The sequence below is a fragment of the Pseudomonas sp. RW409 genome (assembly GCF_003184125.1).
Classification (GTDB): Bacteria; Pseudomonadota; Gammaproteobacteria; order Pseudomonadales; family Pseudomonadaceae; genus Aquipseudomonas; species Aquipseudomonas chlororaphis_I.
Genome location: NZ_QHHP01000042.1, coordinates 269,006 through 326,676, shown reverse-complemented (window position 1 = coordinate 326,676; position 57,671 = coordinate 269,006). Strand labels below are relative to the sequence as shown.

Here is a 57,671-nt window from a genome sequence, read left to right as displayed (position 1 = left end):
CCCGCAAGGACTCCGCCGTGGCGGCGTACGAAGGCACTATCCAGACGGCGTTTCGCGAAGTGGCGGACGCCCTGGCGGCCACCGATACCCTGCGTCGGGAAGAGGCGGCCCGGCGCGCCCTGGCCGACACCAGCAGCGAGTCGCTGAAGCTGGCCAAGGCCCGGTATGAAGGGGGCGTGGACAGTCACCTGCGTTATCTGGACGCCCAGCGCAGCAGCTTCGTCAACGAGACGCTGTTCATCGAAGCCAGCACTCAGCGGCAGATTGCCCTGGTCGACCTGTTCCGCTCCCTGGGCGGGGGCTGGCCGTCTGCACGACACCAGGCCGAGCAGGCCAGCAGATAAGGGTCGGCAATAACTTCCTGGGTTGGCGCATCCAACCGAGCTTTAGCCCCGTGGACCTTCAGGTCGCGGGGCTTTTTTTGGCCTGCGCCATGGCTGGAGAATGCGGCAGTAGAGCGGGGCAGCGATGTCGATTGATAAGCCTGGAGCAGGCTACTTGGGGCTCACCGCCGCGGCTGCGCCATGCAGGAACATCTGTTCCAGCACGTTGGCTGAATTGGCGCTGGCCGCGCGACCGCGGCGTTCGGCATCGATCATGCCGAAGACCATGGTCAGGAACAGTTCGCTGAAGACCGCAGCGGTGATGTCGATGCGAAAGGCGCCCGCTTGCTGGCCACGCAGGAAGAACGCATCCAGGGCATCGATGTAGGGTTGCAGGCCTGTAGCTTCACCATTTATGCCGAAGGTGTCGGGGCGATACTGGAACAGCAGGAATACCAGCATTTCGCGGTGCGCCGGGGCCAGGTGTTCGTTAATCAGGCCACGCAGTGCTTCCTGAGGTTCATCCTGCTGCAGATTGGTGGCAGCGATGATCCGGTTGAGCACCGTATCGCCGTGGCTTTCCAGGATCTGCACCAGATTGTCGCGAGTGCCGCAGAAGCGGTGCAGGGTGGCCTTGCTCACCCCGGCGGATTCAGCCAGTTCCTTGAGCGTCGCCCGAGGGTGGTCGACAATGGCCAGCGCCAGCGCCTTGATGAGTCGTTCGTCTTGAGGGGTCAGGGACATCAGTCGGTCTCGGATCAAATTTCAATGGCTGGTATTGTGCAGGAAAAGCTCATTGCTTCAACGAAAAGCGATGAAGATACTTCATCTGAGACATTATTTCCTCAGGCAATCCATGAGGAAATCTCTCTTCTCGTTCCCGTACCCGTCACCGCGCACTGACCTCCAGGGCGCGGTTTCGCCGCGGCTGGACAATCGCCATGGTCAGGTTTTTTGAGCGTCATGATCTGCATATTCTGTGGCGTGATCTGCAAAGCTTTTGCCTGTACCAGCCCCCAGAATCGAAACCCTCAATAACAAAAGACACTGCATTTGGCCCCGGCCGAATGACGGAGGTTTTCGATGCGCCCATTCCTTTTTTCCTGCCTGGCCGTGACGCTGGTTTCACTCGCCGTCTACTCCATTCACTCGTTTTACTCGCTGGCTTCCTTTGGCTCTGTGGCTTCGGGGGCCGCCGCCAGCTCCCCGCAGAATTATCCCGTTGCCAGCATCGGCGAAGTCTTCAGGAACTTTTGACGACCAGGGCCCCATGAGCCCACGAGCGCATGCGCGGCGACAGCCCCGATGAAATGCACAACACCCGTTCGCAGTCCTGGTAATGCCAATTAAGGATCTCCCATGTGCGACCTGATCCACTTCCGTCTCGAAGGCAGCCTGGCCTTGATCGGCCTGTCCCGTCCGCCGGTCAATGCACTCAGCCAACCGCTGCGCGCCGCCATCATTGAGGCGTGCGAGCGCGCGGCGGCTGACATCAGGGTGCAGGCCATCATTCTTTATGGCGAGCATGGCCTGTTCAGTGCCGGTGCCGACATCGGCGAATTCGGCACCGAGGCCTGTTTTGCCGAGCCGGACCTGCCCAGCACCCTGGTCCGCCTGACCGAAATCCCCAAGCCCCTGGTTGCCGCCATGGGCAAGCTGGCGCTGGGCGGCGCCCTGGAGCTGGCCCTGGCCTGCGGATACCGGATGGGGGAGCCGGGCACCCGGGTCGGCCTGTCGGAAATCAACCTGGGCCTGCTGCCCGGGGCGGGCGGGACCCAGCGCCTGCCCAGGCTGATCGGTGCCGAGTCGGCGCTGAACCTGATTCTTTCGGGTGAACAGATAGACGCCGAACGCGCCCGCATGCTGGGTATCCTCGACCGCATCGCCAGCAGCGCCGAGCAGTTGCTCGATGAGGCATGCGCTTATGCCAACGAGTTGATCGAGTGCGGTGCACCGGCGCGCCCGGCGGAGGCCTGGCCGAAGCCGGCCGAGGACCTGCCGGACGATTTTCTCGCGCGCTACCGCGCCGAGCACGAACCTCGCTGGAAAAGCCGCCTGGCCCCGCGCCTGGTGCTCTCGGCGCTGGAGGCCGCCTGCCTGTTGCCACTGGAAGAGGGGCTCGCCCGCGAGTTGGCGCTGTTCAAGCAGGCCGAAGCGTCCCGCCAGTCGAAGGCGCTACGCCATGTGTTCTTCGCTGAGCGCGAGGCCGGGCGCGTTCCAGGTATCGGGTCGGACATTACCCCGCGCAAGCTGGACAAGGTCGCGGTCATCGGCGCCGGCCCCCTGGGTGCCGGCATTGCCATGAGCTTTGCCGACGTCGGTATCCCCGTGGCCTTGCTTGAACCCGAAGGTGGCGCGCTGGATCGCGGCCTGATGCAGATCCGCAAGCTCTACCAGGCCAGCGTCAAGCACGGAAAAATGAGCGCCGCACAGCTGCAGCAACGCATGGACCTGCTGTTCGGCACCCTTGACTACGAAGATCTGGCCGACGCCGACCTGGTTATTGAAGCGCTGTACGAGAAGCCGGGCGTCAAGCGGCAGGTGTTCCTCAGCCTGGAACAGGTCTGCAAGCCAGGCGCGATTCTCGCAACCAGCACGTCGTCGCTGGATATCGATGCCATCGCGGCGAGCCTCGGTCGTCCGCAGGATGTGATCGGCCTGCATTTTTTCAGCCCGGCCAATGTCATGCGCCTGGTGGAAGTCGTGCGCGGCAAGGCCACCGCGCCAGAGGTGCTGGCCAGCGCCATGCAGATCGCCAAGCGGATCGGCAAGCTGCCGGTGATCTCCGGCGCCGGCCAGGGTGCTATCGGCGAGCGCATGCTCGAGCCCTATGCACGCGAAGCCCATCGCCTGGTACTGGAAGGCGCAACGCCGGCGCAGGTCGATAGCGTACTCACAGGCCTGGACTTGAACATGGGAGTGTTCAGCATGCTGGACCTGGCCGGCATCGACGTGAGCTTCCTGACGCGCGACGCCAATCGCGCCGCCACGGCCCATGATCAGAGCTACTGCTGCATCGCGCAGGAACTGTGCGCCCTGGGACGCTACGGGCAGAAGACCGGGCGGGGTTTCTACCTCTACGAGGGCCAGAACCGCCAGGAAGACTACGAGGTAACCGCGCTGGCAGAACAGCTTGCCGGTGAGCTTGACGTTCCCCGGCGCGCGATCGAAGACCTGGAAATACATGATCGCTGCCTGTTCATACTGATCAACGAGGGCATCCAGCTACTGGACGAGGGTATCGCCCTGCGGGCCAGCGACATCGATCTGGTGTGGATCAACGGCTACGGTTTTCCCGCCCATCTTGGCGGCCCGCTGCATTACGCCGAGCAACTGGGGCTGGACCAGGTGCTTTGCGGCATCCTCCACTATCGCCAGGCTCTCGGTGAGTACGGCCAGATGTGGTTCCGCCCGGCGGCGCTGCTGGAGCGCCTGGTCGCCGCTGGCAAGACCCGCATCGAACGAATCTGAAGATTCCCCCTTTCTCCGGGGGAGGGCGAGGCCTGGGGGCGACCACGCATCAACCTCAGCCTGGCCCGATCCCGAAGAAAGAGGGTCCAACCTGCCTGCACAACACCCTGTGCATTGTCCGCGCAAGACGTGCCGCCATTCTTTATCGAGGTGTACCGATGAGTCACGATTTCGCCCAGAACTTTTCCCTCGCCGACCGGACCGTGCTGATCACCGGCGCGTCGAGCGGCATCGGTGCGCACCTGGCGCGGATTGCCGCTCGCGCCGGTGCCCGCGTGGTACTGGCGGCGCGGCGCCTCGATCGACTCGAGCAAGTGGCCAGGGATGTCGAGTGGGAGTGCGCCCAGGTGCTGTCGGTCGCTCTCGACGTCACCGATCGGGCCAGCGTCGAGGCGGCTTTCGACGCTGCCGAGGCGCGTTTCGGAGTGGTTGATGTGGTGCTCAACAACGCCGGCATCGGTAACGGCCAGCGCCCGCTGGAGATCAGCGAAGAGGAGTGGCGCGCCATGCTGGCGACCAACCTGGACGGCGTCTGGCGGGTGGCCCAGGTCGCCGCGCAACGGCTGGCCAAGGCCGGGCGTGGCGGCAGCATCGTCAACATCGCGTCGATACTCGGGCTGCGCGTCGGCACTGGCTACAGCCATTACTGCGCCGCCAAGGCCGGCGTGGTGCAACTGACCAAGTCACTGGCGCTGGAGCTCGCGCGCTACCGGATCCGGGTCAACGCCATTGCCCCGGGCTACTTCAAGACCGAGATGAATGCCGCGTTCTTCGAGAGTGACAAGGCCAAGAGCTACATCCGTGACCTGATTCCCATGCGCCGCCTGGGCCAGCTTCATGAGCTGGAGGGACCGTTCCTGCTGCTCGCCAGCGATGCCGGTGGGTTCATGACCGGGAGCGTACTGGCCGTGGATGGAGGCCATCTGGTCAGCAGCATTTGATAGGCCTGTTGATGTTCGAACAGGACTCAGTGACTGGCCACCAACAGTGCCAGCGCCTTGCAGGCTGTCTCGGTTTCGCTCTCCAGGCGCGCCAGGTCGTCATGGGCGGACCAGGCAATGATCAGGCCATCGACCAGGTGAATGAGCAGGCGGCTTACGGCCTGTAGAAAGGGCTTTTCGAGCTGCGCCCCCATGGCGCGCTCCAGGGCCTGCTCCGTCGCGTCTATGGCAACCGAGTAGATCTTGTTCGCCAGCTCGGGATTGTTGCGCATGGCCCAGAAAAACAGCTCGGTTTGCGCCCTGGCCACGTCGGGGTGGCTGGTAAGCCAGGCAATCAATTGGCGAAGCACCTCGGCAGCCTTTTCCGCGGCCGTGGTACCCGTGGGTACGTGTTCCAGGGCTTGATGGGGCAGATCGAAAAGCGACTCATAGACCGCATAGAAGAGGTCGTCCTTGGTGTGGAACACGTAGTGCAGCGACGCCAGCGGGCAGCCGGCGGCAGCGGCGATGCGCCGCGTGGTTGCATTGGCGACCCCGTGTTCGGCAATGACCTTGACCGTCGCCTCGACGAAATCCTGCCTGCGTAATTCAGCACCCATTCTGGCCATGGATCAGCAATCTCCCCTAGTGCGCTCGCGCCGTACCTGCGGCTTTGGCGGTGTCAGTGCTGGCGGATGCTACAGCAAGCGCTCCGAGCGCGTCAGGGCCTGCGGAGCATCACAGTGATGTGTATGCCTGTTTGAACCAATTTAGGTAACAAGTGTTTCGTGAATTCCCATTCTGGTGCGATCCGACGAAACAAACCGCGGCAGGGCAGGACAGCATTTCGTCCGCCGAATCCATTGCCCGAACTTAAACACTTGATACAAAAAGAGAAATCCAAAGCCATGGAATCTTGGCATCAGGTTTGCCTCTTGATCAATGGACTTGGTCATTTGATCAAGTCAGTTGACTAGATTAGCCCAGGCAACGTGTTGCGGCTTTCCCGGAGCGCACGCTGCCGCTCGAGGCCCATGAGGATCTTCCAATGAAAGACGTGATTGAGTACCCGGGCGCCGGGATTTCCATCGGTGGTGGAACCAGACAACTGATCCTGGCATTGGCCGTATCGGCTGTCATGTGCAGCGCTCAGGCAGCGGACAAGGATCCGGCGTCACTGGGCAGCAAGCTGACGCCCTTGGGTGGGGAGGTCGCGGCCAGCGCCGATGGGGTGATTCCGGCCTGGACGGCGCCGGGCCCGCAGGCGGTTGGCTGGAGCCATGGCCAGCCGCGGGGCCAACACTGGAAGTTCAAGGGCGACAAGCCACTCTTCAGCATCGATTCGAGCAATGTCGCGAAATACGCGAGCAAGCTCTCTCCTGGCCAGGTGGAACTGTTCAAGAAGATCCCGGGTTATCGCATGGACGTGTACCCGACCCGTCGCAGCTGCGGCGTACCGGATTTCGTCGCGGACAACACCAAGAAGAATGTCGGCTTCGCCAAGCTGGACGCCGATGGCCTGGCACTGCAGGAAGCCTACGTACCCGGCATTCCGTTCCCGTTCCCGAGCAACGGCGCCGAGGTGATGTGGAACATGAAGATGCGTTACCGGGGCGTTGGCTTTGAAATGTCCAAGACCGTTTCCGGCATCTCGCCGCGCAAAGGCAGTGAGGACTGGCTGCGTACCTCGACCGACTGGTTCATGTATACGCCGTGGGGAGAAAAGGGCAGCGCGTTGTTCTCTTCGGTCGATCGCCTGGAAGTCGCCACCTACTTCTCCTACTACGATCCCGCCGCCCTTGCCGGGCAGGCCGGCGTGGTGACGACCAAGGCCGGCGAGCAGGCCAGCACCTTCTATTACTTCCCCGGTCAGCGCCGTGTGCGTCGCATGCCGGCCTATTCCTATGACGCGCCGCAAATCGGCCTGGACAACCAGTACACCATCGATGAGTCGAACGTGTTCTTCGGGCCGATGGATCGCTTCGACTGGAAGCTGGTCGGCAAGCAGGAGTTGCTGGTGCCTTACAACGCCTTCGGCCCCTACGACAACTCGGCAAAAATCGAGGATGTGGCCAAGCGTGATTACATCGCCCCCGAATCCCGCCGCTATGAATTGCATCGCGTCTGGGTGGTCGAGGCCACCGTGCGTCCGGGCATGCGCCACCAGGCACCGAAGCGCCTGTTCTATATCGATGAGGACAGCTGGAACGCCCTGATGGCAGTCGATTACGACAAGCAGGGGCAAATCTGGAAAGTCCGTGAAGGCTACACCATTCCTGTCTACGAGACCGGTACCTGCGACATGGAAGCCCAGGCGCAATACAACCTGGTCGACGGTCGCTACCTGTACGACATGACCTCCATAGGCGTGGGCAAGAACGACCACCGCTGGCTCACCGAAAGTACCGGCAACCCGCGACTCAAGCGTGACTTCTATACCTCCGACAATCTGCGCGCCACCAGCGAACGCTAACCGCGGCCTATCGAGAACTGACATGAAAAGAATAATTACCAAAGCCTCAGGTCTTGTCATTGCGTGTGCAACCCCTCTGGCGATGGGGTTCACGTTTGAAACCGAAAACATCCGGGGCTCGTTCGACTCCACCATCGCCATGGGCATGGGCCTGCGTACCGAGTCCCCAGGCTGCAACCTGATCACCAGTGGCGCCAGCGGACACCATCCGCCCAGCGGTTGCCTGTCGCCCAGCGCGGGCATCGGCGACCAGGGCAACATGAACTACGACAAGGGCGACCTGTTCACCAACTACCTCAAGGGCACCCATGAGCTGCTGCTGAAGTTCCCCGAGGACTACACCTTCATGGCGCGCGGCAGCTGGATCCGTGACTTCGCCGCGACCGACACCAGCGGTGCGTTGTCGGCCACCAGCCCGGAGAGCGTGGGCAGCGACGGCCTCACCAGCAGCGCCCGCGACGATCTCAGGTTCAAGGCCCGCCTGCTGGACCTGTGGGTGAGCAAGAGTTTCGATGTCGGCGAGCAGCACGTCCGGGCCAGGCTCGGCAACCAGGTGATCAACTGGGGCGAGAGCCTGTTTGCCGCCGGCGGCATCAACAACACCAACTCCTACGATGTCATGGCCCTGTCGCGGCCGGGCACCCAGCTCAAGGAAGCCTTGTTGCCAGCGCCGATGCTGAGCCTCGCTTCGGGTCTGGGGGCTGGCGTCAACATCGAGGCTTACTGGCAGTTCGGCTGGAACAAGAGCGAGATGCCGCCCGTGGGCAGCTACTGGTCCACCACCCATGCGCTGGGCGAGGGCAGGGGGGCTTATGGGTACGAGGAAAAGGACGCCCGCGACAGCGGCCAGTGGGGTATCTCGCTGCGCTGGCAGCCCCAGGACAGCGACCTGAACCTCGGCCTCTATGTGATGCGTTATCACGACAAGCTGCCGTCCCTGACCATGCAGGTGCTGGACCCGGACACCTTCGCCCTGGCGCAGAAGTGGGAGTACCCGGAAGACCGCATGCTCTATGGCATCAGCGCCAACATGCCGATCGGCGACTGGGCCGTGGGCACCGAGCTGTCGTACCGCCCCAAGGATGCGGTACCGCTCAACCCGGTGATTGATGCCTGCACCAGCAACGGTGGCAAATGCTGGAAGGATGAGAAGAAGTTCCAGTGGCACCTGACCGGCATCTACAGCCTGACCCCGTCCAACTCGCCGAGACTGCTCGACTTCACCGGAGCCAGCACCGGCACGCTGCTGACCGAACTGGTCGTCGTCAAATACCCGGGCTTGCATGACAACTACAACGGCGAACCGATCTCCGCCGGCTTGAACACCTGGCAGCTGGATCCGGCCACGGCGCCGACGGCCAAGGGCAACAAGACCTCTTCGGGGATAAGCCTCGACTTCAGCCTGACCTACGACAACACGCTGATCCCGGGCTGGCAGGTCACGCCGGGGGTGTTCTATTCGCAGTCGCTCAAGGGCCGCACGCCCAACCTGTCGGCGACCTTCACCGAGGATGCCAGCAGCATGAACCTGTACCTCAACTTCGTGCGCAACCCGGCGAGTTGGCAGGTTTCCTTCAACTACGCGAAGTTCTCGGGGGGCAAGACTCCCTACGACCAACTGTTGCGTGACCGCGACTACGTCGGTCTTGTGGTTTCCCGAACCCTGTGAGGCGTGCAGTGAACAGTTCCGTAAAGATGTCGGAGAAAAAGGTGCGTGGCGTGCTGCCACGCATCGAGCAGTGGTTGTTTACCCATCGTCTGCTGACGCTGGTGAGCCTGGGTGTCTTCACCCTGGCCATGGCCTGGTTCGCCGTGCAGTTGCGCATGGAGGCCGGCTTCGAAAAACAGCTGCCGATCGGTCACGAATACATCGAAACCTTCGAGGCCTATCGCAACGACCTGCTGGGGGCCAACCGCCTGACGGTGGTGGTCAAGGCACGCCAGGGCACGATCTGGAGCAAGGAGGGACTCAAGCGCCTGTACGACGTCACCCAGGCGCTGATCTTCCTGCCCAATGTCTCGCGCAGCAGCGTGCGCTCGTTGTGGACACCCAATGCCTTCGTCAACGAGATCACCGAAGAAGGTTTCCGTGCCGATCCGCTGGTGCCGGGCACGGTTACCCCGGAAAACCTCGATGAGGTGAGCATTGCGATGATCGCCGACTCAGCGGCCCAGGGCGGCTTCATCGGTACCCTGGTCGCCCGTGACCAGAGCAGCGCGATGATCACCGTCGACCTCAATGAGTTCGATGCCAACGGCGAGCATCTTGACTATGTGGCCTACAACCGGGTGCTGGAGCAGCAGATCCGCGAGAAATTCGAGGACGGCGACTTCGACATCCAGATCATCGGCTTCGCCAAGCAAATCGGCGATATCGCCGACGGGGCTTCGGCGGTACTGGAGTTCTGTCTGCTGGCTCTGCTGCTGACGGCGCTCGCGGTCTACTGGTACTGCCACTCGCTGCGCTTCACCCTGTTGGCCCTGGGCTGTTCGCTGGTGTCGCTGGTCTGGCAATTCGGCAGCCTGCGCCTGCTCGGTTACGGTCTTGACCCGCTGGCGGTGCTGGTGCCGTTCCTGGTATTCGCCATCGGCGTGTCCCATGGCGTGCAGCAGATCAACTTCATCGTCCGCGAAATCGCCTGCGGCAAGTCCATCGAGAGCGCGGCGCGTGCCAGCTTCCGCGGTTTGCTGATCCCTGGCACGCTGGCCCTGGTGACGGCGTTCGTGTCCTTCGTGACCCTGCTGCTCATCCCGATCCCGATGGTCCGCGAGCTGGCGATCACTGCGTCGCTTGGGGTGGCCTACAAGATCATCACCAACCTGGTGATGCTGCCGGTGGTGGCCTCGATGTTGCGGGTCGACGGCGGTTATGCCGCCGCCGAGGAGCTTTCCCGCCAGCGCCGGGCCCGCTGGTTGCGAGGCTTTGCCCGACTGGCCGAATGGCACAACGTGCGCTGGGTGTTGGGCATGGCCTTGCTGATCTTTCTCACGGCGGCCTGGCAGAGCCATGACCGGGTCGTCGGCTCCCTGCAGGCCGGGGCCCCGGAGTTACGCGAGGAAGCCCGCTTCAATCGCGACGCGGTGGCCATCGCCAGCAACTACGACATCGGCCTGGACTGGCTCAGCGTGGTCTTCGAGGTCGTTCCCGACACGTCCGGCGCAAGCCCGGCGGACGCCTGCGAAGACGTTGCCCTGGGCCAATATCAGGATCGTTTTGTCTGGGCCATGCAGGGCGTGCCCGGGGTGCTGTCAGTGACCTCGTTCTCCAACAGCATGCGCCAGTTCAACGAGGGCTATAACGAGGGCAATCCGAAAATGAACGCGGTGCCCATCGACCCGGCGAACTACTCATCGATGGCGGCCGAGGTGGCCCGTGTCCCCGGGATGATGCGCCCCGATTGCAGCATGACCGCCGTGCACCTGTTCCTGGCGGACCACAAGGCCACGACCATCCACCGGGTGATCGCCGCCGCCAAAGCGTTCCGTGCCGAGTTCAAGCAGCCTGGCGTGAGCGTGCGCCTGGCGTCCGGCAACGCCGGGGTGATTGCCGCGATCAACGAGGAAGTGGAGCGCAGCGAGCTGCCGATGATGCTGTACGTCTATGGCGCCATCGCTCTGCTGGTGTTTGTCGTCTACCGCGACTGGCGTGCGGTCCTGGTGTGCTGCCTGCCCCTGACCCTGGGCACCTTCATCGGCTACTGGTTCATGAAGGAGCTGCAGATCGGCCTGACCATCGCGACCTTGCCGGTGATGGTATTGGCCGTCGGCATCGGCGTGGATTACGCCTTCTACATCTACAACCGCCTGCAACTGCACCAGGCCCTCGGCCAGCCGATCACCAAGGCGGTCGAGCATGCGTTGCTGGAGGTCGGGGTAGCGACCATCTTCACTGCGATCACCCTGGCAGTGGGGGTGGCGACCTGGGCGTTTTCCGACCTCAAGTTCCAGGCCGACATGGGCAAGCTGCTGGCCTTCATGTTCCTGGTCAACATGGTCATGGCCATGACCGTGCTGCCAGCGTTCGCCGTCTGGCTCGAGCGGGTATTTCCGCGCCGGCGCCCCGTGCGCATGATCGGCGCCCTGGCGCACTGAGGAGAGCACTATGCGAAACCTGATTTGCCTCATGGCGACCCTGTTCGCCAGCGCGCTACCGCTGGCCACAGTGCAAGCCGCACCGGTACAGCCAGTACCGGCGACCCGGACAGCCAACGCCACGGCGGCCACCATGCTGGGTGCCAGCTGGGCCCAGGAACGCCTGGTCGCCGTTGGCGACCATGGCACGGTGTTGCTGTCCGACGACAAGGGCCACAGCTTTCATCAGGCGGCGGCCGTGCCGCTGTCCACGCCCCTGACCGGTGTCTCGTTCATCGACGCCAGGCAGGGATGGGCGGTCGGCCACTGGGGCGCGATCCTCGCCAGCACCGACGGCGGTGACAGCTGGCAGCTGCAGCGGCTGTCCAGCGCCGAGGATCGGCCGTTGTTTGCCGTGCATTTCTTCAATCCCAGGCAGGGCGTCGCCGTGGGCCTGTGGTCGCAGGTGCTGACCACCGACGACGGCGGCCTCAACTGGAGTGAGCAGAAGCTGCAGGCACCGCCTGGAGCGAGTCGCGCCGATCTGAACCTGATGGGGCTTTTCGCCGACCACCAGGGGCGCCTGTACGCCACCGCCGAGCGCGGCCAGGTGCTGCGCTCCGATGACCAGGGCAAGCACTGGCGCTACCTGGATAGCGGTTATGCCGGCACCCTCTGGACGGGAGCGGTGCTGGCCGATGGGTCGCTGCTGGTCGGCGGCCAGCGGGGCACGCTGTTGCATGGCTCCGCGGACGGACTGAGCTGGAAACGCGTACCCCTGAAGAGCAAGAGCTCGGTAACCGGCATCGCGGTAGCGGGGCAGCAGGTCGTCGTGGTCGGCCTTGATGGGCTGATGGTGAGCAGCAGCGACGGCGGGCTGAACTTCCAGGAACAGCAGAGTGCCGAGGGTGTTTCGCTGACGGCTGCGCTGTTGAACGGCAACGGCTCGCCCATCCTGTTTTCGCGACGGGGTGTGGTGTCCATGCAAGGCCAGGAGGAGGGGACGATACACCCGAGTGAGTGAGTCCGCGGTACCTGTTCCAAGTGGACCGGCGCGGCGCTTCAGGCGTCGAGCCAGGTCCTGATCTTCATCCTTTAAGGGGCCCGTGCAGTACTCCACTCCAGGCGTGGCCCCTTCTTTTTAAGCCTTGCCAGGTAGGGCTTTTCTGCCTGTGTCGACGAGGGCCCAGGCTCTTTTTCCGGTCTGCTTTCGCGGACATTTCGCGCTTGTAGATTGCCCGTTCATGCACCCGCGATTAATTTACGTAACACATGTTGCGTTAAATAAATCACCTTGTTAGAGTCGATCTCAAATAACAAGACGCAGGAGGTTGCACATGAAAGCTCGCATCACTGGATCGCGCTCGGGAGCACTTCCCGGCGGATCGCTCGGCTTCGATCGTCCCGGCGCGCGTCGCGCGGCGGCTCGCAACACGTTCTCGCTGGAGGTGCTCTGATGATCTCGCTCAAGCCCACCCTGACCTTGCCCGCTGCCGGGCTGTCCGGTTTCGAAACCCCGCTGAGCGAGGAAGAAGCTGCGATCCAGGCTTCCGTGCATCGTTTTGCCAAGGACGTCTTGCGGCCGCTGGGTCGCGAGCTCGATCGCATGAGTTCCGAGGAAGTCGTCGCCCCAGGCTCGCCTTACTATTCGTTGTTCGGCGAGTTCGCCAAGCTGGGACTCGACCCGGCACTGCTGGCGGAGCTGCCGCCGGAGATGGCGGTGCGGATCGAGTCGCTGATCGGCGAAGAACTCGGCTGGGGCGATGCCGGCCTGGCGGTTTCTCTCGGCTGCGCCGGCTTTCCGCTGCAGATGGCCGTCGCCGCCGGTAATACCGAACTGATAGAGCTTTGCCAGGGGCGGATCGGCTGCTGGATGGCCACCCAGCCCGATCGCGGCAGTGACAACCAACTCTTCGATATAGCGCGCGACTGGCCCGCGGGGCAGCAGGCCAATATCGGCAACCTGACCGCCAAGGTGGTCGGCGACGAGATCATCATCAACGGCCAGAGTTCGGCCTGGGTCTCCAACGGTGCGGTGGCGCAGGTGGCTTTCGGCTTGATGTGCGCCGATTACGGGGATGGTTTCTACGACCGTGACGGCTTGCCCCATGGCATTGCCGTCATCATCCCGCTGGATCTCAAAGGCGTGTCCAAGGGTAAGCCGTTGGACAAGATCGGTCAGCGCTCTCTGCCCCAGGGCGAGATCTATTTCGACAGCGTACGGGTGCCCCGGCGCTACGCCATCGCCGAGCGCGATGCTTATTACGGTGCCGTCAGCTCCTCCTGGTCCTATGCCGGTACGCACATGAGCCAGGTGTTCACCGGCGTCGCCCGGGCGGCCTTCGAATATGCGCTGCAGTACTGCCACGAGCGCCGGCAGGGCGGGCGGATGTTGATCGACCACCAGATGACCCGCCTGCGCCTCGGCGAAATGCTGCGCCGGGTCGAAATCGCCCGCGCAGTCGCCCGGCGTTCGCTGAGCTTCGCGCGCCTGTCACCGCAGACCCATCCTTACGCCACTGCCTCCGCCAAAGTCACGGTGACCGAAGAAGCGATGGCCGTGGTCGAGGAAGCCTTCCGCCTGTTCGGCGGTAACGGCACCACCCGTGAATACCCGATCGAGAAATTGTTGCGCGATACACAGTCCGCGCTGATCGAGGACGGCGAGAACCGTGTCCTGACCATGCGCCTGGGGCTGCTGGCCCAACAGCTCTACGCCGAAGGCTGGGCGAACAACTGATCCTGAAGGATCCCCCGGCAACACTCATCCAATAACAACAATGAGGAACACTCCAATGGCTAAATATCCTGTCGTTGTCTATGGCGCCAGTGGTTACACCGGCATGTTGATGATGGACTGGTTGATCGACCAGAACATTCCGTTTACCGCGGTCGCACGTAACGCCAGCCGTGCCCAGGAAATGATGGCGCAACGTGTCGTCGGACTGGAGTCGGCCACTTACGAAATCCTCGAGTGCCCGCACGAAGTCCAGGCTCTGAGCGCCGTGTTCAAGGGCGCGCGCGTGGTCTGCAACACGGTCGGTCCATTCGTCAATTTTGGGTTGACGGCCGTCGAGGCGGCGTTGAATGCCGGCTGCCACTACCTGGATCCGGCCGGCGAGCAGCAGCATATCCTTGCCCTGCGCGATCAGTTCGGCGAAAAATTCCGTCAGGCCGGGCTGCTGCTTTCTCCCTCTCTTGCCTATATGTACACCTTCGCTGAAATTGCCGCCGAACTGGCGCTGGAAACCCCGGGGGTCGACTCCCTGGAAACCGCGACCCTGACCCGCGGGCCTCGTGGCCGTGGCGCTGGTGTCACCGTGGGATCGACCGCCACGATTTTCGAGGGCTGCCGCCATGACTCCTTTTACCTGTGGGAGAAAGAGCTGGTCATGTACGCCCCCAATGCCAGCTTCAATGTCGTTTCGCCCGACCTCATGGAGTCGGTGTTCTGCCTGCCCTGGGGCGGCACTTCGCTGCCCGTGTACTTCGAGCGCGACGCACGCGTTCGCAGCTGCATGTCCTGTGTCGGTTTCTACGACAACCCGGTGATGAAAGTCGTCCATGGACTGAACGAGAAGTGGGACGCTGAATACAAACACTTGCCCAAGGAACAACAGGACGCCGTCATCCAGAGCCTGGTGAGTTCGACAACGCCGAGCATGCCCCCTCGTGAACGCGGCACCTTGCAGCGCACCGTGGACTTCGCCATCGGCCGCGGTCAGTTGACGGCGGTGCGTGCCACCGTGCACGGCATCACCCCCTACATCGCCACCGGCGCCCTGCATGCCGCGGCAGTGACCAAGCTGCTGGACAACGACACCGCCAAGGTCGGTTTTGCCTCGGCCTCGAAGGCTTTCGGCCATCGCTACCTGCTGGGTTTCCTCGAGCAGCGTGGCCTGGCCCGCGCAACCATCACCCAACTCTGAAGTGACAGACATGGCGATTATTGATTTCTTCGACCGTGGCTGGCGGATCAATCCGCAGGGCGCGGCTTATATCCAGGACGATCGGGTGTTTACGTTCACCGAAGTCCGCGATCGGTCATGCCGTATCGCCAACGCCCTGTTGGCCGAGGGTTTGCCCAAGGGCACCAAGGGGGCGATCTGGTCAACCAACGATGTGGTGGGCTGGACCTGCACGCTGGGACTCTGGCGCGCCAACCTGTGCTGGATTCCCGTCGGCGCGCGCAACAGCGCCGAAGAGAACCGCTACGTGCTCGATGCGTTCGACTGTGAGGTGTTGTTCTTCCAGAAGGAGTTTGCCGCGGTCATCGACTCGCTGCGCGCGAGCCTGCCGAAGATCAGGTTGTGGATCTGCCTCGACGGCGACCTGCCTGGCGCGACTTCTCTTTCGGCCTGGAGCGATGCCCAGCCGAGCAGCGTGCCCCAGGTCGACTATGACATGGACGACGTGGTGGCGATCTCGCCCACGGGGGGAACCACGGGGATGCCGAAGGGGGTGATGAACACCCATCGGAGCGTGCAGACGTTCTGTGCCCACTTCATGATCAACTTCCCTTATGAAGACGAGCATCGTCCCGTCAACCTGGCGGCGGCGCCGATGACCCATACCGCCGGCACGCTGTCCCTGCCGTGTTCCGCGCGGGGCGGCACCGTGGTGGTGATCACCAAGCCGGATCCGGCGCTGATGCTGGCGATGATTCCCAAGTACAAGGTCACCGAGACCTTCCTGCCGCCCACGGTCATCTATCGCCTGCTGGATGTGCCCGATCTGGCGCAGAAGGTCGATTTCAGCTCGCTGAAATACTTCCTCTACGGCGCGGCGCCGATGTCGGTGGAGAAGCTCAAGCAAGCGATCGAGACCTTCGGCCCGGTGATGGCGGGTGGCTACGGCCAGACCGAAGCGCCGGCATCGATTTCCAACCTGCCGCCGAGCGAGCACCTGCATGGCGGCCAGCTGGCGTCGGACGAGCGGCTGTCTTCGGTGGGGCGTCCCAATCCGCTGATCCGGGTCGAGATCATCGACGACGCGGGCAATATCCTGGCCCAGGGCGAAACCGGCGAGATCTGCGTGCGCGGCGACCTGGTGATGAAGGGGTACTACAAGGCCCCGGAAAAGACCGCCGAAACCATCATCGATGGCTGGCTGCACACCGGCGATATCGGCCACCTCGACGCCAATGGCTACCTGCACATCACCGATCGCAAGAAGGACATGATCATCTCGGGTGGCTTCAACGTCTATCCGAGCGAGGTCGAGCAGGTGCTCTGGGCCCACCCGGCGGTGCAGGACTGCGCGGTGATCGGCGTGCCGGACGAAACCTGGGGCGAGAGCGTCAAGGCGGTGGTCGAGTTAAGTTCAGGCCAAAGCGTCAGCGCCGAAGAACTGATCAGCCTGTGCAAGGCCAGGCTCGGTTCGGTCAAGGCTCCCAAGAGCGTGGATTTCATCGATGCGCTGCCACGGAGTCCGGTCGGCAAGGTATTGAAGAAGGATCTGCGTGCCCATTACTGGCAAAGCGTCGATCGTCAGATCTGAAGTCGAGGAGTTATCTGATGGAACCCATTTATATTGCCGGCATCGCCATGACCCAGTTCGGGCGGCATCCGGAGCGCAGCCTGCAGAACCTGGCCCTGGAAGCTCTGCAGGGCGCGCTGGCGGATGCCAACGCACAGCGTTCGGACATCGGCGCCGTTTTCTACGCCGGCATCACCAACGGCCCGTTGCAAGGCCAGTTTTCCATCCCGGGGCAGGTGGTATGCAGCAAGATCGGCATCGAAGGGGTGCCGGTCTATAACGTCGAGAACGCCTGCGCTTCTGGCAGTACCGCGGTGCACCTGGCGGTGCAGAGCCTGCGCGCCGGCGCCACCGATGTGGCGCTGGCGCTGGGCGTCGAAAAGATGAACGTGGCGGACAAGCTCAAGGCCCTGTCACTGTTCGAGACGGGCTGGGACGTTTCCACCGCCGAGGAGAACTACGAGATCCTGGTGAAAATGGGGGAGGGCATCGTCCCCCCGGCCGGGTCGGAGTCCGATCGTCCATACAGCAAGTTCATGGCCATCTATGCGGCCATGTGCCGTTGGCACATGAAGACTTACGGCACCACCCAGCGGCAGATCGCAGCGGTGTGCGCCAAGAACCACCAGCATTCGGTACACAACCCTTATTCCCAGTTCCGCAAGACCTTCAGCATCGAGGAGGTGCTGGCCGCGCCGCCCATCACGTATCCGATCACCTTGCCGATGTGCGCGCCGCTGTCCGACGGCGCGGCCGCCGCCATCCTCTGCACGGAGGCGGGCCTCAAGCGCATCGGTGCCGATCCCAAGCGCTGCGTGCGGATCGCCGCCAGCGTGATCCGCAGCTTCACCCTGCGGGACCTGAGCGAGCCGGAGAAGCATGTCAGCCTCCTTGCCGCCCGCCAGGCCTATGAGATCGCCGGCCTGGGGCCGCAGGACATGCACGTCGCCGAGGTGCATGACGCCTCGGCGATGGGCGAGATCATCCAGTCGGAAAACCTTGGACTGGCGCCCCTGGGGCAGGGTGGTGTGTGCGCCGAGCGCGGTGACTTCACCGTGGGCGGGCGGATCCCGATCAATCCCTCTGGCGGGCTGGAATCCAAGGGCCACCCACTGGGCGCCACGGGCATCGGCCAGTTGTATGAGCTGACTACCCAGTTGCGGGGCGAGGCGGGTGCGCGTCAGGTCGAGGGCGCGCGTCATGCAATCCAGGAAAACGGTGGCGGGCTTCTGGGTGTCGAGGAAGCTGCCGTCGCCATTCACATCTTGAGTCGATAGGAGAACAGTCCATGTCCACGACCCGTCGGGGCGATGAAATCAAGGCCACCTCTGGCCCGGGGCAGTTTCGCAGTCTCGGCGGGTGGATGGAGCGACCGGACGATCTGCAACCGGAACTGGAGGGTAATGTCAGCGCCGACGTCATCGTGGTCGGCGCCGGCTTCGCCGGCCTGTCCACCGCGCTAGAGCTTACCGCCCTTGGCGCCAGGGTGATCGTTCTCGAGCGAGAGTGCGCCGGTTTTGGCGCCAGTGGCCGTAATGCGGGTTATCTCGCCGGTAGCCTGGGGATCGAGTTCGAGATGTTCCTCAAGCGCGTAGGTCATGAGAAGGCGAAGAAAGTCGTCGCCTTCTATGACGAGGGCGTTGCCTACGTGGAAAGAAGGCTGCGCGAACTCAGTATCGACTGCGACTACAACGCCTCCGGGATCATTCGGGCGGCGGTTCATCCCTCACAGGAAAAGAAGTTGCGCGAGAGCATGCAGATCGGTCTCGAGCTGGGCTCGTCCGCGTGCTTCCTCGACCAGGCCGAGATGCGCGCTCGTGGCATACCCCCGGCGTTTCTCTTTGGCTGCCTGCAGCGACACGGCGGTACGCTGGACCCCGGCAAGTACGTGATGGGACTGCGTCGCGCGGCGCTTCAGGCCGGTGTGAAGATTTATGAGAACACTGAGCTGCTGTCCTACAGCGAAGGCCCGATCATCCAGTGCAACACCGCGCGGGGCAGTGCCAGCGCCCCGCATCTGGTGCTCGCCACCAATGCCTATACACCGCAGCTTGGCCTGCTGCGCGACAAGGTGGTGCCGTTGCGGGTGTCGGCGATCGAGACCCAGCCGCTGTCCCCCGCGCAGTTGGCCTCGTTGGGCTGGCCAGGCCGCGAAGGTCTGGTGACGCCTCACTGGACCATGGAAAGTCATCGTCTGACCGCTCGCAATACGCTGGTTGTCACGACCAAGCGACTCAGCTATGTGTATGGATCCCAGACACCGAATGTGCCGGACAACGTTGCTTATCACGAACTGGCAACAGCACTCGAAGACCGCTTCCCGACCTTGCGCGGCCTGGGTATCCAGTCATGCTGGAGTGGCTACATCAGCCTTGCCTACGACGCACTGCCGGTAGTCGGTGAAACGGGAGAGCAGGGCAATATTCTCTACACCGCCGGGTGCTCCGGGCATGGCGTCGCCACCCAATCACTCATGGGCCACCTGCTGGCCGAGCGAATTGGCGGCATCGAGCATCCGTTGCTCGCGGCCCTGCGCCACAAGACCCCCTCGACGCTGCCCGAGCCGTTGCAGTGGTGCGCCGTCAACCTGGCGCTGGGCCTGGTGCACAGGATGGACGAGCACGTCAATCGCAAAGCACGCCGTGTTTCCAATCAGTAACTAACAGACTTGTCGATGTTCAAGATTCGACAGATGGCTGGACATATAACAACAACTTGATGCACTTGGCTGCGCACCCTGGTTTTTAAACTTGATGACTTCGCCCGTTGTGTTCTGGCGAACTGAAAGTTGCTGTCGGGTACAACGCCGCTGTCACTCTTCTATTGCCGAAATGACACTCATCAATGAGTGATTACTTTAATAAAAAACACGTGAGGCACCCTGTATGAACAAGAAGCCCACCCCTGACACTCCGCTCGATTTAAGACGAAGGCAACTGCTCAAGTTTGCCGGCGCCTCGGCAGCGGTAGGAAGCCTCGGCCTGAAAGCGGGGCTGGCAAATGCCGCTGAAGGGCCAGGAAAAACAGACTCCGCCACTGACAGGGGAGATGTTCTGGACGTCGTCATCATCGGCGCCGGGCTGGCCGGCCTGACCGCCGCCCGCGACCTGCAACAGGCAGGTTGCCGCTCATTCGTGGTCCTCGAGGCCAGGGATCGGGTAGGGGGCCGAACCCTCAATCACGACCTGGGCTCGGGTTATGTGTCCGAAGCCGGCGGCCAGTGGATCGGGCCTGGACAGACCGCCGTGGCGGACCTTGCCCGCGAACTGGAGGTGGGTACCTTCCCCACCTATTACGAGGGCAGCACGGTCATTCTTGGCGGCGACGGGCGGGTCGAGATCGACCTGAAGGGCACCTTCGGCACCGATGAGACGCTCGCGGCGAAGCTCAGCGAACTGTCACGCGACGTGCCTTGCGGCGCGCCCTGGAAATCTTCGAAGGTGGCCGAGCTGGACAAGCTTTCTGCAGGCGACTGGCTGTCCAGGCAGGCCATCAAGCCCGAGGACCGGGCAGGGTGGAATGCCAGCTTCCTCCTGACCTGCGGCGTGGCGCCGGCGAAGATGGGGTTCCTGCATTTCCTGTCGATGATCAACTCGGCCAACTGTGAGTACATGCAGCTCGACTCGATCAAGGACAGCGCCCAGGGCACCCGGCTTGTCGGTGGTTCGCAGATTCTCTGCATCAAGATGGCGCAGCAACTGGGTGACCGGCTGCGCTTGTCGTGCCCGGTCCGGCAGGTTTCCGACTGGGACCGCGAAGTCGTCCGGTTGCAAACGGACCAGGGGGAGATCCGTGCTCGCCGGGTGATCATGGCCATCCACCCCGCATTGTGCCATCAGCTCCGGTTCGATCCGCCGCTACCCGAAGAGCGCGCGGCGCTGCAACGTGCCTGGCCCGCCCACTCCCCGGCGCGCAAGACGTCCATGGTCTATTCCCGTCCGTTCTGGCGGGAAAAAGGCTTGAACGGGCATGTCATCCAGGCGGATGGCCCCGTCATCTGGGCTTACGACAACTCCCCGCCGGGGGGCGAAATCGGCGTGATCAATGCCTTCGTCACCAACGCCATGGTGTCCTCCGACCTGAAGGAAGCACAGCGCGTGCTGGCCCAGATTTACGCCAGGGCACTGGGCGACGAGGCATTGAAGCCGGTGTCGTATCACGAGCATGACTGGGGGCAAGCCGACCCCTGGACACTCACCTGCGTTTCCCCCATTCCACCTGGTTTCTGGAGTACCCATGGCGAGGCCCTGCGTCCTCCCTGCGGCAATCTCTTCTGGTCGGGTACGGAGACCGCCGATATCTGGGCGGGCTACATGGACGGGGCCGTGCGCTCGGGCCATCAGAGTGCCTTGCAGGTGCTCAATGCCCTGCGTCGGGCGTAGGAGGCGAAGATGAAAAGAAAGATTGTGCTGGGGATTATCGCAGTCGTTGCCGTCCTGCTGGGCCTGTATGGCCGGGATTTGCTCGACCTCTATCGTTTGCAGAACTACATCAGCGCCTCGACCGAGGCCTACGAGGCCGACGGAGGCCCATGGCCGCAACTGACCGACGTCTGTACCGGTTGCCATGGAACCAAAGGCAGCTCGCAACATCAGCGCTACCCCAGCCTCGCGGGGCAGCCGGCCCCATACCTGGCGGCGCAGTTGCACAACTTCGCCAGCGGGCAGCGGATCAACCCGAACATGGCGCCGCTGGCGATGACCCTGAGCCGGGAGGACATCGACCGACTGGCCAACTACTACGCCAAACAGCCTTTGAGCCGCGACTCGTCCTTTCAGCCCGACCCGGGCCTGCGGGACAAGGGGCAGAAACTGGTCGCCGCAGGCGGCTGCGTGGCCTGCCATGGCGAGCGCCTGATGGGCCGCGAACAGTTCCCGCGTCTTGCCGGGCAAGGGTCCGACTACCTCCGGGTGCAGCTCGATGCCTTCGCCGACGGCCGGCGAAAGGACCTGACCGGGGCAATGGGGGCCATTGCCGCGACCTTGTCAGCAGACGAGCGCAAGGCCATTGCCAGCTATCTCACAAGTTTGTCTGCGCAATAAAACAACGAATCGAACATCAATAAAAACATTGAGAGTATGTGTCATGGAACTCAGGAATATTGTTATATGCGCCGCTTGTTTCATATTGGTTTCGGCGGGACTGGTTTATGGGCTCAAGCTCCTGCGCAAGCGTAACTATCTGCTTGGCCTGGAATGGCTGGTCGTTGCGTTCTCGGCGACCAATGCTTTGCTGTACTTTTCATTGGGATCGGAAACGGCTTATTTGTTTTCGTATTTCTGTGATGCGTTTTCCAGGGGCGTCGGAATTCCAGTCATTACCATCATTGGCTTCATGGCGGTCACCCATGATTACAAACCGTCGGTCTTCAAGGATGTCATGCTGTTCGCGGGCGGTATGCTGGTCACCCTTGCTCTTGTCCTCTCTGCCAATGCCCTGGGCGGGTTCCTGGCGTATTTCTACGTCGTCATGTGGACTGTCTTCTCCCTCTACCTCGTTTACCTGGTCCTGCGTCTGCTGAGTGCCGGGGAACACATCCTGGCGCTGGGCCTGTTCCTCGGCATGCTGGCGGCGCAGACGATTGCCTGCATCTACGATTTCTACAAGATCCCGGGGGACGAGACCAACGTGCTGTTCAACTTCTATGTGCTGGCGTTGCTTAGCTGGGCCTGTCTGTTGGTCCTGATGTACTACGCCTATGGCGCCCTGGAGCGCACCAAGGAATCGATGCCGCTCCTGCAGCCACGCTGACGAGTCGTTTTTTCAAGAACGGGCCTGCTCGCGCCCCACGTGTCGCGGTGTGACAAACCAGCCGCGGCACGTGGGGCGCGAGCATGTTGGATGTGAAGCTGGTCGCGTCTGTCCGCATGCAGCCACCTGAGCCTGAGCTCGGGGCAACGTCGGACGCGGATATCCATGATGTTTTGTGCCCGCAGGAACGTCAGGGCAGGGCGGAGGTCGAGGAGGGAAGGCAGGGAGGAAGGCAAGGAGAGGTGAGCATCCTTGCCCACGCTCACCCACAGCGGACTACTTGGCGCCTGGTGCGGGTGCCAGGGTGCCCAGGTAGTGGGCCACTGCCTTGATGTCGTCTTCCGATAACGTACTGGCCAGGGCGTTCATGGCCTGGGTGGGGTCCTTGCGCTGGCCCTGTTTGAAGGCGGTGAGCTGATCCGTCAGGTAGAGCGGCCCCTGGCCGGCGATCCGCGGCGCCAACGGGCCGCCCGAGAGGTTTTCACCATGACAGGCGACGCAGCCAGTGGTGGCAACCTTGGCCTTTCCGCGTTGCTCGAGGGCCTGGTCGCTTGCCGGGGCCTCGGTCTGGCCGGCTGTCTGCCGGGAGAAATAATCCGCCAGGAACTTGATCTGCTCCTGCGTCAGATTCGCCGCAAGCGGGCTCATTTGCGCACTGTGCCGACGCCCTTGCGCGAAGGCCTGCAACTGCGCCTCGATATAGGCTGCGGATTGTCCAGCCAGGGAGGCATATCGGGTGTTTGCCGGCTGGCCCCTCGCGCCATGGCACAGGGCGCAGGTGTCCTGAAGCTGCGGCCAGGCGCCGCCGTTGGCCAGGTACCTGGCGTTGTGCTCGTCGAGGGTATTCATGAAGCGGTAGCCGGCCACCAGCTCCGGGCCGTAGAGCGCACCAGCCCCAGCCAGCGCCGTGGCCACCACCACCGTCCCGATCACTATTGCTCGTTTCATCAGGCGCTCCTCCGGTCTTGGACCAGGGCCTGGAGCGCTTCCAGCGCCGCCCGGTGGCCGGCACGGACCGCGCCGTCCATCGAGCCGGCCCAGAGATCCGCGGTTTCAGTGCCGGACCAGATCAAGCGACCGGTCGCGGGGTTCAGGTACTCGCCCCATTGCGTCCAGAACCCGGGCGGCATTGGCGAGATACAGGTGAGGGTCCAGGGGTCGACCTTGCCCCAGTCCTGGTCGTGGAACTGGACAGGGTGCAAGGCTTCGTCCCCCAGGGCCTGGGCGTAGATCGCCGACAAGGTGCTCTGCGCGGCTTGCGGATCATGGGGCAGTTGCCCGGTCCTGACGAACCCGCTGAGGACCCCGAGGCTGCCATCCGGGGGCGAATTGTCATAGGCCAGGATCAGCGGCCCTTCGACCTGGATGATCTGGCCGTTCAGGCCCTTGTCTCTCCAGAAGGGGCGTTCATAGACATGCACGGTCTTGCGCATGGGCGCGTGGGCCGGCCAGAGTCGCTGCAGCTGCGCACGCCCGGTGGGGAGGGGCGGGTCGAAGGTGATCTGGTTGCACAGGGCCGGGTTGACTGCCGCAATGACCTGCCGGGCGCGGATGATGCCGCGGTCCGTATGCAGTTCGACGACGTCGCGGTCCCAACCGACGATCTTGCGCACCGGGCAAGACAGCTTGAGCTTGTCCCCCAGGGCCTGCGCCATCTTGAGGCTGAGTACCTGGGAGCCGCCAACAAAACGTGTCTCCTGGGCGCCGCCCTTTATCCCCTCGAGTTTCTCCAGGCTGCAATCGGAAGAGTTGATCATCGACAGGTAGTGCAACAGTCCCATGCCGGCTGGGGTGGTGCCGAAGGTCAGGCTCACGGACATGTTGAATCCGATCTGGTCCTGGTTGCTGATGCCTTGCCTGACCAGCCACTCGCCAACCGAAAGCTTGTCGAGGGCGGCGGCATCCGCTGCCTTCCAGGGTGCTTTGCTGGGGACGCCCCTGGCCAGCTCGTTCAGCTTGCCGACCAGCTCGGTGTTGGAGTTCGGGCCGTCGGTCACGTCCTCTTCCACCTTGGTGTCATCCAGCAGATAGACGGTTTTGCCTTGGTAATAGGTGGGGAAGGTGCCGACCTCAAGCTGGCGTGCCAGGTCGGCGATGGCTGTTTGTCCTGGCCCGATCCACTGGCCGCCCGCTTCAGAGACCACGCCATGGCCGAGGTCATGGTTGTAGGTACGTCCGCCCACGCGATCGCGGGCCTCAAGCACGGCGAAAGACTCGCAGCCGGCGCTGAGCAGGTCCCGTGCCGAAGTCAGGCCCGCCAGGCCGCCACCGATGATCGCTACGTCCAATATGCCGTCGCGATTGTCTTGTAGCGCCTGCGCCGCGGCACGCGTGCTCAGCGCGAGCCCTCCAACCACTGCCGCGCTGCCAAGCGCTTGCAGCAGCAAGCGCCGCTGCGGTGATTGAAGGGATGATTCATTGTCGGTCGAATGCATGTTTGTCCCTGCCAGATCTGAGTTTTATTTTTAAAAACAGGTGTTATGCAAAATAACGCATAATCTGATCCGGGCAAAGGGGAAAACCGCCGCGAATCAGGGACAGGGCAAGGGGCGTCGAGCTATTGAAGCCTTGCCTGAGTAGGCGTGATGGAGCAGGGAGGAGGAGGGGGCCGCAACGACCTGGATGGCAGCGCTATTTCGCGGCGCAAAGCATGAAGGCCGGAAGCGTGCCGGCCTTGTGCTGGTTCTGAAGAAGCTCCGTTACCGATTCCGGCAACGCTACGGCCTCATTGCTTCCGGGGACTCTTGCCGTTCGATGGCGCCGCCGGTGAGATCAGGGTGATGACCGCATCGAGCAGGGCCTGGCTTCTGGCGGGGGTGAACCTTTCGGGCTCGATCGGCAACATCATCATCCAGCCGTCGCTCATGGCGCTGATCTGATCGGCGAGCAGATCCGCTTCGATGTCGCTGCGGATCTTGCCTTGTTTCTGTCCCTTCTCCAGCATCGACGTGAGTACCTGGCGGAACAGTGCGTAGCGTTGCTTGATGATGCTCGCGAACGCTGGTTCGTGCCTGGCATGGGCCAGCAATTGGAACCAGGCGAGCCAGCCATTTGGTTCATCGACGCGCATCCAGTTCAGCCATTGTTCGATGAGTGACTTGATGTCGACCTGTTCCTGGCTGCCTTCCAGCAACGTGTCGATCTGGTCGAACAGGCTCTGGGCGACAGCCGTGACCATCTCTTCCTTGTTGGCGAAGTAGTAGGTCACCGCACCCGTGGTGCATCCGGCATGCTGCGCCACTTTGCGCATCGAAGCGCCAGCGTAGCCTTCCTGGGCGATCACGGCGATCGCCGCTTTCAGCAACTCGGTTCTTTTCTCGTCGCGGTTGCCGACAGGGCGCCCGCGCCGTACGGCAGGCTTGGGTGGGGAGAGGTGAGAATCATGCATGGGAAATGGGCAACTTCGCTGGCTCGATTATCTGGAGCACCATCGGTTTGAAAATGGTGCCTTCTGGCTGTGGAGCAGCATAGGGAATTTGCTCGCAGAAAGCACATGGGAAAGCAGCGCAGCGGCCAGGGCTTGAGTCCGCCGACTATTCGTCATCCGCGCGGAAGATCGTCGGGGTGATATCGGTGAAGTTGGCGACATCGCCAATCACCCTGGCAGTCCCGGGCGAGGACAGCGCGGCATTGATATCGGCCTGCTCGCGAAAGCGCAGTATCACCATGGCCACCAGCGGCGTTGGCCCGGTTGCCGGAAACAGCACCTCTGCCGATTGCAGCCCGAACTCGCTCCAGGCGGCGCGCGCCAGTGGCAGGTGGGTTGCCAGATAGTAATCCCGGTCGAATCGCCCGCCTTTGGCAGCGGGATAACTCACGATCAGTGTTGCCATGTTGTGGTCCTTGTTCCTGTCAATAAGCATCCTCGAAAGGGCGCGAAGATACTTCGCAGCCCCTTGGAATCTTGAGGCGCCTGTATGCGTCGACGCCCTCGGATCAATCCCGGCCGCAGCCGATGACCGCCACCGCGCGTATTTCCACGCGCAATGCGGGAAGGGCCAGTTGCGTGACGCCAACCGCGCTCCAGGATGGGTAACGATCGGGGAAGTACTTGTCCTTGATCTGTCCGAACGTATGGATCTCGCCTTGCAGATCGATATGGAAGGTCATCAGCTCGACAACGTCGGCCAGGCTTGCACCCGCTTCCTCGAGAATGCCGCTCAAGGCCTGGAACGCCAGGTGCGTTTGTGCCTCGATGCCTTCGGCCGGAGTCATGGTCGCGTCGACGCCAACCTGGCCGGACACCCAGATCATGTTCCCCACGCGGGTCGCCTGGGAGAAGTGAAAGTTGTCGTAAATGGCCTGGGTATGGCCAGGGTTGATGGACTGTCGACGCAAGTCTTGGGTGGTCATGGACGATCTCCTTATTAGGCTTAGGCGATTTGCCGGAACGTGGTGTGGCGAAAGGAATCCCCGGCCTTCAGGTCTGCCAGCTCCTGGGTGAAGAGCACGCCTTGCTGCGGATAACCGGCTGCGCTGTGTTCCGGCAGCGGGCGGAAGGTTGCGTCGTCGCCGAAGAAGCGGAAGACAAAGGTGTGACGATCCGGGAAGGTCTCATCGACCGGAGCGCCACCGTGCAGCGCGCCGGGATGGAGCACGACTATGTCTCCAGGCTCGGTCGCCCAGGAGAGGATTTCGTAAGCGTCGGGATCCTGCTTGCGCTGGGCCTCGACATCGGGAAGCCGAGGCAGTGCGTTGCCGCCATGCAGGGGCTGGGTCGGGTCGTTCGGATCGAGGAAGGTGGTGCCGTCGTAACGCGGCCCTTTGTGCGAGCCGCGGACGATCTCCAGGGCATTGCGCTTGGGCACCGACTCGAAGCTGATCCAGGCATTGCCCCAATGCAGGCCAGCCCAAGGCAGATAGGAGGTGTCCTGGTGCCAGAGCGTACGGGAGCCGCGGCCGCCCGCCTTGAGAAACACTTCCTCGGCGAAATACCAGACATGTTCAGAGCCCCAGAGCTGCGCAAACAGCTTGCCGAAGGGCAGGGAAGCGACCAGTTCCTCGAGCCGGGCCTTGGCCTTGGGGTTGGCATTGTCGACATGCGATTGCTGCTCGGTCCCGTCGAACATCCTGAAAGCATGCGGGCCGTGATTCTCGACAGCCCAGTCGTAGGCGGCCCGGCACTGGGCCAACTGTTCTACGTTCAGAAAACCTTTGATCAGGACGGCCCCGTCTTCCAGGAACGCCTTGCGCACAGAGTCTTGCATGAGAGCTTCCTCCTAGGAAATGCCACTTGGCGATCTGGATCCTAGCAAGCCGCTTTATTTTGCGCAACACATGTTATTATAATTTGAAAAAGGCGTCGACAAGGCCAGATTCCCAGGCCTGGCTAATGCTTATCGAGTTCATCACCCGCTGACCTTCGGCGGCTCGGAGTACGAAACCTGCTGCGATGCCGAGCAGTAACGGAAACGCTGTCAGAGGGAAGGCGGGTTCGGCTGCAAGGTGCCGCAGATGACGCGAATTCGGAGCGGGTAGCCGAGGGTAGTGGGCTGCATGCACTGGATGGAAGCGATAGCCCAGGCGGACAACCGTATTTTAATCAGGACTCTTACCCGGTTTTTATGGACAACTTAGATCTCGTTAATGTCTTGCTCGTTGAAGACGATCGGAAGCTGGCGGCGCTGATCGCAGAGTTTTTGCTCCGGCATGGTTTTGAGGTGCGGGTGGTCCACCGGGGCGACCAGGCGCTGGCGGCATTTATCGAGTTCAAGCCGAACGTCGTGCTGCTTGATCAGATGCTCCCAGGCCAGAGTGGGCTGCAAGTGTGCCGCGAGATTCGCAACCTGTCCGATACTCCCATCGTCATCCTGACCGCAAAAGGGGATGACCGGGACCATGTTCTCGGCCTGGAGTCCGGTGCCGACGATTATGTGATCAAGCCTTTCAAACCCTCTGTGTTGCTGGCTCGGCTACGCGCCTTGCAACGCCGGCTGGCACAAAACTCAACGACACTCGATGTCCTGGAGTTCGGACGGTTATCGATCGACCGCGGTTGCCGGGTGGTCAGCCTGGCCGATGAAAAAATCAACCTGACCACCATGGAGTTCGAATTGCTGTGGGTGCTGGCCAGTGCGGAGGGCAAGCTTCTTTCTCGCGACGACATCCTCAACCGTATTCGCGGGATCCCGTTCGATGGGTTCAACCGTAGTGTCGATGTCTACATCAGCAAGTTGCGCGGCAAACTCAATGACAACCCCCGGGACCCGGTATGCATCAAGACTATCTGGGGCAAGGGCTACGTTTTTAATCCGTTTGCGTGGGAAGTCTAGATAGCGCTACGCCAATCATGGCTATTGGCTTGGCGAGAGAGACTTGGCTCAACCATTAATAGATGCAAGGTAGGACATGAAAAAGGTTTTTTTATTTTTGCTGTTTTTTGTCTGGATTCCGACATCTCTGTATTCGCTTTACTGCTGGAAAATGGCGGATAGTTGTTCGATGCAGGGAGTAGGACTGAAGCAGCAGAGTTCGGCATGTTGTGTCGCAGAACCTCATCAATGATCGCCTGCTTTGGCACTTATCCATCAGCCCGGGCATTCGGCTGGTTGAAGAGGTGAGGGGATCTGTATCTTCGAAGTCGTGTGTGGGTGCCACTCAATCTGGACTGATCCTGGGGAGCCTGCAACAGGCTCTGGTGCGCGCTCACCACGCAAGTCACGCACCAGGCCCGTCAATAATTACCACTGGCCGCTGATGAGACAGCCGACGATTTCCCAACCGCTGTATTCCCACCAGGAATATCGTTCATCGGAGCAACTTCTGGCCAGACTGGCCATCTGGATTTCGCCAGCTTTTTGATGGGTTCCGAAAGGCGTGTCAATAGAAGCTGTCACCTGATTGACGGTCTGGGGAGCCTTGATGGTGGTCGGATGCACGGAAGCGTTCGCGACAGTTGCGGTGAAAGCGAGCGTCGCGGATACGGCCAGAGCAGTTATGGACTTTTTCATGTTCGAATCCTTTCAGTTATCTGACATGCGGCTTATACGTCGGCCTGACCTGCCTTTATCAATAATCTGAACAGATCGGGCACTCGCGTAGTGTGACGCTATGAAAGCCTACTACCGTGCTGCCTCCCGCACAGTCGCTCAACGGCACTATTGACAAGCTGGTAAAAGCCTGGATTTTTTTCTGCGGAGAGAGCTCCCAAGAGTTCGAGCTTGACGAGTCTGTTGTTAACGGTCTCGCTGAAAATGTCAGCTTTCGTCATGGTTTGAGGCGATGGTTCGCTGGGGGCAGTTCACTCGGATCCTCAAAGCTCAGTTGGAGTTGAGCAATAATCGTGTCCAGTTGCTCAGGGCAGCCCAGCGACTCTATGCATCCAGCCGAGGTGTCTTCCTGACACCGGCCCCCCTAAGCGGGTCTTTCGGCTTTTTTGAGATTGGGGCGAATCAACGAGAGCTCCCGCTCGAATGGCCGCATCGAAACGCTCCTCCACGAGATCGACACGACGATCGAAGCACTCCGCTCCTCCAGGTCCGAGATCCTCCAGCTCACTGTGGACTTCGGCAGGTTCAGATATCGCGCCGCTTCACTCAGGCTCTCCGCCTGACTGATCCATACCAGGAACAAGAGCCAATCATTCGTTCCACTCATGGAACGGTGATGCCAATTTTCCATGGCTTGTACAACAGCAGGCCGGGACATATCTTTTGGATGTGAGAAGACACCACAAACCGAAAGAGAAGGAGAAACTGTCATGGCGGATATTCCGCAACTGATCAATGGTCTGGCCAGAGGCCTCAGCAGCCCGGTCCGTGCACCGATTCTGCACACGCCGGACGAATACGGGATGGCGTATGAGGATGTCACCTTCCCGTCGCTGGACGGCACCCCGCTGGAGGCATGGTGGATACCCTGTCCAGGCTCGGACAAACTGGTCATCGCCAACCACCCGATGCCTATGAACCGCTATGGCTTCCCCTCGCACCTACCCCAGTGGCAGTTCGTGCCCGGCAACGACATCGAGGTCAACTACATGCGGGAGTACCAGCACCTGCATGAGGCCGGCTATAACGTGCTGACCTACGACGCGCGCAACCACGGTCACAGCGGCGTCGCCAACGGCGATATCTTCACCTGGGGCCTCTTCGAATCCCGTGACGTGGCCGGTTCGCTTCACTACATCAAGTCCCGCCCCGACACCCGCGGCATGAGATTGGGCCTACTCAGCCGCTGCATGGGCGCCAATGCCACCTTCGTCGCGAAAACTCGGTACCCCGAGCTTTTCGCGAGCGTACACGCCTTGGTCGCCCTGCAACCTATCTCAATGCGCGCCATGGTCGAGCGCAACCTCGAGGCGATGGGGATCGCGGACCAGTTCGACGCCGTTGACCGGGAGGTTCAACTGATCACCAGCTTCACGATCGATCAGGTGTCGCCGCTGGAATACGCCAAGAATTGGCAGGCGCCTGCCTTCATCCTTCAGGTGCGCGACGATGCGCTGACCAAGCCCGCCGACGTGCAGGCGATCTTCGACAACATCCCCGTCGCTGACAAGAAGCTGTTCTGGATCGAAGGCAGCACCCGGCGCTGGGACGGCTACAACTACTTCTCCGAACATCCGGCGCAGATGATCGAGTGGTTTGATAAACACATGAATTAAGCCGATTTCACTCTGGCCGCGTGGCTTCGTTGAGACCACTGACATAACCCTCGAGGACTTTGGGCGTGCGTGTCGAAAATCTACTGGATACGCTGGTGATCCCGCCGATGCGCGACTACATGAGCGCTTTACTTCCTACGCCGCGACTGAGCGTATGACAACCGCCAAGGACGTCGCTCACACAGAGCGGCGCTCCTTGCCTCCTTTGTATCAATAGCCATCAGCAGAAAATGCAGGAGAATAATCATGTCGGATAAAACCATTGTTGTGTTTGGCGCAACGGGTCGGCAGGGGCAGGGGGTGGTGAACGCGCTGCTCGACCAGGGTGGCTACATTGTCCGGGCGATCAGTCGCGATGCCAGCTCGGACCAGGCCAAGGAGCTCGCCGCTCGTGGGGTCGAGGTGGTCGCTGCAGATCTGAACGCAGCGGATACGTTGGCATCGGCGCTCAGCGGGGCCTATGGCGTGTTCCTGGTCACCAATTTCTGGGACCCTGCAACCGGGGCGAGCGAGTACGACCAGGTCAGGAATGTGGTCAGCGCCGCAAAATCCGCCGGTATTTCTCATGTTGTTTGGTCGACGCTGCCCAACGCTCTCGACATTTCAGACGGTAGGTATGAGGTTTCGCATTTCACCAACAAAGCTCTGGCCAACGTTGTGATCGCTGACGCGGGCTTTCCCTACTACAGCTTCGTCGAAGCGCCGTTCTTCTTTCAGAATTTTCTTGCCCAGATGGCGCCGCAACCCACCGGAAACGGGGACCAAAAGGCCTGGGCGGTTCCGATGGATATCACCAACAAAAACGTCCATGCCGGCGACATCCTGGAGCTGGGGAAATTGGTCCGGCAGGTCTTTGACCACCCGGAGACAGCCGGTCAGGGGCAAATCCTGTCGCTCTGCCCCGACGCTTACAGCTGGCAAGAGTTCGCGGATATTCTGAACGCACAGGGCCACAACGTGGTGGTGAGCCAGGTGCCAGGCGAGGTCTACGATACGTTCTATCCCGGCGCGGAGGAGGTCTGCGAAATGATGAGCTACTTCGAGGACTACAGCTACTTCGGCCCTGATGCGGACACCAAGAGGGCGCGCGCAGATGCGCTTGTCGGTGGGCAACTCACCAGTTTTGCTGACTGGGCCAAGGTCAACATGCCGGCCTGATCCACCGGCTGATGGCGTGGAAAGGACGAATACCATGACGACAAGCACGACAGAACGCGAAAACACCCAGCTCCACCTCGGGCACAATCAGCGTCCACGCGACATCGTTCACCGGGCGCGCGGGATAAGCAGCGGCCCGATTACGCGGCTCGTGAGCCCCTCTGACTGGGGTGGGTTCATCAAGCCGTTCGTATTCCTCGATCTCTTCGATTTTGAGGGGGGGCATGCCCCCTCTCTTGAACTTGGCTGGCACCCGCACTCAGGTATTGCCACAGTAACCGTCCTTCTTGATGGCTCGGTCCAATACGCCGAGACGACGGGCAGCGTGGGCGTATTGCCCGCCGGCGGCGTGGAATGGATGCAGGCGGGGGGCGGTGTTTGGCACACCGGTACCGTGAACTCGGCGCCCGTGAGAGGTTTCCAGCTCTGGGTGGCGCTCCCACCCGATCTTGAAAATGCGCCTAGCATGAGCCACTACGTGATGCCCGAAGATGTGCCCCACGTTGGCCCGGTGCGGGTGATCCTCGGCTCGTATAACGGTCTTTCGAGCCCTATCGTTGCGCCACCAATGACGTACCTCCTGGTCACGCTGAAGGACGGCGAACGATGGACGTTCCTCCCGCCATTGGGGCATGACGTCGCGTGGCTATCGTTGATGGATGGTGCGCTGCATGCGTCATCTCGCATCACACGTGGAGAGATCGCGATCTTCGAGCACGGCGAGACGGCCATCGAACTAGTCGCGGAGGGTGACACACAGTTCGTGCTTGGCTCGGCCAAGCAGCACCCTCACGAACTGGTGCTCGGCCACTACTCTGTGCATACCAGCGTCGAGGCATTGCGACGGGGCGAGGCCGAGATCCGCCGCATAGGGCATCAACTTCGCGCCGAGGGCAAGCAGAGCTACGCGCTCTGGTCGATCTGAGGCCGGGACGTGATTCAGAAAGAAGAGAAGAAACATTCATGGCCCAGACTCGAAAGTGGCGTCCATCACTACAAAAATGATGGGCGCCACTTTGATGTCGATTCCGGCTTGCGACTACGACACCCTCGCGAGTCGCTCTACAGGAAGTCAGTCGCGAACAGCATGCACAGGAGGCACGCCGACGGGGTCAGCAGTCGCAGGTCGAACAACGCCAGATGGTTATGTGCCCGACGGCCTACCACGTTGTTCAACGAGCCATTTGTCGAAGGTACGCACGTCGGGCTGGCGCGCCAGCAGCGCCGGTATGTTGGCGAGGTAGCCGGCCTCCCCAAACCACTCAAACATCTTCCGAACGTCATGGGGCAATGAACGTAATAGCAACCTGGGCAGTGGGAAGGGTAGCCCGGCCGCCCAGCCGTGGCTCTTGAGGGCGACGACGATCTGCGCGCGGGTCAGCTCGACGCCGGCGATTTCCTCGGACTTGCCAAGAGACTCACCCGGATGGGTGAAGGCTTGCGCAACCCAATTGCCAATGTCGGCCGTTGCAATCATTTGGAGTGGCTTCGTCTTGGGCACATAGCTGCGCAACAGCGCCAATAGCACGGTTCGTAGTGCAGGCTTACTAAAGTTCTCCATGAAGAACGCTGGACGAACGATGCTGGCGGGTAGACCAATACTGCGAATGTGTTCCTCGATAAGCCACTTGCTTTCAAAATGCGCTACGCCCGAGCGCCGATCGGCTCCTCCCACCGATGCATAGATGAAGTGTTCTACCCCTGCAGCTAGCGCAGCATCCGCCACGGCAATGCCCCGGCGAGTTTCGAGCTCCGTGCCTTGTTCTGAACCTTGAACGGAAAAAACTCCATGGGCGCCGGCAAAGGCGCTTCGCAGTGAGGCATAGTCGTCCATGTCGGCCGCAACGACCTCGATGCCGTTCGCGGCCAATTGCTGCGCCACGTTGGAGCTCGGCTTTCTCGAAAGCGCGCGAATGCGCCAATGGCCTTCGGTCCATAATGAGCGGATCACGGCACCGCCCTGTTGCCCAGTGGCACCTAGAACAACGATGGTTCTGAAAGTCATGGTATGAAACTCGACTGTTTTATCGAAGAGATCAAGGAACACAAATAGCTTGACGAGCCCCCCAGGTCAGAGGGATTCACGAGATGCGTAATCGGACCGCTGCTCACTCCTATGCGTGCGCTGAGCGATATCGCGCGGACGCTGATTGTGCCTGGGTAGAGCAGGGGGGCTTGACGCTTGTCGTCATGGTGTTCGTTCTTGTTTGTGGGGACTTTTTGCAGGCTTCGGCCAGTGCGGTGCCGCCGAGACGAAGCACATCACGGCGGCTGAGTGGGTTGCTCGTCGTCCCTGGTGTCCGGGGCCGAACGTGTTGTCACACCAGCCCGAGGCCGAGCAACTCGGCGAGCGCCTGTCCTCGCGGGGTGGTCCAATCGACGGCCAGCTCCGACACGACCTGTGCCGTCGACGTGATCACGGCTCCGGCCTGCTCCATACGCCGCAGCGCGGCGGCGTCCCCTGTCTTTGTGAAAGAAGCAGACGCGTCCGTCACAACCTGAACGTGATACCCCTCGTCAAGCAGCTGGAGCACTGGAAAGACGACGCAGATCTCGGTCGTGATGCCAGCGACTATGACCTTCTTCCGTTCTGTGGCCTTGACCGTGTTGCTGTAGTTCGGGTCGTGCATCGCGTTAACGATTCCCGTGCGCTTGACCCGCTTGGCGAAGGCGTCCGGTGCGACTTCCTCCAGCTCGGGAATCAGCGGGCCCTGGATGTTCTCCTCCATGCTTGAGGTCAGTACCAGTGGCATGCCGACACCCTTGGCGATCTTCGCGAGTTGCACGGTGTTCTTCCTGACTTGCTCGACGTCGTGCGATCGCGTCCAGGATATCGTCCCCGTCTGATGGTCGATCAGCAGCATCGCGGCGTTTTCTGCGATATAGACATTCTTATGCATGGTTCGCTTCCTGTCTGGTGGTTACCGACGCTTCACGTGCACAATAGGTTCTGTCATTTCGTTGCACAAGCCATGGTATTTTGGCAACATCGTTCCATGAATAGAACGACCGATCTCAACCAACTCTTGATTTTCGTACGGGTCATTCAGGCGGGGAGCCTGAGTGAAGCAGCGCGACGTTTGAACCTGCCGAAGTCCACGGTGAGCCGGAAGATCTCTGACCTGGAGGAACGGGTCGGTGAGCGGCTTATCCAGCGCACGACGCGTAAACTGGGCCTCACCGAGGCGGGCCGTCTGCTCTTCGAACGTGTCTCTCCGGCCATGAGCGACATCGAGGAGGCCGAGAGCGCAGTGGCGGGAATGCGTGGGGCGCCGCGCGGCGTGCTGCGGGTCGCGGCTCCCATGTCGTCCAGCACGCTCGGACCGATCGTCGCCGAGTACCTGGTTCGTCATCCGGACGTGGCCGTCGAGATGGTGTGTTCCGATCGTCTTGTCGATCTCGTAGAGGAACGCTTCGATGTGGCCATTCGAGCGGGAGAGCTCGTCGATTCGACCCTTGTTGCGCGTAATCTCGGAAAAGCGAAGTTCATGCTCGTCGCGGCACCCGAGTACTGCAAACGCCATGGCGTCCCGAAGACGCCTGCCGAACTGACGAGCCACGCATGCGTCGCATTCGGCGGCGGAGCCGCACCGCACGTCTGGCCCCTGGAGTCGGGGGGCAAACGTGTCGAGGTCCGCGTTACCCCACGACTGACGGTCAATGATATGGAGATCGTTCGCGAGGCCGCCCTCGCGGGCGTGGGGATCGCATGGCTACCCCAGCTCTTCTGCGCCGATGACTTGCGCCATAAGCGCTTGCTGCCCTTGCTCGTCGACTGGTGCTCTGCGGAGATCCCCGTGCATGCGCTCTACCCAACGAGACGTCATCTTTCGCCAAAGGTGGTCTCCTTCGTCGACCTGCTCTCCGAGCGGATCCAGCTGCACGATCACTAACGCGCAGCTTTTGCCTACGCCCACATGCGGCGCCGTCCCTCTTGTCCCGGCGCTTTGTCGACTTCTCGCCAACCCTCCAGGCAAAACCCGGCGGGGAGAAGGGATAACATTTTGAACTAGGCGGAATTTTGGGATTGCCTATCCAGATTGGCCGAGTCTATCGGTCGGTTCTGCCTACCTACATTTCGATGCCACCCAGAGGGCAGGGCGGATATTTCTCATGGTCGACTCTCCCTTTTCCCATACAGGATCCACACCCGATGCCAGGGCGGTTTGAGCCTTCTCATATCCGTACGTTTGCCTGTGCCTGCAAGGCCGCTTATTGCCTGAGGCGTGTCGGGGCAGGGCGTTGAGATTGGATATGCATGTGCTGGCGGTCATGGTACTGGCGACCTTTGATAAAGGACGGATCGAAGCTATCCTCACCAAGGATAGGGATCTTAATTATTTTCAATCTGGGCAGGAGCCAAGAGACATGACAGGGGAAGATCTGATTAAGGCAATAAACAATAACAAGACACTCATGGAGTTGAATGATTGTCCTTCTGTGTCAGTTCAAATGGGCTGTGCTGTTTATGGGAAGGTGCAAGATGACGTTGGCAATGATGAAATTACAAATAATGGGAGCATGAAGTACCAAATCGATCAGGCACTTTTATTTCGTGGTTTGCACTCGGAGACAGCTGTTTGGCACTTTAGTACGGATAGTCCGGAACCAAAGGTTCATCACTTTGTCGTTATCCCTTGGTTCAAGCAGTCAGCCGGGACAGTGTATACGGTATTTATGGCCTACGAGAAAAAGTACATGGTGGTTAATTATGTCGAGCATAAGAGTCCAGCTCCTGGCGAGATTAAAGGCTACAAGACAGTTTGGACGGCAAACGACCTAAGCACCATGCTCTCTGACTTACTAACTAAGAGTAACGCTTGGGAAGAATATTTCGGTAATGTTGGGCCAGCTCAGGCAAATAAAATCCGCTACTTTAAATACAAAATAACAACACTAGACTCTGCAGTTTCCAACGTGAATCAATACAGAGAGCTCTGTCGGTAAACTACTTGACCATCCTGGCGACCGTCTCACACTTGGCCTGCGGTTACCCAAAGCCCACCTTCAGTGACTCGATGTGCAGGTGGGCCTCGGCCAACAGCTTCTTGAGTTTGGCATTCTCCGGCTCGATCTTTTGCAGGCGTTACGAATTTCGAGAGATACCGCGACGTGTTCACCAACAGCCGGTATCCGTACGAGTCAAGCAGCTGGAAATTTTCCGATCCAGTGCCGGTGGGGTTCTGGATAGGAGCAAAGGACTCAGGATCCGTTTGTCCTGGATTACCTGGATTACATTGCTGAGGTCCAGACGCGAGCTGCGGCAGAGTGATCGAGGCCTGGCTTCGAATCTGCTGTCGCCGTTTTCTAAAAAATGGACTGCTGTATGTCTATGATGGGTGTAGAAAAATATTTAGAAAGTGGGAGTTAAAAATGAAAAATTACCGAAGTTCCATCTTTTAAAAAACAAAGAGGTGCTCCTTAGAAAATTGGGCTGAAATTGTTAACCGGAGCATGCCTAGTGGCGGCAGGTGAATATGCCCCTTGTCCTGGCAAGTTCTTTCTCCAGCGCGGCATGCACCAAGGCGCTAAAGCCGGTGATCGCCTGACCACGATTAGCGAATTCATTCCGCGTGCCTTCATAGGATTTCGAGCGCTTCGGCATCGGGGCAAAGCGTCCGATGTTGTAGTCAAACAGGGCGCCGTTGGCGCTCAGGACCTCACGCGCCCAACCCTCAGTCTCTTGCATGGGGTGCTGAACATACACCTTCGTCATGGAGGCGTACTCGTCCAACATGATCCCTTCGTCCTGCTTCTGGGACAGGTGGTAGCACAGCATCTCCGTGGGCGTGAGATTCCCCGACATGCGAAATAGCTGGCCCTACTGGAAACTTTCGATCGGAAGCCCGGACTGTTCATGTAGCTGGGCGTAGCGCGTGCTCGTAGGCGCCGGTTGCACACCTTACGGATTCTCTCGCGATGGCCGCGAGTGTTCATCAAGACCTTCGCCGTATCCAAAAACTATTGGCGCCTTGTAGCTGGCTAGCCTCTCCCACGCAACAGGCGATTTGGCAGAGCGGTTGCCCATTCGATCTCCTACTCGGAGAGGGTATCGCTCCTTGGCGGCAACTTGATTCGAGAGCACAGGATAAGCAGAGCGCTCGACTGAAGCCATTAATATGCCCCCAGAAAGACTAATGCCTCAGCATAGCCTTGGATCACTGGTTAGAGGCTGTGAAATATCCTTCATCGGCAGATGGTTTTGAAATCAAAAGCTTAGGAGGTAAACGTCTTAATTTCTCCATTATTTCGGTGCCAATCCCATCAATCTTGACTAAATGAATATTATGGTATTTAAAGTAAGTGGGAAGTCTTGGGTTTGCCGAAATTGATTCTATATGTGGCGCACTGCCATTTCGGTGTGGCGGTGAGCATGGTGGAATTTTCTTGTGTGGACTTAACTTTATGAGTGGCGTGGAGATAAAAAAAGGGCTTGTGGTAGTGGCAAAGGGGGCTGCCTGCAAGATTGCAAGAGTTATTTCTAGCGAGAAAATCTCAGTCGTAAGTCAGAAAGAAAATAAGAGATTTATCGTTTCTCTCGATGAGATAGAATTTTTGCCGGCTGTCACTGATGATGGCGTCGCGCTAATACCTCCAGAACTTGATGATCTGGCTTGCAGTGTGTCCGATGATGAAATCGTTTTAGCAGAGAAACGTTTCAATGTCATTAGGTGCTACTCTTCCGGAGAGGTGGATCTCGAAGAGGCGCTCGCTAGCCTGGAATTGTCTAAGTCGAACTTCTACAGATTGAAGAAGCGCTACAGCGAGGCGGTCGGAGTCTATTCGCTATTAAGATACCGCAGAGGGGCTGTCAAGAACTCATTAAAGCTGAATGATTTAGTTGAGAAATACATTCAAGAGAGTATTGATGAAGCATATGCGGGGAAAGCTGCCTCCATTTCTGGGGTTTGGCGGGATGTTGAGGCGAAGTGCATTGTCGGTAATCTTCCCATACCCTCGATAACTGCGGTGAGAAAAAGATTTAAGATGCGCAATGAGCGGGAGTTGTACAAGAAAAAGCATGGTGCTGATGCGGCAAGCCAAAAGCATGACGCGAGACCAGGGAAGAAGCTTGTTTCTCGTCCGTTGGAATGGGTTCAAATGGATCATACGCTGATAGATATTATCCTGGTGGATAACAATCTAAGGCAGCCACTGGGTAGGCCATGGTTGACTGTTATCATTGATAAGTATACTCGAGTAATTCTTGGGTACTATCTTAGTCTGCATGCACCATCCACAGTTTCTGTTGCGTGCGCAATTTCTCACGCCGCACTTCCAAAATTTTCATTCCTGAATCAACTTGGTGTTGATTCTGAAAGATACCCGTACTATGGAGTGCCTGATGTAATCCATATGGATAATGCAAAGGAATTTAGAAGCGTAAAGTTCGAAAGTGCATGTTGCCGGAACAATATAAGGCCAGAATGGAGGCCGCTTGGCAAGAAGCATTATGGTGGGCATGTGGAGAGGCTTATTGGGACTTTCATGACTGATAAAGTACATTTCCTGCCTGGAACAACATACTCAAACGTAGTAAAGCGTCGTGGTCACGACAGTGACAAAACGTCGGCCTTGACTTTTAAAGAGTTTACAAAGTGGTTTGTTAAAGAAGTCTGTATATATCATGGTCGAAAGCATTCAGAGCTTGGCTGTTCGCCTGCCTCAAAATGGAGCGAATATTTTAATGCTGAGGGCGGCGCTCCAGTTCACCCTCCTTTAGTCATAAATCCATTTAAATTCAAGCTTGACTTTATGCCTGAGGTGAGCAGGAGTATTGGTCGTGAAGGGATTGAGTTCAATAAATGCTTTTACTGGGATGCAGCCTTGAGATCGTGTGTGGGGACGGCTGGAGTCATGATTAAGTATGACCCCTTCTCCCTGAAGACCATTTGGGCATACCTTGATGGGGAATATTTCCCTGTCAATTTTTCTGATGCAACAAAGTCGGATTTTAGCCTTGAAGAGTATCGTGCAAGAAAGAAGCAGAGTCGACGTACGGAAAATACACCACCAGGAGGGTTGGAGGATCACTCCCTGGCCGATTTTATGCTCGACAACAAGGAACTTGTAAAGAATAGTCAGCGCGAGACAAGACGGGTTCGAAAGGTTGAGGCGGCGCGCTCAGAATATCTCTCATCTCAAAACGGAGAGTTGAGCGGGGCCGGCGTGCCAAGTGAGGAAAAGGATAGGAAGGACCGACCTAATTATTCGCAAAGGGCGATACCATTCAAGGGTAAGAGCTATGATTGATAGTCAGCATTTAAGTTCTTGTTGCAGGAAGCTTTTGAGTTTAAGTGATGATCGCCGCATTAGTGAAATCCAGAATGATCAAGTCTGGATTGATTACCCACGGTCCGAAGACGTATTCAGGATAGTTGACAATATATTGGCTGTGCCCGACAGGAATCAAGCGCCTTGTCTGTTGGTGTACGGTGAGGGAGGGACTGGAAAGTCAAGCATTGTTAGAAAGCTACATTCCTTTAAGCGATTTAGCGATAAATTGGTTTTTGTTGATTTGACGGTAAAGGCAGATGGACTTAAGTTGCCCGAACTTCTTGATCGCGCCCTGGGCATACCGAATGGGTTTGTGAGATATTCCCGCTCGCACCCAAATTACTTGCCTGTTGAGTTGTTGCACATGATAAAACTTAGAAAAATCAAAGGTATTGTACTGGATGAACTACACGATGCATTTTTAGTCCCCCGAAATGAACAGCAGAGAAATCTTTCGCTGATTAAAGGACTATCGAATGCGCCGTACGGTATTTCTGTGCTCGGCTTTGGGACAAAGTCGGCCCATGCTTCTCTGAAGAGCGATGGCCAATTTTATCGGCGATTTAATATGGTTGAACTTGGTGATTGGTCGGACAGTGATGACTTTCGTTCCTTCCTCCTTGGTATCGAGGGACATATTCCGCTGAAAAGACCTTCCCTCTTGGATTCAGAAGAAATTACAGGTTTTTTGCTGGAGCGGACTGGCGGTAGAATGGACTCTGTAGTTCGCATGATTCGTTCTGCAGCATGTTATGCAATAAGGAGTGGCGAGGAAAAAATAACTGTAGACTTGATGCGCAAAGCTTATTCAAACCCTTGGGGGTATTGAGGTCGGATGAAGTTATTCGGTTTCCCTGTAATCAAGTATGACGAGTGCTTAATGTCATGGTTGGTTAGGTCCTTTAGCGGCATTGGCGAGAGCAGTATATTGCAATATATAAGCTCTCTTGCAGATCCCGATTTTGACCTCGAGAATGAAAAAGTGCTTGACTTTCTTTCCGGCCTTGGAGTGGGGGGAAGGGTCGCCAGAGACTGCTTTGGTGCACGGACAGCTTGGTTGCTTCCTTGGGAAGAACGCACTGCATATTGCTTTCGATGTCTACAGGAGGATATTTCTTCTGGTAGTTCCCCTTATTGGAGAAAATCATGGTGCTATCTCCATAATCCAATATGTGTAAAACATAGGGAGTTATTGGAAATTGCGGATCCGATCAGTAATGAGTTGCAGAAATCCTGGACCGTTTTTATTCAAAAGTGCAGCGAAAAATATGGTCTTGTTCCAGATTTTGAAATTTCGTGGGCGCATCCTAATAGGTTCGGCAAAAAATTAATGCTGGCCCTGCGAGTTCAGGATTTCCTGACTAGAGCACATAAAGCAGACTATATCCGATTACGAGGCCATGATGTCGTGGTGAGTGGCGCGGCTGTCTTGGCGGTGGCTCGCTTGCTTTTTGAAAGTTTTTTATTTCCGCGTCTGCGTCCCCCTTGCGGTGATGGTATAGCCACAGGAGGGCGAGCCGGGTTTCCACGCACTGCTGGGATAATATCTATAGAGCAGGCTAGGCAGCGCGGATGTTCTGACAGCAATGTGCATTCGCGAATGACGGCGCTTATTTTGATAGGCTGTGTGTTTAAGCTTTTCCCGCTGGAACGATTCAAAGATGTGCGAGATGCCCTTGAACTGACTGCCGACGTCTATAGTGGCGAGGCATACGATATAGGTCGTCACGGCATGAGGCTGTCATCGAGTAATGAGTATAAATTGACAATAGAATTTCTAGATGGGCTTCCGGCGGGGTTGAAAGGGTGTTTGGGTGAGTTTATTAGTGGCCTAAATAACAGCGCACCTGATGTAATTCTGGGTTGAGTGGTTAGATAGCTGTTTGGTTACCGTTGCGATCAACTAGGACGAAAAGGCGCGATCTTCTAGGGAAACTCTGAAGAAGACTTCCAGATTTTGGCAAAATGCCCGGATTCCACTCACCGAGTTTTTCAATGAAGCAGATGACCTTTGCCGACGCCGAATACGCCGGTGTTGAGGCCGTTTGAGTTAGGCCTCAAAAGACTCACAGAGCGGGACTGATGTTCAAAATCGGAAGGACAGGTATCCTGTATGCATTGCGAACGTTTAGCGTGTAGCGGATCGGGATACAGGATTTGATGTGGGCTTGGTGGGCTCTAGGGGTCTGGGTTGACTGGGATTATTCGAATATTGGGGTAATCGACGAAGCATCTAGTAGCAACTTCGCTCCACTCAGGGCAATACCAGCAACTCCGGCCAGGTCGGGGCAGCGGCCAAGTTGTATCAATCTTCAAGGACTTCGATCAGCCCAACCAGAATCTGACTGGGGCGACTCTATTCAAGAGGATGCTGGTGGTGGTCTGAGCCACTGTGCGGCCAAAGTAGTGGCGTCCGGCAACGCGTAGGGCTCGCTATCGAAACCGAGATCGGCTAGGTCTGCCGGGGTTGCGAGGAAGGGGTTGGCCTCAGCAATGGCGCCGGCCAGCGTCTGCTGCAGGAAGGCTCGTGTGCGCTGGGGATTCGGCGGCAAATTGGGGTCCAACTCGTCGCGGCCGACCAAAGGCCCGAGCTGTTCGCCGATGCGCTGGTTGAACAGGTCGGCGAGCGGATCAGGGTTATGCGGTGGGTGATTGTCAACCAGTCGGTCGAGCACTGGCTTCAGCCAGTTACGGAAGCCCTCCTGGAGGGGCAGGACGTGCGCCGCCAGATCGTGCAAGAAGCGCAACGTGTCGAACAGGTCGCCCTCATAGGCATAGCCGTGGGCCAGCCCTTGGCGGAGGTGGGTCATCGCGCACCACAGCGCACCGTCCACTGGGCCGATCCACTCATTGCGGTCGAGTTCGAAATAGCGGAGGTAGCGGGGATCGACGGTGGCGCACCAGGCGGCCTGCAGCACCTGAGTGGGTTCGGCATGCGCATGCAGCCCGTCGAAGCGCCACACTACCCATTCGTACAGGCCAATGGCGAGGGCCATACGGGCGCGGATCGACATGTCGACCGCAGCTTCCAGCACCTCGTCGTCATTGCCTGTGAAGTCGGCGTCGACGCGCGCATCGTCCCAGATGAAGCGCAGATTGCGCCGCATTGCGTCGTCCAGCGTGATCCAGCCCGGTCGCTGTAGGGGCATCAGGGCTTGCCGGGATAAGGGGTGGTCATACCCAGTGCGTTCAACTCGTCCACCGGTCGCAGGTAAGGATTGCGATCCGGATCCAACGTCGCGAGAAAAGCATCTCGCAGCGCATCCTCGCTGCCTGCCACGTATCCGGCAGGGTCAAAGGTTTCGCGCAGCACAGGGGCTTGGTTGGGCAGGGGCTGGTGTCGGTTGGGCGATATCTGCTGGAGGCGCTGCAGTGTGTCGGGCAGCCAGGTTTTGAATAGCGGTGAGCGGCCGACGACATGCTGCCCGAGCAGGACTAGGGAGATGCTGCTATCGAAGAGGCCAGTGCCGTCGGAGGTCTGAATGCTTTCTTCGAAAGAGTCGCACATCATCGTAAGCGATGACCAGAGCGGGCCGGTCAGAACGAATCGTTCATCGACATCGGGTGCGTCGGGTGCGGAGAGTTGCGCATAGCGAGGATCGATCATCGCCGCCCAAGAGGCCTCCACGCGCAGCAGAGCATCGGAGACGTCCAGGTGCCGGGACAAACGCGCGACTACCCATTCGACGCATGCGATGACTAGGCCGTAGGACGCCTTCTCGTTGATTTGGCCGAGTGCCTTGCCCAGCTTAGGGTTATCGTCGTTGGTCACACCGTGGAATTTGTTTCCAATACTGACACTCCACTTGTAGTCGATCGGTAGCTCGTCGACCTTGGCGGTCAGCAGGTAGTTTGCAATTTTCATTCATCAACCTTTTAGATTCAGCCTGCCGCTCAGGTGCCGGGCGCCTTCAGGCGGCCTCCCTTTGCGCGGCCGTTGATAAGTATGACCAGTTTTCTATAGCCGCCGGGCTTTTTGCAGTCGCTCTTCGACATTGGCTGTGGTTTGTTTTGATGATCGCAGATCAAGATCTCAATATTGCACTCGTTAGCTGCCTCGCAGAGCATGTCATAGCAGGTGGAGCAAGGTGTGCCGTGGTACTCCGTCGTGCCGGTCTGGAGGTTCTTCGGACGCCAGTCAATGCTGAGCAGCACCGAGCCGCCGCGCAACGCGCCCTCCACCTGGTTGGTGAGGTCGTTGAATATCTTGCATTCGGCATGGCCACCGTAGCCGCCACCCGGGTGGACACGGCGGAAGTTGCAGAGGGTACCGGCCTTGCTTTTTGCATCGGTATGTTGGTTCGACGGGCTGTTGCGGATTGCTCCACTGAGGCCGACCTTCTGCGCGCCGGTACCGCCCTTGCCACCGGTGGTGATGTACTTGTTGGCCAGTCCACTGCTGGATTGTGTCGCGACTCCTCCGGCGTTCGGGATCGCGCTTACTGCCGAGGAATACGTCATGCCCGTGCGTTCGGCCAGCACGAGCGCGCGGCGCTTGTCCTTTGGGAACTTGAGACCATTCTTGTTCGTCTCTCTGAGCTCGTTCTTCATCTTCTTGATAAAACTCTCGCGTTCATCGATGTTCTTCTTTTCTAGGTCCTTGCAGTCCGGCTTTTTGCCGTCCGCCACGGTCCCTCCTTTGGGCAGGACGGATGTCGACATGTTGCTGCCTCAGCGGTTGTTGTTTGTGGTCAGGTCCAGTAGCCGGACGGCATGCTTGCCTTCGATCTTAACGTCGAAGGACCATGCCTGCGCGATCGTCTTGCTCTGTAGGCAATGCTCAGTTACGTTCATCCCATATGAACGTGTAGCCGCTTCGTCACCAGTACATCGGGCGTAGTTGGAAATGTTCTTCAGGCCAACTTGACCGCCTTTGACCTTGACCGTCCGCGCTCCCTGAGAAGTGTTACTGGCCTTTGCGAAGTCGGGGTAGGGAATAGGGGTAGGACCGGCTGGTGGCGCCGGGGGCGATAGGCAGACATCCGGCATCGCTCCCAAGACATGGGTATCGTCTTTCTCCGCCGAAAGCTCTCGCCCGTTGACGAATACATTGGCACTCATAACGTAACCTCCCTTCCGATGTCGTTATCCTTAATGCCGCTTTGGAGCACGAAGGCAGCTCTTTCTCCGGTATCGCTGCCCACATGGCATAGGACATGGCGTCCAGGGGCATACTTCATGCGCATGGCATGCTCAGTCCAGCCCAGCAGACACGGCAGAATGGCTGCACCGATCTCGCCCAGGTATTCGATCGGATGCCACATATCCAGCGTTTTTCTCCGCTCGCTACGATCCAGCCGCATGGCAACGAACATCGCTTCCTTGAACTTGTAGTGCTCACCCGAAAGGTCGCTCAGTCGAAACGCAATATCGGACATGGTGACTCCCGCCATTTCCAAGGCATTGCGCACCGCCTGGGTCATGGCCTCTCCCCGCAACGGTTTGGAACCATCTATGGGTGCAGTCTCAACCGCTTGGCCATACCCCATGACGTACAGCGCGCTTCCGGTCGCTACAGGGGCAGAAAGCAATACGGCAGAGCCCGCTTCCCCCGGAAGAAATCCATTGAAGTTACCGGTGCAAAGCACTCGTCGATGCACTTCGTAGGCATCCAATGTTTCATGATCGATGTAGCTATCGACACCGGCTATCAATACATACCGGGCATGTTCTGCCGCTATCAGCGTCTGGGCATCGATCAGTGCTTGCGCGCAACCGAATTGCCCGGCGGGGTAGATACGTGAGGCTGGATGCAGAGGAGCATCCAGGCGCTCCGCCAGGGCATCGAGCAGTTGCGACTCGATCATTTCCGGCCGGCCTGGGCGCGATGGATGCGCGGTCCCTATTAACAACGGAATTTCCGATAATGTTTCCTCACGGCAGACCTGCAAGCACTCGACAATTGCAGGCGCCACCAGATCGGCCAGCAGTTCAACACCGGTCCAGCGCTGTGGCAGGACGATGCGGGCACATCGATAGGGTTCTCCTCCCTCTCGATCGGCCCAAGCCCTCGTCATCACGCCGCTGATACCGGCACGCAAGGCCGCCAACGTGGAGGGCGCGTTGTAGCCAAGCGCGGTAACGAGCCCCGACGCACGAACGGCAATAGGAATCCTCATCGCGCCATCCTCTTTCTCTTGGCCGCTACCGCCTCAGCCAGGCTGCGGTAGTAGGTCTTATACGGAAAGCGCTGGGTACGGTGCCAGGCTTCGCTCATTTCGCCGACGATGGTTTCCTTCACCTCGAACACACTGCCGTTTAGCGCAATACCGGTGCGCCATGTCATCGTGAAGCGCTCGCTGTCCGGCTCCAGGACGATGGTGTCGAGGACCGCCTCCTGGTCGATGTCTCGGCCTCGATAGGGGATGAAGGTGACCGGCATGGTCTGGCGCGGCAAATGGAAGGTGCGGAGTCCATCATGTGTCAGGTGTTTCAAGATCACATCCTCACCGCCCTGGGGGTAAGGGATGATTTGATCCTCTGGCGCAGCTTGGAAGTAACGCTCGTCGAAGTCGTCTGGCCAGAACGGCGCCTGCTCGTTCAGCCAGTGTTCATCGTAGGTTCCGGCATAGCGTTGCCGCGGCCCCCAGGAGCGGCCGATTGGCGTCAATGCCATGGGGCGATATTTACCGTTGTGGCGGGTGACCGGGCGATCGCTCTCTTCGGTGTTCGGCAGTGGCTGGCCGTCGATTTGCTCCGTGTGCCGCCAGTAGCCCCGTCCCGCCGGATTGGCAAGGAAGGTTGCAACCTTGCCGGTACGCGACAGGCGTGTAGCGTCTATGCCTCCGAAGGCGCGTTCATATCCGACGGGCATTGTCGTAAACGGCAGGGCTTCACTCACACTCACGGTGGTGCCGAGCAAGCTTTTGCGCCAGTGGCGGTCCCCCACCACGTTGAAATGCTTGATCAGGGTGCCGACTCGCAGGCCGACGTGCAGGTGCGTGGCGATGCCGCCATCCGGGACCTGTGCCTGACCGATCACCAATACATCGCAGGCCGGTTTGAAATGCGCGAACTCGCTTTCCCGTAATGGGGCGCTGACTCCTGGCTCGCCAATGAACTCGTCGGCCTCTATCAACGGCTGTTGATCGACATGTAGTTGGGCCGGCTGCCCCGGTTTGCTTGGCATTCGATAGGTGGCCTTGACGATGACCACCAGCAGTTCGCAGCCGTCACGTTGAAAGCCCATCGTCCAAGCGGCCTCGAACGGGGTGACCTTGGTGAACCTCATGCTGCCAACCACCGTTGCTGGCGGTCGGCACGGGCGGTTACGGGGAAAACCGACGCCCCTTTCCGCAAACGAGCCAACTCGATGGCTGCGCCCCGTCGCTGGCGTTGCGTCCCGCCATGCAGGAGCCTGATGGCGGCAGCCTCACTGATCGGTCGCCCGGCTAGATAACGAGAGCCCGGGGTGAACCGCCCCTGTTCGGCTTGCCACCAGTCGTGCAGTGCTTCAGTGCTGACCCAATATGCGAAAGCGTCATCCGGGTGTTCATCCTCCAAGTCGAGTGGATCGCGACGTAAGGATGGATCCTCCAGATCGACTCCCGTGATGAGAGCGAATGCCTCGGCCGCAACGCAGGAGAACGCATCATCCCCGCAAAGCTCCAATAACCAGGGCATGACGGCAGGATCGCCAAATGCACCGGCGGCAATGACGGCCTGGCGCAAGGTTGTGCTGTTGCCTGCCAAACCTCGAATGAGGCTGCGCACCCAGTCCGGGTATCCTGCACGCGCGGCGATTTCCAATGCCGGGCCGGTTTGCTGTGCGGCTTCGCTGACTTCGAAGGCCAGTTCGGCCGCGCGGAAATCCCCTTGCAACGCACGCGACCAGTAAGACCAGAATCGACACCCCTCATGCGAATCTGAAGTGGCGCTATCCAATGCTCCCTCGCACTCTGTCAGACCACGCTCGCCAATCGCACGCAGGGCTCGGGCACGTAGTTGAGGATCAGGGTCATTCAATGCTGCGATGATTTCTTGCCGTACCGGTATGCATTGAGCCACCCGCACTGCCAGATCGATGGTGCGATGAGCCGATAGTGGTGATTCCACCAGCCGTTGCAGAAGGGGTTCGAGGTTGTCCCAATCGAGCCAGGACAACGCTGAGATCAACGCGTCACTCAACTCCGGATCGCTGAGTGCGATCGAGAATGTATGGCTCATCGCCTCGCGATTTTGAAGGGCGAAGGCGAGCCACCCCGCGACAAAAAGGGTGCCGCTATTAAGGTTCCCCAACGCTTGGGTGGCCAACTGTAAGCCTACTTCCCCGGCGACACGTAGACCTTCAAGATGGGCCAGTACGCGCTCATCCAACAATGCGAGTTGGTCGAGGTGGTAATGCGGTGCTAAGGCCGCACGCTCCCGTGTCGACCACAAAAACGAAGCCTCGTCAGCATGCTCAGTTACGACGGGAATATTCAACAAGGACGAGATCTCGACCGGAGCGAATCCATTCTTCATGGCGAACCTTAATTCAACTGGACAGAGCCACCCTGCACTTTGTTGGCTCCAGCAGCACGGGTGACAATGGTTTCTCCGTATACTTCTACCCGTCCATCCTGACGTAGAGTCAAATGAGACTTTCCACAGCGAAGGACCAGTTCCGTATCGGCATCCAGAAGCACGCGCCCGCCGTCATACCTGACTTCCAGCGGCACTAACGCCTGTGGTCGATTTTCTTTAGTCCGTAGCACCCCTATTATAATGGGGCGACTTTGATCGGCCTGCTCGAACATCAATAGGACTTCCCGTCCGACATGATCGTTACGCAAGTCGACAATGCTGCGTGCCGGTAGAGCGACAGAGGCCTCCTGCTCGGACCATGACACCAACGGTATTTGCCCGTCATCGATCATGCCGAGTAAACGGCCTGTCACTGAGCTGTGGAAATCGATAGGCGTTGACTGCTTCAACGCTGTTGAAAGAAATGAAGCGGGATGTGTCCCCTGTGGGGATATTGAGACTTTTTCCTGCGCCCTTTTGGGGATATTAATTTTCAGGTAACTCATGGAACACTTCTCCCTGTGTAATGAAGTGCATTATGAGACCCTCAAACTCGACCAACTGCTCTCGTTATTGAAGAGGGATAAGGCATTGGTGTTCAATTATATTGATGGCGGAATTTGGGTGAGCTCGTGTTCAGTGAGGTAAAGGGAAAGTTAGCTTGATTGTCACGAGTGTCAATAAAATTTCTGGGGAAATAATTTTGGGTGTGATTATTTTGATTCCAATATGATATTAATATGATTTTATTTTGACAGCGGTCTAGGAATACCCTGAAAAAGACTTCCTAATTTGGCAAAATCCACGGACACCTGTCACCGAGTTTTCCGATGAAACAGATGACCTTTGCCGACGCCGAGTACGCTGGCAAGCGCAAGCAAACCCGCAAGGAATTGTTCCTGATCGAGATGGATCAGGTGGTGCCGTGGAAGGGGCTGATCACCCTGATTGAGCCGCACTACCCAAGGGGGAAGGTGGTCGTCCGGCTTATCCATTGATGGCGATGCTGCACATACACCTGATGCAGAACAGGTTCGGTTACAGCGATCCGGCGATGGAAGAAGCGCTGTACGAGACCACGATCCTGCGACAGTTTTCTGGACTGAGCCTGGAGCGTATCCCTGACGAAACCACCATCCTCAACTTCCGTCGCTTGCTGGAGAAACATGAGTTGGCAGCAGGCATTTTGGGCGTGATCAATGGCTACCTTGGGGATCGCGGCCTGTCGTTGCGTCAGGGCACCATCGTCGATGCCACGCTGATCCACGCGCCCAGTTCGACTAAGAACAAGGACGGCAAGCGCGATCCTGAGATGCACCAGACCAAGAAAGGAAACCAGTATTACTTCGGTGCGAAAGCGCACATCGGTGCCGACGATGAGTCGGGTCTGGTGCATAGCGTGGTGGTCACGGCGGCCAATGTCGCGGACATCACCCAGGTCGACAAACTGTTGCATGGCGAGGAACACGTGGTGTGCGCTGACGCCGGTTATACCGGGGTCGAGAAGCGTCCTGAACATGAAGGTCGCCAGGTCATCTGGCAGATTGCGGCCCGCCGCAGCAGCTACAAGAAACATGGAAAGCACAGTGCCTTGTACAAGGCGCTGCGCAAGATCGAGAAAGCCAAGGCTCAGGTGCGGGCCAAGGTCGAGCATCCCTTCCGGGTGATCAAGCGTCAGTTTGGTTATACCAAGGTGCGGTTCCGAGGCTTGGTCAAGAACACCGCGCAGATGGTGACGCTGTTCGCGCTGTCGAGCCTGTGGATGGCTCGTCGGCATTTGCTCTCGAAGACTGGAGAGGTGCGTCTGTAGTACGCGAAATGGTTGCTACGAGGTGCTCGCAGTGGCGAAAAAACATGAAATAGGCAGCAGATCCGATCGCATCTTGACCTGCTGCCGCTTTTGGCATCGAGGATGAAGAATTAGCCAGAAAATATTGGGCTACTTCAGACCATCCCTAGGTTGCCGACTATGGTTTGGTTGCCGATTTGTTTGAAGCTGTACCGGAGATAGAACGGCTATATGCCACGTGGGTGCCTCCGGTCATAGAGCGAAGCCTTCGGCGATTTGAATCAACATCTCTTCGACTTGGCTCGTGCCTTGCTGGGTTGTGAGTAAATGTAGTGGCGCCATACCGGAGAATCGTTTCTTGGGTTTGGATAGCCATCGCGAGGCCTTGTCGGTGTTGCCAAAGATTACTTCAGCCATCGATCTTATGTGAGCTAACCGAAAGAGCCTGTCGCTTTCTTCAATGGTAAGCGGCCGGTCGTTCTTGATCCGTTTCCTGAGGGTTCGCAGCGAGATGATCTGACTTAGATCTAGTGATGTAAAAACCTCATCGTCAACGAGCCTCCTCAGACGTGCAGCAGGAAAGCCAAGACTGATCATGGTATGAATCTCGAGATCGCTGGCAGATTCAGGGATTTCCAGCAGTGCTTTCAATCGAGCACGATATTCGCCATAGCCATGATGTTTAAGACTCTCAGCAAACACTATATTCCTCCTTGCCGTCGCTTGCCGTCGAGGTTGGGGAGAATGCACGCTCAGTTTTATTTTCAGCCCCTTACTGAGTGCGCTTTCTGTTCGTAAAGAGAGTTGTAGTAGATATTCTAGGTGGTGCTGAGGCTGTTGTGGCGAAGATCCGCCAGCAGCAGGTCCCCCCATGTCCCGGCGCGGTGCATTAAATGTCGCAAGTGTATGCCGTCGCCATTACCGCGGGGCCGAGCACAATTGGTCCCTTTCCGTTATCATTGCAGCCTTCTTGGGGCGTGCGTGCCAGAGTCCTATGAACGGATGACAGCGACTAGCCTGGCTCATGAGCGCACTCTATTCATTGCCGTCACTCTTGTCTCTGGTAATCAATAGATTTGTAGCACGACTATTGAGTAGCGCTCCAGCTTGGAAGTAGCCCATCACCGTCGGGATCGAACGGTGCTCGGTCATCGCCATGATTTCACCCAGTGGTACGCTCTGGCGCCCGGCTTCGCTGACGAAGCCCGAACGCAAACTGTGCTCGGCCCAGTCCCCAGGCAAGCCGGCGGCTCAGCGCGACGCTTCACAAAGCGTGCTACCTGGTCGCCGCCATCCTTAAGCCGTCGGCGATAACGCAACTGCAGCCATGCTGACCAGTAGGTAAAGGCGCAGCAGTAGCTGCGCACGGTATTAGCGGCAGCCCAGGATCCGCGTGAACGCTCTCGCATCATTCATGCGCTCCAGGAACTCGCGTCCGCAATTCTACGCAAGACCTCCACGCAGTGCTGATCACTCCTGGTTCACGCGTCAAGAAAGTTGTCCGTGTCGCATTCAGGAATTTTCGCTGGGGTAGCAGTTCTTGAGACCGACCACGCTGCTCGTAAGCCATATCCAATGCCTTGGTCACCAAGTCCGTGTCCGGTTTGCTCGACAGCGCCCAGCCCACAACTCGACGTGCATAGAGATCCAGCACGACAGCCAGGTAATGCCATTTCCCTTGCGCCCAGATGTAGGTGATATCGCCACACCAGACCTGGTTGGGTGCCGGCATTTCAAACTCTCGATTCAAGATATTCGGAATATCCGGTCGCTCAACTTTTAAAATGGATTTCTCCCGTTCAAGACGAGCGATCCGGGCTTCCAGCTCCTGGAGCTTCTGCTGTTCGGGCGTCAGCGCTTTTGTCTGCGGAGTAACACCGCTGCGCTCCTGCTGGGGTTGGTTCACCCAGCGACGCAACGCGGACTCGACTACCCCCAGCGAGCGGCAGGCCTCGATATGGCTATAGCCTTGATCGAGCACGAGGGCTGCAGCCTCGTGTTTGAATTCAGCGGAAAAGGAACGACGTTGCTTGGTCATCTGACACCTCTATCTGGCGAGCATTTTCGCCTAAATGGGTGTCCGGTTTCATTAGACCACTACAAGCTGAATTCTCCAACCGACTGATTTAGGTAGTCGAATAGGGCGCAGTTCTTCCTTGAACGTGAAATAATGGCAAGTGGCCTTTATCGAGAGGGGGCGAGGGCGCTGGACCAAATCGCACCAGCGACTATCTCGGGCTGCCCTTACAGGGGGGTTAGCGTCAGTAGCCTTTCTATAAGCCCTACAGCGCTGTACGATTTGCCGACCTAGCGAGCCACAGCTTGAACGCTTGGGGAAGTGACATTTTGAACGCCATAACGGGCATGCTGACGCTGATCGATATGGTTGGCGAGTGTGTGCTCACTAGCTCTCCATGCACGCATTGCTTTGCAATTCCACGATCTACGTTTTGCTAAGACCACTAGCATCATCCGTGTATTAGTACAGGAACCCGAGCCCTTTGTTTTTAAGGAGCTCAATTGGAAGAGTATTGAGCAGGAAGCAGCTAATGCCAAAAGGCGATGCAATCATCATCGGGATCAATCCCCGGGAAGCGAACCTCAAGAGAAAGCTGCGCGAACATCTGCACTCCTTAGGCTTCACCAAAACGGATGAGGGGGCTTTACGAGCCCCAGGTAATACCAAAGACGCGATCCGCACCCTTCACAGCGCCCAGCGTGAAGAGCGACTTCTCGCGAGCGAGAAATTTGTGTCGCGGGCTGGGGGGAAGCTGATGCAGTTTTTTGCATCGGGCAAAGATGTGAACCCTGAGAAGATTTCTCCGGTTTTGGAACGGGTTTCCTCAGATACTTGGCAGGGCGATTTATTCAGGCTCGCTGCCTTGTCCTGGTCTGTGCCGGTTTCAAACGGTTTCGGCAGACGTCTGCGTTACCTGGTTTGGGATGAAAGCAACGGCAAGCTCATGGGGCTTATCGCGATCGGCGATCCTGTTTTCAATCTGGGTGTTAGAGACAAATTCATTGGCTGGGATATCCATGACAGGGGGGCTCGACTAGTCAATCTGATGGATGCCTATGTTCTTGGGGCGATCCCACCTTACAACTCGCTCCTTGGAGGCAAGTTGGTCGCGTGCCTGCTTCGTAGCCGTGATATTTACGACGATTTTGCGAAGGCCTATGGCACCTCGACAGGGATCATCTCGCAGGCAGAAAAGAAGGCTCGCCTACTGTCCATCGTCACAACATCATCGATGGGACGATCCTCGGTCTATAACCGGCTGAAGCTGGATGGCACTCAATATCTCAAGCCAATTGGTTATACCGGCGGCTGGGGGCATTTTCACATCCCTGATTGGTTGTTCATGGAGATGCGTGACTACCTGCGTCACATCGACCATACATACGCCGACCAGCATGGTTATGGGCAGGGGCCCAACTGGCGCTTGCGGACCACACGCGCTGCGCTTACGGCATTAGGGTTCAAGGATGATTTGATGCGCCACGGTATTCAGCGTGAGGTCTTCATCTGTCAGCTTGCATCCAATGCAACTAAAATCTTGCAGTCTGGGAAGGGTAAGCCTGACGTAAGTTCGCTCCTGTCTGTAAGCGAAATTTCCGGCCTGGCGTTGGATCGATGGATGATCCCGCGCTCCAGGAGTATGCCGGAATACCGAGGCTGGACGCCGACTAACCTGATTGATTTGTTTGGTAGTCAAGCTCAGATTCTCCGCACCGAGGCTAAGCGAGAAGTGATGCTAGGCAACAGTTGCGGGTACTAGGGACGCAAGGGGAAGTGCGTTGGAATACGCCGTTAACAAACTGTCGAACAAGCTAGAGTCCGCTGCGCAATCGTCGGGGATTGGGTTGTTCATTTGCCCGTGCTGCAAAGCAATGGTGAATTTTAAGTCGGGAGCCAAACAAAAAAAACACTTTGGTCACTGGCCCGGATTCGGATCACCAGAGTGCGAAAATTTTATCCCGAGCCAATACGGACAGAACGCAGAAGGCAGCGCTTTCGCCACCGTGATGAAGCGCCGGATGGATCTGCGTCTGATGATTACCAGAGGGCAGCGTGCTGCCTGGTCGCTTGAGCTGGCAGTACCTGCATGTCGTGTGTGTGACGCCACTGTCACAATCGACGTGGGAGGAAGGCTCCAGCACTTAAATATGCGCGGTATGACCAAGGGCTTTCGGGTGATGGCCGAACTGTCCGTCGAAAATTATCGCATCGTGTCCTATAGCGACCATGCCGATCCTTCTTTTATGGCCAGTGTGGATCGCGAGTGTCCGGGACTTCCATCCTCGGGAGCTGCTGTCTTTTCAGCGTCAGGGCGCGAAGGGGCAACCGGCTTTCCCCGAGCACTGGAGCTCAGAGGTTCGGAAACATACGCTTTTTTATGGAGTGAAAGTGCCGCTCCAGTTTTTCCTGATGAGATCGTACTCGATAAGTTTCAGGGCAGGCAGGGCTGGAACCTGGCTCTTGCCACCATCCCGGAAAAGCTCTCTGAAGGCTGTGTGGAATGGCTTCATAACTTTACGGGGCTGTGCGTAAATCCACCTGCCCCCTCGATTACCCCGATATGGCCGTTTCTTACGAGAAACTCGAGCCTTAACGCTATTGAATGCATTCAGTCGCCTGCGGTACTGCTGTCGACACAGATGATGCCCGTAGGACAGCAGGACAAGGGGCCGACAATGCAAGTGCACGGGGGGGGAGAGCGCCTTTCTGCCACCGGGATTGAAAAGTCGCCAGCGTTCTTTGTTTTGGCAACCGAGAAAACCCAAGACTTCCGAGTCGCAAAGGCGGACTACCCCGACATCGAGAAATTTATCTCCTGCACACTTTCGCCGTACCGAAATCAAAAGTTGCCGGCTGTAGAGATTGCATTTAGGGACCGGGAGTTGAAACAACACGTCATCCCTTTGCACCAAAAAAAATGCAGGACCTTTGTCATGGCTGCCAGAGCTCAGACAATGACGCTTGAGTATCTCTCCATGCCACCCGGCTGTAATGGGCGACTTATTGCCGACAAGTCCTCTCAGCGCAGTGAGATCTTACTTTTTTCCGGCGACACAGTGCCTGAAGACAGCCAGCATAAGCGCCTGCTTCCACCAGAAGTGCAGACCTTGCTCATTGCGCACTTGGTCGATCCGACATGCCACGTCGACATCAACTTCGGTGGATTCGGGCGGTTGCACGTTGCCGGCGACCTTTCCAGCAGACCTATCAGCGAGGCCTTCGTTACCCTGGGTCCTTCGCTTCGATCCAGGCTGCTCAGCTTCATGGTTCAGTTGCAACCAGGTGGCCCAATCGCCGCGGTTTCCGATGACTATGCGCTGGTTAGAACCTTCGCTAGCTTGAGACCCCATCAACAACTTATTCCGAATTACCGTACGCTGGTGAAGGATGTCCTCGCCTGCGGCTTTGAGCTCAAACAGCTAGGGGAAGGAGTCTCATATGAGCTACCAATATAGCCAGGAGGCAAGGGATCGTATCTCTGCGTTCGGACAAATTGCGATTACTGAATTCATTGAGGAGATTCCTCATGGTATTCGTAAAATTTTTTATGATCGTCAGCCGGCAATCCAGGGATTCCGGCGGGGATCGCCCCCCGAGTTCAAGGAAAAACAAAAGCGTTTGGTCGGGCACCTCATTCACACTCAGCCTGGGCAAAAAGGGGCTGCCGATTGGAGCACATTTGCCAAACTGTGGGAGGCGTGGGGAAAGAGTCGATTGGGTGCAGCTTTTCCTGCAAGTGACATCTCATCGGCTACACCGGACGCTGGGCCCGTTTTTTTAACTGGCTTGGCAGAGCTTTTCCCTGACGCAGCCAGGGAGAATCTGGAACGTCTGTTGGACTTCAGTGGCTTTGCAGACGGTCCCGAAACCCAAGTCGCACTCGGACGCTTTCGTCCAGCATCGACGCTAGCTCGTGACCTTATGATCGATGCGCTTCCGGGGCGGTTGCATAAGATTGAAGGTTACTTCGAAATCGCTGAGGCCGCGGCAGAAGAGGTGGCGGAGAGAATTGATCAACTTGAGTCCGAGACGGACACTCTGGCTAAAGGCATTGCAGACGTCATCTCGAGTGTCGAAAAAAGTCAGGGTGACGTTAAAGAATTTCGGGCTGCACTCGAACGTATCGCTGAGCGTGCCAGTGGACTGGAAGAGGTTGTCGACGCACTTGGCGCTGCAAGGCAAAAGATCAAAGAAGGAATCGCCGCCGCCGACGCGCGAGCCGATCAGTTCCAGCACAGTTTGGAGGCTCTTACAGAACAGAGCCGCGCGTGGGACAAAACTCAGGCAGAGGTTTCAGCGCTCAAGCAATCAATCGATGCTCTCTGTGCGCAGGAGCTCGAGTGGAACCATGCCGTCACGGCAGTCAGTCACTTGGCTGACCGGATCGATATTTTAGAAGCAGCCGTTGCAAAAGGAGGCAATGGCACGGCGACCAAACCACAGGTTCGGCTTTTTGAAGTTGAGTCACCGGGGCCGATTGTAGATATCCAGTCTGTCAAAGGCGCCTGTGAGCTGATTGCATGCAACCTTCAGGCTTGCGGAGTTATGAAGGGAGCGGCAAATACCACGGCCCGCGAGATATTATCCGCGCTGTCCGCTGGGCAGATGGTGCAGTTTTCGGGCTCAATTTCTGACTTAGTGGCAGACGCCGTTGCAGCAGCCATTGGGGGTCAAACGTTTCATGAGTGGCGTGTACCAGTCGGATTAGTATCCGATGAGGCGGCGATTGATTGTCTAGAGGTGGTCTCGGAAACGTCTGGTTGTTTGCTGATGAAGGGAGCAAACCGTTCAGCTTTTGAGGTGTACGGTACTGCGATTCGAGACGTCGTT

The 57,671-nt window shown here is 58.7% G+C and carries 49 protein-coding genes and 3 pseudogenes (2 of these 52 running past the window's edge); 29 read left to right on the top strand and 23 right to left on the bottom strand.

Annotated features, from left to right (window positions below; translation table 11 throughout):
- Positions 1 to 344, top strand: the 3' end of a protein-coding gene (locus DK261_RS28475) for an efflux transporter outer membrane subunit (RefSeq protein WP_009049038.1). It extends 1,081 nt beyond the left edge of the window; 344 of the gene's 1,425 nt are visible here — the last part of the coding sequence; the start codon falls outside the window, past its left edge; it ends in the stop codon at positions 342 to 344.
- Positions 345 to 494: 150 nt separating this feature from the next.
- Here DK261_RS28475 and DK261_RS28470 read toward each other — a convergent pair whose 3' ends face one another.
- Positions 495 to 1,067, bottom strand: a complete 573-nt coding sequence (locus DK261_RS28470; protein WP_009049039.1) for a TetR/AcrR family transcriptional regulator — start codon at positions 1,065 to 1,067, stop codon at positions 495 to 497.
- A gap of 339 nt (positions 1,068 to 1,406) precedes the next feature.
- Here DK261_RS28470 and DK261_RS33270 point away from each other — a divergent pair, with 339 nt between their 5' ends.
- The 3 genes from DK261_RS33270 to DK261_RS28460 all read left to right on the top strand — a co-directional run bounded on the left by DK261_RS33270 (position 1,407) and on the right by DK261_RS28460 (position 4,735).
- Positions 1,407 to 1,580 carry a hypothetical protein gene (locus DK261_RS33270; protein WP_016703004.1) on the top strand — a complete coding sequence of 58 codons (174 nt, stop codon included), beginning with the start codon at positions 1,407 to 1,409 and terminating at the stop codon, positions 1,578 to 1,580.
- Between the two features lie 102 nt (positions 1,581 to 1,682).
- Positions 1,683 to 3,794: a 3-hydroxyacyl-CoA dehydrogenase NAD-binding domain-containing protein gene (locus DK261_RS28465; RefSeq protein WP_110177149.1), complete on the top strand. Its 2,112-nt coding sequence runs from the start codon at positions 1,683 to 1,685 to the stop codon at positions 3,792 to 3,794.
- A gap of 158 nt (positions 3,795 to 3,952) precedes the next feature.
- Entirely contained in the window at positions 3,953 to 4,735 is a 783-nt protein-coding gene (locus tag DK261_RS28460; protein ID WP_009049041.1) for an SDR family NAD(P)-dependent oxidoreductase, read from the top strand.
- Positions 4,736 to 4,761: 26 nt separating this feature from the next.
- Here the strand turns inward: DK261_RS28460 and DK261_RS28455 are convergent, their stop codons facing one another.
- Positions 4,762 to 5,343, bottom strand: a complete 582-nt coding sequence (locus tag DK261_RS28455) for a TetR/AcrR family transcriptional regulator (protein WP_009049042.1) — start codon at positions 5,341 to 5,343, stop codon at positions 4,762 to 4,764.
- Between the two features lie 419 nt (positions 5,344 to 5,762).
- Between DK261_RS28455 and DK261_RS28450 the strand changes: the two genes are divergently transcribed.
- The 12 genes from DK261_RS28450 to DK261_RS28395 all read left to right on the top strand — a co-directional run bounded on the left by DK261_RS28450 (position 5,763) and on the right by DK261_RS28395 (position 22,487).
- Positions 5,763 to 7,187 carry a DUF1329 domain-containing protein gene (locus DK261_RS28450; protein ID WP_016703007.1) on the top strand — a complete coding sequence of 475 codons (1,425 nt, stop codon included), beginning with the start codon at positions 5,763 to 5,765 and terminating at the stop codon, positions 7,185 to 7,187.
- A 22-nt stretch (positions 7,188 to 7,209) separates the two neighbouring features.
- Complete coding sequence (locus DK261_RS28445; protein ID WP_330981753.1) at positions 7,210 to 8,856, top strand: DUF1302 domain-containing protein; 1,647 nt, start codon at positions 7,210 to 7,212, stop codon at positions 8,854 to 8,856.
- Positions 8,857 to 8,864: 8 nt separating this feature from the next.
- Entirely contained in the window at positions 8,865 to 11,279 is a 2,415-nt protein-coding gene (locus DK261_RS28440; RefSeq protein ID WP_009049045.1) for an RND family transporter, read from the top strand.
- A 10-nt stretch (positions 11,280 to 11,289) separates the two neighbouring features.
- Positions 11,290 to 12,282 (top strand): YCF48-related protein, encoded by a 993-nt coding sequence (locus DK261_RS28435; protein ID WP_009049046.1) that lies wholly within the window; start codon positions 11,290 to 11,292, stop codon positions 12,280 to 12,282.
- 432 nt (positions 12,283 to 12,714) lie between these two features.
- A complete protein-coding gene (locus DK261_RS28430) occupies positions 12,715 to 13,998 on the top strand; it encodes an acyl-CoA dehydrogenase family protein (protein ID WP_009049047.1) in 1,284 nt (427 codons plus the stop codon).
- A gap of 55 nt (positions 13,999 to 14,053) precedes the next feature.
- Entirely contained in the window at positions 14,054 to 15,187 is a 1,134-nt protein-coding gene (locus tag DK261_RS28425) for a trans-acting enoyl reductase family protein (protein WP_009049048.1), read from the top strand.
- Between the two features lie 10 nt (positions 15,188 to 15,197).
- Positions 15,198 to 16,757: an AMP-binding protein gene (locus DK261_RS28420; protein WP_009049049.1), complete on the top strand. Its 1,560-nt coding sequence runs from the start codon at positions 15,198 to 15,200 to the stop codon at positions 16,755 to 16,757.
- Positions 16,758 to 16,774: 17 nt separating this feature from the next.
- Positions 16,775 to 18,013, top strand: a complete 1,239-nt coding sequence (locus DK261_RS28415; RefSeq protein WP_009049050.1) for a thiolase family protein — start codon at positions 16,775 to 16,777, stop codon at positions 18,011 to 18,013.
- An 11-nt stretch (positions 18,014 to 18,024) separates the two neighbouring features.
- Positions 18,025 to 19,395 carry an FAD-binding oxidoreductase gene (locus DK261_RS28410; RefSeq protein ID WP_009049051.1) on the top strand — a complete coding sequence of 457 codons (1,371 nt, stop codon included), beginning with the start codon at positions 18,025 to 18,027 and terminating at the stop codon, positions 19,393 to 19,395.
- Positions 19,396 to 19,621: 226 nt separating this feature from the next.
- On the top strand, positions 19,622 to 21,118 hold the full coding sequence (locus DK261_RS28405; RefSeq protein ID WP_009049052.1) for an FAD-dependent oxidoreductase: 1,497 nt from the start codon (positions 19,622 to 19,624) through the stop codon (positions 21,116 to 21,118).
- 9 nt (positions 21,119 to 21,127) lie between these two features.
- A complete protein-coding gene (locus DK261_RS28400; RefSeq protein ID WP_016703011.1) occupies positions 21,128 to 21,778 on the top strand; it encodes a c-type cytochrome in 651 nt (216 codons plus the stop codon).
- 43 nt (positions 21,779 to 21,821) lie between these two features.
- Positions 21,822 to 22,487, top strand: a complete 666-nt coding sequence (locus DK261_RS28395; RefSeq protein WP_009049054.1) for a hypothetical protein — start codon at positions 21,822 to 21,824, stop codon at positions 22,485 to 22,487.
- Between the two features lie 276 nt (positions 22,488 to 22,763).
- Here the strand turns inward: DK261_RS28395 and DK261_RS28390 are convergent, their stop codons facing one another.
- From DK261_RS28390 to DK261_RS28365, 6 genes are all read right to left on the bottom strand, one after another.
- Entirely contained in the window at positions 22,764 to 23,435 is a 672-nt protein-coding gene (locus DK261_RS28390; RefSeq protein WP_009049055.1) for a c-type cytochrome, read from the bottom strand.
- Positions 23,435 to 24,922, bottom strand: coding sequence for an FAD-dependent oxidoreductase (locus tag DK261_RS28385; protein ID WP_009049056.1), 1,488 nt, complete (start codon positions 24,920 to 24,922; stop codon positions 23,435 to 23,437). Before DK261_RS28385 ends, DK261_RS28390 begins: the two co-directional genes overlap by 1 nt.
- A gap of 290 nt (positions 24,923 to 25,212) precedes the next feature.
- Complete coding sequence (locus DK261_RS28380) at positions 25,213 to 25,875, bottom strand: TetR/AcrR family transcriptional regulator (RefSeq protein WP_009049057.1); 663 nt, start codon at positions 25,873 to 25,875, stop codon at positions 25,213 to 25,215.
- 145 nt (positions 25,876 to 26,020) lie between these two features.
- On the bottom strand, positions 26,021 to 26,320 hold the full coding sequence (locus DK261_RS28375; RefSeq protein WP_009049058.1) for an EthD family reductase: 300 nt from the start codon (positions 26,318 to 26,320) through the stop codon (positions 26,021 to 26,023).
- A gap of 103 nt (positions 26,321 to 26,423) precedes the next feature.
- Positions 26,424 to 26,840 carry a RidA family protein gene (locus tag DK261_RS28370; protein ID WP_009049059.1) on the bottom strand — a complete coding sequence of 139 codons (417 nt, stop codon included), beginning with the start codon at positions 26,838 to 26,840 and terminating at the stop codon, positions 26,424 to 26,426.
- 20 nt (positions 26,841 to 26,860) lie between these two features.
- Positions 26,861 to 27,694, bottom strand: coding sequence for a phytanoyl-CoA dioxygenase family protein (locus DK261_RS28365; RefSeq protein ID WP_009049060.1), 834 nt, complete (start codon positions 27,692 to 27,694; stop codon positions 26,861 to 26,863).
- Positions 27,695 to 28,051: 357 nt separating this feature from the next.
- Between DK261_RS28365 and DK261_RS28360 the strand changes: the two genes are divergently transcribed.
- A complete protein-coding gene (locus tag DK261_RS28360) occupies positions 28,052 to 28,759 on the top strand; it encodes a response regulator (protein ID WP_063430776.1) in 708 nt (235 codons plus the stop codon).
- 408 nt (positions 28,760 to 29,167) lie between these two features.
- Here DK261_RS28360 and DK261_RS28355 read toward each other — a convergent pair whose 3' ends face one another.
- Positions 29,168 to 29,437: a hypothetical protein gene (locus DK261_RS28355; RefSeq protein ID WP_028683992.1), complete on the bottom strand. Its 270-nt coding sequence runs from the start codon at positions 29,435 to 29,437 to the stop codon at positions 29,168 to 29,170.
- Between the two features lie 749 nt (positions 29,438 to 30,186).
- Here DK261_RS28355 and DK261_RS28345 point away from each other — a divergent pair.
- From DK261_RS28345 to DK261_RS28335, 3 genes are all read left to right on the top strand, one after another.
- Positions 30,187 to 31,092: a S9 family peptidase gene (locus DK261_RS28345; RefSeq protein WP_009049065.1), complete on the top strand. Its 906-nt coding sequence runs from the start codon at positions 30,187 to 30,189 to the stop codon at positions 31,090 to 31,092.
- Between the two features lie 246 nt (positions 31,093 to 31,338).
- On the top strand, positions 31,339 to 32,250 hold the full coding sequence (locus tag DK261_RS28340) for an NmrA/HSCARG family protein (protein WP_110177145.1): 912 nt from the start codon (positions 31,339 to 31,341) through the stop codon (positions 32,248 to 32,250).
- 34 nt (positions 32,251 to 32,284) lie between these two features.
- Positions 32,285 to 33,175, top strand: a complete 891-nt coding sequence (locus DK261_RS28335) for a pirin family protein (protein WP_110177143.1) — start codon at positions 32,285 to 32,287, stop codon at positions 33,173 to 33,175.
- A 219-nt stretch (positions 33,176 to 33,394) separates the two neighbouring features.
- On the opposite strand, the gene DK261_RS28330 is transcribed toward DK261_RS28335, so the two are convergent.
- Both DK261_RS28330 and DK261_RS28325 read right to left on the bottom strand, forming a co-directional pair.
- Entirely contained in the window at positions 33,395 to 34,255 is an 861-nt protein-coding gene (locus DK261_RS28330) for an NmrA/HSCARG family protein (RefSeq protein ID WP_124301597.1), read from the bottom strand.
- A 313-nt stretch (positions 34,256 to 34,568) separates the two neighbouring features.
- The gene (locus tag DK261_RS28325) at positions 34,569 to 35,150 is read right to left on the bottom strand and encodes an isochorismatase family protein (RefSeq protein ID WP_110177139.1); all 582 of its coding nucleotides are present in this window, start codon (positions 35,148 to 35,150) and stop codon (positions 34,569 to 34,571) included.
- Between the two features lie 96 nt (positions 35,151 to 35,246).
- Between DK261_RS28325 and DK261_RS28320 the strand changes: the two genes are divergently transcribed.
- Positions 35,247 to 36,143: a LysR family transcriptional regulator gene (locus DK261_RS28320; protein ID WP_028683998.1), complete on the top strand. Its 897-nt coding sequence runs from the start codon at positions 35,247 to 35,249 to the stop codon at positions 36,141 to 36,143.
- Positions 36,144 to 36,504: 361 nt separating this feature from the next.
- Positions 36,505 to 37,197: a hypothetical protein gene (locus DK261_RS28315; RefSeq protein ID WP_232539779.1), complete on the top strand. Its 693-nt coding sequence runs from the start codon at positions 36,505 to 36,507 to the stop codon at positions 37,195 to 37,197.
- Between the two features lie 511 nt (positions 37,198 to 37,708).
- On the opposite strand, the gene DK261_RS28305 is transcribed toward DK261_RS28315, so the two are convergent.
- A complete protein-coding gene (locus DK261_RS28305) occupies positions 37,709 to 38,056 on the bottom strand; it encodes an acyl-CoA dehydrogenase (protein ID WP_110177137.1) in 348 nt (115 codons plus the stop codon).
- A 599-nt stretch (positions 38,057 to 38,655) separates the two neighbouring features.
- Between DK261_RS28305 and DK261_RS28300 the strand changes: the two genes are divergently transcribed.
- Genes DK261_RS28300 through DK261_RS32995 form a run of 3 tightly spaced genes read left to right on the top strand, consistent with a single transcriptional unit; the run spans position 38,656 to position 42,394 of the window.
- Entirely contained in the window at positions 38,656 to 40,503 is a 1,848-nt protein-coding gene (locus DK261_RS28300; protein WP_110177135.1) for a Mu transposase C-terminal domain-containing protein, read from the top strand.
- A complete protein-coding gene (locus tag DK261_RS28295; RefSeq protein WP_110177133.1) occupies positions 40,496 to 41,356 on the top strand; it encodes a TniB family NTP-binding protein in 861 nt (286 codons plus the stop codon). The genes DK261_RS28300 and DK261_RS28295 overlap by 8 nt, the downstream gene beginning before the upstream one ends.
- A 6-nt stretch (positions 41,357 to 41,362) precedes the next feature.
- Positions 41,363 to 42,394, top strand: a complete 1,032-nt coding sequence (locus DK261_RS32995) for a hypothetical protein (protein ID WP_146218562.1) — start codon at positions 41,363 to 41,365, stop codon at positions 42,392 to 42,394.
- A 493-nt stretch (positions 42,395 to 42,887) separates the two neighbouring features.
- Here DK261_RS32995 and DK261_RS28285 read toward each other — a convergent pair whose 3' ends face one another.
- The 8 genes from DK261_RS28285 to DK261_RS28250 are packed head-to-tail and all read right to left on the bottom strand — an operon-like array spanning position 42,888 to position 49,538.
- Positions 42,888 to 43,634, bottom strand: a complete 747-nt coding sequence (locus tag DK261_RS28285; RefSeq protein WP_110177128.1) for a hypothetical protein — start codon at positions 43,632 to 43,634, stop codon at positions 42,888 to 42,890.
- A gap of 41 nt (positions 43,635 to 43,675) precedes the next feature.
- On the bottom strand, positions 43,676 to 44,392 hold the full coding sequence (locus DK261_RS28280; RefSeq protein WP_110177126.1) for a hypothetical protein: 717 nt from the start codon (positions 44,390 to 44,392) through the stop codon (positions 43,676 to 43,678).
- A 29-nt stretch (positions 44,393 to 44,421) separates the two neighbouring features.
- Complete coding sequence (locus DK261_RS28275; protein WP_110177124.1) at positions 44,422 to 45,156, bottom strand: hypothetical protein; 735 nt, start codon at positions 45,154 to 45,156, stop codon at positions 44,422 to 44,424.
- Positions 45,157 to 45,198: 42 nt separating this feature from the next.
- Complete coding sequence (locus DK261_RS28270) at positions 45,199 to 45,588, bottom strand: PAAR-like domain-containing protein (protein ID WP_110177122.1); 390 nt, start codon at positions 45,586 to 45,588, stop codon at positions 45,199 to 45,201.
- On the bottom strand, positions 45,585 to 46,646 hold the full coding sequence (locus tag DK261_RS28265) for a hypothetical protein (RefSeq protein WP_110177120.1): 1,062 nt from the start codon (positions 46,644 to 46,646) through the stop codon (positions 45,585 to 45,587). Before DK261_RS28265 ends, DK261_RS28270 begins: the two co-directional genes overlap by 4 nt.
- A complete protein-coding gene (locus DK261_RS28260; RefSeq protein ID WP_110177118.1) occupies positions 46,643 to 47,758 on the bottom strand; it encodes a DUF2169 domain-containing protein in 1,116 nt (371 codons plus the stop codon). The genes DK261_RS28265 and DK261_RS28260 overlap by 4 nt, the downstream gene beginning before the upstream one ends.
- Positions 47,755 to 48,990, bottom strand: coding sequence for a TIGR02270 family protein (locus DK261_RS28255; protein ID WP_110177116.1), 1,236 nt, complete (start codon positions 48,988 to 48,990; stop codon positions 47,755 to 47,757). The genes DK261_RS28260 and DK261_RS28255 overlap by 4 nt, the downstream gene beginning before the upstream one ends.
- 8 nt (positions 48,991 to 48,998) lie before the next feature.
- Positions 48,999 to 49,538, bottom strand: a complete 540-nt coding sequence (locus tag DK261_RS28250) for a DUF6484 domain-containing protein (protein WP_146218561.1) — start codon at positions 49,536 to 49,538, stop codon at positions 48,999 to 49,001.
- A gap of 324 nt (positions 49,539 to 49,862) precedes the next feature.
- On the opposite strand from DK261_RS28250, the pseudogene DK261_RS28245 reads away from it, so the two are divergent.
- Positions 49,863 to 50,842: pseudogene (locus tag DK261_RS28245) on the top strand (IS5 family transposase).
- A gap of 231 nt (positions 50,843 to 51,073) precedes the next feature.
- Here the strand turns inward: DK261_RS28245 and DK261_RS28240 are convergent.
- The 3 genes and pseudogenes from DK261_RS28240 to DK261_RS28230 form a co-directional block, all read right to left on the bottom strand.
- Positions 51,074 to 51,523 (bottom strand): antitoxin Xre/MbcA/ParS toxin-binding domain-containing protein, encoded by a 450-nt coding sequence (locus DK261_RS28240; RefSeq protein WP_110177111.1) that lies wholly within the window; start codon positions 51,521 to 51,523, stop codon positions 51,074 to 51,076.
- 333 nt (positions 51,524 to 51,856) lie between these two features.
- Positions 51,857 to 52,110, bottom strand: a pseudogene (locus DK261_RS34000) (integrase); the annotation flags it as partial.
- Between the two features lie 260 nt (positions 52,111 to 52,370).
- A pseudogene (locus DK261_RS28230) lies at positions 52,371 to 52,859 on the bottom strand (transposase); the annotation flags it as partial.
- 511 nt (positions 52,860 to 53,370) lie between these two features.
- Here DK261_RS28230 and DK261_RS28225 point away from each other — a divergent pair.
- The 3 genes in view from DK261_RS28225 to DK261_RS28215 are tightly spaced (at most 19 nt apart) and all read left to right on the top strand, a layout consistent with a single transcriptional unit that may run on beyond the window.
- The gene (locus DK261_RS28225) at positions 53,371 to 54,600 is read left to right on the top strand and encodes a Druantia anti-phage system protein DruA (RefSeq protein WP_110177109.1); all 1,230 of its coding nucleotides are present in this window, start codon (positions 53,371 to 53,373) and stop codon (positions 54,598 to 54,600) included.
- A gap of 19 nt (positions 54,601 to 54,619) precedes the next feature.
- The gene (locus DK261_RS28220) at positions 54,620 to 56,296 is read left to right on the top strand and encodes a hypothetical protein (RefSeq protein WP_146218560.1); all 1,677 of its coding nucleotides are present in this window, start codon (positions 54,620 to 54,622) and stop codon (positions 56,294 to 56,296) included.
- Positions 56,280 to 57,671, top strand: the 5' portion of a protein-coding gene (locus tag DK261_RS28215; protein ID WP_110177106.1) for a hypothetical protein. Its footprint extends 486 nt past the window's final position; 1,392 of the gene's 1,878 nt are visible here — the first part of the coding sequence; its start codon is at positions 56,280 to 56,282; its stop codon lies beyond the right edge, outside the window. The genes DK261_RS28220 and DK261_RS28215 overlap by 17 nt, the downstream gene beginning before the upstream one ends.

Coding starts and splice junctions, on each gene's coding strand:
- DK261_RS28470 (WP_009049039.1), bottom strand. CDS start 1,067: ATGTCCCTGACCCCTCAAGACGAACGACTCATCAAGGCGCTGGCGCTG.
- DK261_RS33270 (WP_016703004.1), top strand. CDS start 1,407: ATGCGCCCATTCCTTTTTTCCTGCCTGGCCGTGACGCTGGTTTCACTC.
- DK261_RS28465 (WP_110177149.1), top strand. CDS start 1,683: ATGTGCGACCTGATCCACTTCCGTCTCGAAGGCAGCCTGGCCTTGATC.
- DK261_RS28460 (WP_009049041.1), top strand. CDS start 3,953: ATGAGTCACGATTTCGCCCAGAACTTTTCCCTCGCCGACCGGACCGTG.
- DK261_RS28455 (WP_009049042.1), bottom strand. CDS start 5,343: ATGGCCAGAATGGGTGCTGAATTACGCAGGCAGGATTTCGTCGAGGCG.
- DK261_RS28450 (WP_016703007.1), top strand. CDS start 5,763: ATGAAAGACGTGATTGAGTACCCGGGCGCCGGGATTTCCATCGGTGGT.
- DK261_RS28445 (WP_330981753.1), top strand. CDS start 7,210: ATGAAAAGAATAATTACCAAAGCCTCAGGTCTTGTCATTGCGTGTGCA.
- DK261_RS28435 (WP_009049046.1), top strand. CDS start 11,290: ATGCGAAACCTGATTTGCCTCATGGCGACCCTGTTCGCCAGCGCGCTA.
- DK261_RS28430 (WP_009049047.1), top strand. CDS start 12,715: ATGATCTCGCTCAAGCCCACCCTGACCTTGCCCGCTGCCGGGCTGTCC.
- DK261_RS28425 (WP_009049048.1), top strand. CDS start 14,054: ATGGCTAAATATCCTGTCGTTGTCTATGGCGCCAGTGGTTACACCGGC.
- DK261_RS28420 (WP_009049049.1), top strand. CDS start 15,198: ATGGCGATTATTGATTTCTTCGACCGTGGCTGGCGGATCAATCCGCAG.
- DK261_RS28415 (WP_009049050.1), top strand. CDS start 16,775: ATGGAACCCATTTATATTGCCGGCATCGCCATGACCCAGTTCGGGCGG.
- DK261_RS28410 (WP_009049051.1), top strand. CDS start 18,025: ATGTCCACGACCCGTCGGGGCGATGAAATCAAGGCCACCTCTGGCCCG.
- DK261_RS28405 (WP_009049052.1), top strand. CDS start 19,622: ATGAACAAGAAGCCCACCCCTGACACTCCGCTCGATTTAAGACGAAGG.
- DK261_RS28400 (WP_016703011.1), top strand. CDS start 21,128: ATGAAAAGAAAGATTGTGCTGGGGATTATCGCAGTCGTTGCCGTCCTG.
- DK261_RS28395 (WP_009049054.1), top strand. CDS start 21,822: ATGGAACTCAGGAATATTGTTATATGCGCCGCTTGTTTCATATTGGTT.
- DK261_RS28390 (WP_009049055.1), bottom strand. CDS start 23,435: ATGAAACGAGCAATAGTGATCGGGACGGTGGTGGTGGCCACGGCGCTG.
- DK261_RS28385 (WP_009049056.1), bottom strand. CDS start 24,922: ATGCATTCGACCGACAATGAATCATCCCTTCAATCACCGCAGCGGCGC.
- DK261_RS28380 (WP_009049057.1), bottom strand. CDS start 25,875: ATGCATGATTCTCACCTCTCCCCACCCAAGCCTGCCGTACGGCGCGGG.
- DK261_RS28375 (WP_009049058.1), bottom strand. CDS start 26,320: ATGGCAACACTGATCGTGAGTTATCCCGCTGCCAAAGGCGGGCGATTC.
- DK261_RS28370 (WP_009049059.1), bottom strand. CDS start 26,840: ATGACCACCCAAGACTTGCGTCGACAGTCCATCAACCCTGGCCATACC.
- DK261_RS28365 (WP_009049060.1), bottom strand. CDS start 27,694: ATGCAAGACTCTGTGCGCAAGGCGTTCCTGGAAGACGGGGCCGTCCTG.
- DK261_RS28360 (WP_063430776.1), top strand. CDS start 28,052: ATGGACAACTTAGATCTCGTTAATGTCTTGCTCGTTGAAGACGATCGG.
- DK261_RS28355 (WP_028683992.1), bottom strand. CDS start 29,437: ATGAAAAAGTCCATAACTGCTCTGGCCGTATCCGCGACGCTCGCTTTC.
- DK261_RS28345 (WP_009049065.1), top strand. CDS start 30,187: ATGGCGGATATTCCGCAACTGATCAATGGTCTGGCCAGAGGCCTCAGC.
- DK261_RS28340 (WP_110177145.1), top strand. CDS start 31,339: ATGTCGGATAAAACCATTGTTGTGTTTGGCGCAACGGGTCGGCAGGGG.
- DK261_RS28335 (WP_110177143.1), top strand. CDS start 32,285: ATGACGACAAGCACGACAGAACGCGAAAACACCCAGCTCCACCTCGGG.
- DK261_RS28330 (WP_124301597.1), bottom strand. CDS start 34,255: ATGACTTTCAGAACCATCGTTGTTCTAGGTGCCACTGGGCAACAGGGC.
- DK261_RS28325 (WP_110177139.1), bottom strand. CDS start 35,150: ATGCATAAGAATGTCTATATCGCAGAAAACGCCGCGATGCTGCTGATC.
- DK261_RS28320 (WP_028683998.1), top strand. CDS start 35,247: ATGAATAGAACGACCGATCTCAACCAACTCTTGATTTTCGTACGGGTC.
- DK261_RS28315 (WP_232539779.1), top strand. CDS start 36,505: ATGCATGTGCTGGCGGTCATGGTACTGGCGACCTTTGATAAAGGACGG.
- DK261_RS28305 (WP_110177137.1), bottom strand. CDS start 38,056: ATGTCGGGGAATCTCACGCCCACGGAGATGCTGTGCTACCACCTGTCC.
- DK261_RS28300 (WP_110177135.1), top strand. CDS start 38,656: ATGAGTGGCGTGGAGATAAAAAAAGGGCTTGTGGTAGTGGCAAAGGGG.
- DK261_RS28295 (WP_110177133.1), top strand. CDS start 40,496: ATGATTGATAGTCAGCATTTAAGTTCTTGTTGCAGGAAGCTTTTGAGT.
- DK261_RS32995 (WP_146218562.1), top strand. CDS start 41,363: ATGAAGTTATTCGGTTTCCCTGTAATCAAGTATGACGAGTGCTTAATG.
- DK261_RS28285 (WP_110177128.1), bottom strand. CDS start 43,634: ATGCGGCGCAATCTGCGCTTCATCTGGGACGATGCGCGCGTCGACGCC.
- DK261_RS28280 (WP_110177126.1), bottom strand. CDS start 44,392: ATGAAAATTGCAAACTACCTGCTGACCGCCAAGGTCGACGAGCTACCG.
- DK261_RS28270 (WP_110177122.1), bottom strand. CDS start 45,588: ATGAGTGCCAATGTATTCGTCAACGGGCGAGAGCTTTCGGCGGAGAAA.
- DK261_RS28265 (WP_110177120.1), bottom strand. CDS start 46,646: ATGAGGATTCCTATTGCCGTTCGTGCGTCGGGGCTCGTTACCGCGCTT.
- DK261_RS28260 (WP_110177118.1), bottom strand. CDS start 47,758: ATGAGGTTCACCAAGGTCACCCCGTTCGAGGCCGCTTGGACGATGGGC.
- DK261_RS28255 (WP_110177116.1), bottom strand. CDS start 48,990: ATGAAGAATGGATTCGCTCCGGTCGAGATCTCGTCCTTGTTGAATATT.
- DK261_RS28250 (WP_146218561.1), bottom strand. CDS start 49,538: ATGAGTTACCTGAAAATTAATATCCCCAAAAGGGCGCAGGAAAAAGTC.
- DK261_RS28225 (WP_110177109.1), top strand. CDS start 53,371: ATGCCAAAAGGCGATGCAATCATCATCGGGATCAATCCCCGGGAAGCG.